The sequence below is a fragment of the Flavobacterium tibetense genome, assembly GCF_003293845.1.
GTDB classification, from domain to species: Bacteria; Bacteroidota; Bacteroidia; order Flavobacteriales; family Flavobacteriaceae; genus Flavobacterium; species Flavobacterium tibetense.
The window spans coordinates 57672-114526 of record NZ_QLST01000003.1; the positions used below are offsets into that span (position 1 = coordinate 57672).

General features: G+C 33.7%; 61 protein-coding genes and 1 tRNA gene (2 of these 62 cut by a window edge). 39 read left to right on the forward strand and 23 right to left on the reverse strand.

The genetic code is table 11. The annotated features are described in order from the left end of the window. The 3 genes from DPN68_RS03125 to DPN68_RS03135 form a co-directional block, all read left to right on the forward strand. Positions 1-383 carry the end of a DUF2891 domain-containing protein gene (locus DPN68_RS03125; RefSeq protein WP_113988139.1) on the forward strand. The gene continues 676 nt to the left of window position 1, outside the view, so 383 of the gene's 1059 nt are visible here — the last part of the coding sequence; its start codon lies beyond the left edge, outside the window; the stop codon is at positions 381-383. A gap of 154 nt (positions 384-537) precedes the next feature. Further along, positions 538-2100 (forward strand): NAD(P)/FAD-dependent oxidoreductase, encoded by a 1563-nt coding sequence (locus tag DPN68_RS03130; protein WP_113988140.1) that lies wholly within the window; start codon positions 538-540, stop codon positions 2098-2100. A 29-nt stretch (positions 2101-2129) separates the two neighbouring features. Then, positions 2130-2633 carry a hypothetical protein gene (locus DPN68_RS03135; RefSeq protein ID WP_113988141.1) on the forward strand — a complete coding sequence of 168 codons (504 nt, stop codon included), beginning with the start codon at positions 2130-2132 and terminating at the stop codon, positions 2631-2633. Between the two features lie 68 nt (positions 2634-2701). On the opposite strand, the gene DPN68_RS03140 is transcribed toward DPN68_RS03135, so the two are convergent. Beyond that, entirely contained in the window at positions 2702-3148 is a 447-nt protein-coding gene (locus DPN68_RS03140) for a cold-shock protein (RefSeq protein WP_113988142.1), read from the reverse strand. A 325-nt stretch (positions 3149-3473) separates the two neighbouring features. On the opposite strand from DPN68_RS03140, the gene idi reads away from it, so the two are divergent. Genes idi through DPN68_RS03155 form a run of 3 tightly spaced genes read left to right on the forward strand, consistent with a single transcriptional unit; the run spans position 3474 to position 4900 of the window. Then, a complete protein-coding gene (gene idi, locus DPN68_RS03145) occupies positions 3474-4001 on the forward strand; it encodes an isopentenyl-diphosphate Delta-isomerase (RefSeq protein WP_113988143.1) in 528 nt (175 codons plus the stop codon). Positions 4002-4038: 37 nt separating this feature from the next. Next, entirely contained in the window at positions 4039-4449 is a 411-nt protein-coding gene (locus DPN68_RS03150; RefSeq protein WP_113988342.1) for a 6-pyruvoyl trahydropterin synthase family protein, read from the forward strand. 1 nt (position 4450) lies between these two features. Continuing rightward, positions 4451-4900 (forward strand): peroxiredoxin, encoded by a 450-nt coding sequence (locus DPN68_RS03155; RefSeq protein WP_113988144.1) that lies wholly within the window; start codon positions 4451-4453, stop codon positions 4898-4900. Positions 4901-4959: 59 nt separating this feature from the next. Here the strand turns inward: DPN68_RS03155 and DPN68_RS13290 are convergent, their stop codons facing one another. From DPN68_RS13290 to DPN68_RS03175, 5 genes are all read right to left on the reverse strand, one after another. Continuing rightward, the gene (locus DPN68_RS13290; RefSeq protein WP_239986995.1) at positions 4960-5133 is read right to left on the reverse strand and encodes a hypothetical protein; all 174 of its coding nucleotides are present in this window, start codon (positions 5131-5133) and stop codon (positions 4960-4962) included. A 96-nt stretch (positions 5134-5229) separates the two neighbouring features. Next, a complete protein-coding gene (locus DPN68_RS03160) occupies positions 5230-6570 on the reverse strand; it encodes a bifunctional metallophosphatase/5'-nucleotidase (RefSeq protein ID WP_239986996.1) in 1341 nt (446 codons plus the stop codon). Between the two features lie 3 nt (positions 6571-6573). Further along, positions 6574-7017 (reverse strand): hypothetical protein, encoded by a 444-nt coding sequence (locus tag DPN68_RS03165; RefSeq protein ID WP_113988145.1) that lies wholly within the window; start codon positions 7015-7017, stop codon positions 6574-6576. 5 nt (positions 7018-7022) lie between these two features. Then, complete coding sequence (locus DPN68_RS03170; RefSeq protein ID WP_113988146.1) at positions 7023-7430, reverse strand: DoxX family protein; 408 nt, start codon at positions 7428-7430, stop codon at positions 7023-7025. Between the two features lie 49 nt (positions 7431-7479). Beyond that, positions 7480-7830 (reverse strand): hypothetical protein, encoded by a 351-nt coding sequence (locus DPN68_RS03175; RefSeq protein WP_113988147.1) that lies wholly within the window; start codon positions 7828-7830, stop codon positions 7480-7482. Positions 7831-7945: 115 nt separating this feature from the next. Here DPN68_RS03175 and DPN68_RS03180 point away from each other — a divergent pair, with 115 nt between their 5' ends. From DPN68_RS03180 to DPN68_RS03190, 3 genes are all read left to right on the forward strand, one after another. Beyond that, on the forward strand, positions 7946-8905 hold the full coding sequence (locus tag DPN68_RS03180; protein WP_113988148.1) for a type I phosphomannose isomerase catalytic subunit: 960 nt from the start codon (positions 7946-7948) through the stop codon (positions 8903-8905). 57 nt (positions 8906-8962) lie between these two features. Then, positions 8963-9232 carry a hypothetical protein gene (locus DPN68_RS03185; RefSeq protein ID WP_113988149.1) on the forward strand — a complete coding sequence of 90 codons (270 nt, stop codon included), beginning with the start codon at positions 8963-8965 and terminating at the stop codon, positions 9230-9232. Positions 9233-9347: 115 nt separating this feature from the next. After that, positions 9348-9421, forward strand: a tRNA-Thr gene (locus DPN68_RS03190). A 109-nt stretch (positions 9422-9530) separates the two neighbouring features. Here the strand turns inward: DPN68_RS03190 and DPN68_RS03195 are convergent. The 9 genes from DPN68_RS03195 to DPN68_RS03235 form a co-directional block, all read right to left on the reverse strand. Further along, complete coding sequence (locus tag DPN68_RS03195) at positions 9531-10247, reverse strand: DUF4369 domain-containing protein (RefSeq protein WP_113988150.1); 717 nt, start codon at positions 10245-10247, stop codon at positions 9531-9533. Positions 10248-10278: 31 nt separating this feature from the next. Beyond that, complete coding sequence (locus DPN68_RS03200; RefSeq protein ID WP_113988151.1) at positions 10279-11583, reverse strand: DUF819 family protein; 1305 nt, start codon at positions 11581-11583, stop codon at positions 10279-10281. A gap of 86 nt (positions 11584-11669) precedes the next feature. Beyond that, on the reverse strand, positions 11670-13514 hold the full coding sequence (locus tag DPN68_RS03205; protein ID WP_113988152.1) for a M61 family metallopeptidase: 1845 nt from the start codon (positions 13512-13514) through the stop codon (positions 11670-11672). Between the two features lie 52 nt (positions 13515-13566). Then, a complete protein-coding gene (locus DPN68_RS03210) occupies positions 13567-13842 on the reverse strand; it encodes a TIGR03643 family protein (protein WP_113988153.1) in 276 nt (91 codons plus the stop codon). Positions 13843-13895: 53 nt separating this feature from the next. Next, entirely contained in the window at positions 13896-14177 is a 282-nt protein-coding gene (locus DPN68_RS03215) for a TIGR03643 family protein (RefSeq protein WP_113988154.1), read from the reverse strand. A gap of 140 nt (positions 14178-14317) precedes the next feature. Next, on the reverse strand, positions 14318-14920 hold the full coding sequence (locus tag DPN68_RS03220; RefSeq protein WP_113988155.1) for an alpha-ketoglutarate-dependent dioxygenase AlkB family protein: 603 nt from the start codon (positions 14918-14920) through the stop codon (positions 14318-14320). A gap of 2 nt (positions 14921-14922) precedes the next feature. Then, positions 14923-15276, reverse strand: a complete 354-nt coding sequence (locus DPN68_RS03225; RefSeq protein ID WP_113988156.1) for a DoxX family protein — start codon at positions 15274-15276, stop codon at positions 14923-14925. Between the two features lie 33 nt (positions 15277-15309). Further along, a complete protein-coding gene (locus tag DPN68_RS03230; RefSeq protein ID WP_113988157.1) occupies positions 15310-16206 on the reverse strand; it encodes an EamA family transporter in 897 nt (298 codons plus the stop codon). Between the two features lie 93 nt (positions 16207-16299). Beyond that, entirely contained in the window at positions 16300-16737 is a 438-nt protein-coding gene (locus DPN68_RS03235; protein WP_113988158.1) for an SRPBCC family protein, read from the reverse strand. 129 nt (positions 16738-16866) lie between these two features. Here DPN68_RS03235 and DPN68_RS03240 point away from each other — a divergent pair, with 129 nt between their 5' ends. Beyond that, complete coding sequence (locus DPN68_RS03240; RefSeq protein WP_113988159.1) at positions 16867-17484, forward strand: hypothetical protein; 618 nt, start codon at positions 16867-16869, stop codon at positions 17482-17484. A gap of 93 nt (positions 17485-17577) precedes the next feature. On the opposite strand, the gene htpG is transcribed toward DPN68_RS03240, so the two are convergent. Continuing rightward, positions 17578-19461 (reverse strand): molecular chaperone HtpG, encoded by a 1884-nt coding sequence (gene htpG / locus DPN68_RS03245; protein ID WP_113988160.1) that lies wholly within the window; start codon positions 19459-19461, stop codon positions 17578-17580. Between the two features lie 152 nt (positions 19462-19613). Between htpG and DPN68_RS03250 the strand changes: the two genes are divergently transcribed. Both DPN68_RS03250 and DPN68_RS03255 read left to right on the forward strand, forming a co-directional pair. Continuing rightward, positions 19614-20081 (forward strand): lipocalin family protein, encoded by a 468-nt coding sequence (locus DPN68_RS03250; protein ID WP_113988161.1) that lies wholly within the window; start codon positions 19614-19616, stop codon positions 20079-20081. 16 nt (positions 20082-20097) lie between these two features. Then, positions 20098-20790 (forward strand): OmpA family protein, encoded by a 693-nt coding sequence (locus tag DPN68_RS03255; protein WP_113988162.1) that lies wholly within the window; start codon positions 20098-20100, stop codon positions 20788-20790. A gap of 72 nt (positions 20791-20862) precedes the next feature. Here DPN68_RS03255 and DPN68_RS03260 read toward each other — a convergent pair whose 3' ends face one another. Continuing rightward, positions 20863-21462, reverse strand: a complete 600-nt coding sequence (locus tag DPN68_RS03260; RefSeq protein WP_113988163.1) for a hypothetical protein — start codon at positions 21460-21462, stop codon at positions 20863-20865. 118 nt (positions 21463-21580) lie between these two features. Here DPN68_RS03260 and DPN68_RS03265 point away from each other — a divergent pair, with 118 nt between their 5' ends. After that, a complete protein-coding gene (locus DPN68_RS03265) occupies positions 21581-22507 on the forward strand; it encodes an ABC transporter ATP-binding protein (protein ID WP_113988164.1) in 927 nt (308 codons plus the stop codon). Positions 22508-22561: 54 nt separating this feature from the next. Further along, positions 22562-22930, forward strand: coding sequence for an endonuclease domain-containing protein (locus tag DPN68_RS03270; protein ID WP_113988165.1), 369 nt, complete (start codon positions 22562-22564; stop codon positions 22928-22930). Positions 22931-23041: 111 nt separating this feature from the next. Here the strand turns inward: DPN68_RS03270 and DPN68_RS03275 are convergent, their stop codons facing one another. Further along, positions 23042-25453, reverse strand: a complete 2412-nt coding sequence (locus tag DPN68_RS03275; protein WP_113988166.1) for an alpha/beta hydrolase family protein — start codon at positions 25451-25453, stop codon at positions 23042-23044. Positions 25454-25616: 163 nt separating this feature from the next. On the opposite strand from DPN68_RS03275, the gene DPN68_RS03280 reads away from it, so the two are divergent. The 9 genes from DPN68_RS03280 to DPN68_RS03320 all read left to right on the forward strand — a co-directional run bounded on the left by DPN68_RS03280 (position 25617) and on the right by DPN68_RS03320 (position 36373). After that, complete coding sequence (locus DPN68_RS03280; RefSeq protein ID WP_113988167.1) at positions 25617-26624, forward strand: 3-oxoacyl-ACP synthase III family protein; 1008 nt, start codon at positions 25617-25619, stop codon at positions 26622-26624. A 225-nt stretch (positions 26625-26849) separates the two neighbouring features. Continuing rightward, the gene (argS, locus tag DPN68_RS03285; protein WP_113988168.1) at positions 26850-28631 is read left to right on the forward strand and encodes an arginine--tRNA ligase; all 1782 of its coding nucleotides are present in this window, start codon (positions 26850-26852) and stop codon (positions 28629-28631) included. Between the two features lie 433 nt (positions 28632-29064). After that, positions 29065-30519: an SGNH/GDSL hydrolase family protein gene (locus DPN68_RS03290; RefSeq protein ID WP_113988169.1), complete on the forward strand. Its 1455-nt coding sequence runs from the start codon at positions 29065-29067 to the stop codon at positions 30517-30519. Further along, positions 30509-31948 carry a GDSL-type esterase/lipase family protein gene (locus tag DPN68_RS03295; protein WP_113988170.1) on the forward strand — a complete coding sequence of 480 codons (1440 nt, stop codon included), beginning with the start codon at positions 30509-30511 and terminating at the stop codon, positions 31946-31948. Before DPN68_RS03290 ends, DPN68_RS03295 begins: the two co-directional genes overlap by 11 nt. A gap of 17 nt (positions 31949-31965) precedes the next feature. Continuing rightward, positions 31966-33465 carry an MBOAT family O-acyltransferase gene (locus tag DPN68_RS03300; RefSeq protein WP_193477828.1) on the forward strand — a complete coding sequence of 500 codons (1500 nt, stop codon included), beginning with the start codon at positions 31966-31968 and terminating at the stop codon, positions 33463-33465. A gap of 72 nt (positions 33466-33537) precedes the next feature. Then, positions 33538-34353: an ankyrin repeat domain-containing protein gene (locus DPN68_RS03305; protein WP_113988171.1), complete on the forward strand. Its 816-nt coding sequence runs from the start codon at positions 33538-33540 to the stop codon at positions 34351-34353. Between the two features lie 157 nt (positions 34354-34510). Next, on the forward strand, positions 34511-35491 hold the full coding sequence (locus DPN68_RS03310) for a c-type heme family protein (RefSeq protein WP_113988172.1): 981 nt from the start codon (positions 34511-34513) through the stop codon (positions 35489-35491). Positions 35492-35576: 85 nt separating this feature from the next. Further along, positions 35577-35780: a DUF6132 family protein gene (locus tag DPN68_RS03315; RefSeq protein ID WP_113988344.1), complete on the forward strand. Its 204-nt coding sequence runs from the start codon at positions 35577-35579 to the stop codon at positions 35778-35780. After that, positions 35777-36373, forward strand: a complete 597-nt coding sequence (locus DPN68_RS03320; protein ID WP_113988173.1) for a class I SAM-dependent methyltransferase — start codon at positions 35777-35779, stop codon at positions 36371-36373. Before DPN68_RS03315 ends, DPN68_RS03320 begins: the two co-directional genes overlap by 4 nt. A gap of 31 nt (positions 36374-36404) precedes the next feature. Here DPN68_RS03320 and DPN68_RS03325 read toward each other — a convergent pair whose 3' ends face one another. Both DPN68_RS03325 and DPN68_RS03330 read right to left on the reverse strand, forming a co-directional pair. Beyond that, positions 36405-38501 (reverse strand): TonB-dependent receptor domain-containing protein, encoded by a 2097-nt coding sequence (locus tag DPN68_RS03325; RefSeq protein WP_113988174.1) that lies wholly within the window; start codon positions 38499-38501, stop codon positions 36405-36407. A gap of 30 nt (positions 38502-38531) precedes the next feature. After that, entirely contained in the window at positions 38532-38879 is a 348-nt protein-coding gene (locus DPN68_RS03330; RefSeq protein WP_133256558.1) for a hypothetical protein, read from the reverse strand. A 171-nt stretch (positions 38880-39050) separates the two neighbouring features. On the opposite strand from DPN68_RS03330, the gene DPN68_RS03335 reads away from it, so the two are divergent. From DPN68_RS03335 to DPN68_RS03360, 7 genes are all read left to right on the forward strand, one after another. Then, on the forward strand, positions 39051-39239 hold the full coding sequence (locus DPN68_RS03335; RefSeq protein WP_113988176.1) for a hypothetical protein: 189 nt from the start codon (positions 39051-39053) through the stop codon (positions 39237-39239). Positions 39240-39314: 75 nt separating this feature from the next. Next, positions 39315-40775: an NAD(P)/FAD-dependent oxidoreductase gene (locus DPN68_RS03340; RefSeq protein ID WP_113988177.1), complete on the forward strand. Its 1461-nt coding sequence runs from the start codon at positions 39315-39317 to the stop codon at positions 40773-40775. Positions 40776-40831: 56 nt separating this feature from the next. Next, positions 40832-40960: a hypothetical protein gene (locus DPN68_RS13355; RefSeq protein ID WP_262510098.1), complete on the forward strand. Its 129-nt coding sequence runs from the start codon at positions 40832-40834 to the stop codon at positions 40958-40960. Positions 40961-41045: 85 nt separating this feature from the next. Continuing rightward, the gene (locus tag DPN68_RS03345) at positions 41046-41363 is read left to right on the forward strand and encodes a hypothetical protein (protein ID WP_113988178.1); all 318 of its coding nucleotides are present in this window, start codon (positions 41046-41048) and stop codon (positions 41361-41363) included. 43 nt (positions 41364-41406) lie between these two features. Further along, positions 41407-41745, forward strand: a complete 339-nt coding sequence (locus DPN68_RS03350) for a hypothetical protein (RefSeq protein WP_113988179.1) — start codon at positions 41407-41409, stop codon at positions 41743-41745. Then, positions 41742-43346, forward strand: a complete 1605-nt coding sequence (locus DPN68_RS03355; protein WP_239986998.1) for a hypothetical protein — start codon at positions 41742-41744, stop codon at positions 43344-43346. Before DPN68_RS03350 ends, DPN68_RS03355 begins: the two co-directional genes overlap by 4 nt. Positions 43347-43438: 92 nt before the next feature. Beyond that, complete coding sequence (locus tag DPN68_RS03360) at positions 43439-43672, forward strand: DUF4148 domain-containing protein (RefSeq protein ID WP_113988181.1); 234 nt, start codon at positions 43439-43441, stop codon at positions 43670-43672. Between the two features lie 19 nt (positions 43673-43691). Here DPN68_RS03360 and DPN68_RS13375 read toward each other — a convergent pair whose 3' ends face one another. Beyond that, positions 43692-43781 carry a zinc-finger domain-containing protein gene (locus DPN68_RS13375; RefSeq protein WP_394336418.1) on the reverse strand — a complete coding sequence of 30 codons (90 nt, stop codon included), beginning with the start codon at positions 43779-43781 and terminating at the stop codon, positions 43692-43694. Positions 43782-43935: 154 nt separating this feature from the next. On the opposite strand from DPN68_RS13375, the gene DPN68_RS03365 reads away from it, so the two are divergent. The 7 genes from DPN68_RS03365 (at position 43936) to DPN68_RS03395 (ending at position 52685) form a co-directional block, all read left to right on the forward strand. Continuing rightward, complete coding sequence (locus tag DPN68_RS03365; RefSeq protein WP_239987000.1) at positions 43936-45246, forward strand: TolC family protein; 1311 nt, start codon at positions 43936-43938, stop codon at positions 45244-45246. Between the two features lie 54 nt (positions 45247-45300). Beyond that, a complete protein-coding gene (locus tag DPN68_RS03370) occupies positions 45301-46371 on the forward strand; it encodes an efflux RND transporter periplasmic adaptor subunit (RefSeq protein ID WP_113988183.1) in 1071 nt (356 codons plus the stop codon). Between the two features lie 73 nt (positions 46372-46444). Further along, entirely contained in the window at positions 46445-49690 is a 3246-nt protein-coding gene (locus DPN68_RS03375; RefSeq protein WP_113988184.1) for an efflux RND transporter permease subunit, read from the forward strand. Between the two features lie 13 nt (positions 49691-49703). Next, positions 49704-50009, forward strand: a complete 306-nt coding sequence (locus DPN68_RS03380) for a hypothetical protein (protein WP_113988185.1) — start codon at positions 49704-49706, stop codon at positions 50007-50009. Positions 50010-50027: 18 nt separating this feature from the next. Next, positions 50028-50216, forward strand: coding sequence for a YgaP family membrane protein (locus DPN68_RS03385; RefSeq protein WP_113988186.1), 189 nt, complete (start codon positions 50028-50030; stop codon positions 50214-50216). A gap of 112 nt (positions 50217-50328) precedes the next feature. Next, a complete protein-coding gene (ffh, locus tag DPN68_RS03390) occupies positions 50329-51666 on the forward strand; it encodes a signal recognition particle protein (protein ID WP_113988187.1) in 1338 nt (445 codons plus the stop codon). Between the two features lie 134 nt (positions 51667-51800). Continuing rightward, entirely contained in the window at positions 51801-52685 is an 885-nt protein-coding gene (locus DPN68_RS03395; protein ID WP_113988345.1) for a bifunctional 5,10-methylenetetrahydrofolate dehydrogenase/5,10-methenyltetrahydrofolate cyclohydrolase, read from the forward strand. Between the two features lie 52 nt (positions 52686-52737). Here DPN68_RS03395 and DPN68_RS03400 read toward each other — a convergent pair whose 3' ends face one another. Both DPN68_RS03400 and DPN68_RS03405 read right to left on the reverse strand, forming a co-directional pair. Continuing rightward, positions 52738-52944, reverse strand: a complete 207-nt coding sequence (locus DPN68_RS03400) for a hypothetical protein (protein WP_113988188.1) — start codon at positions 52942-52944, stop codon at positions 52738-52740. A 46-nt stretch (positions 52945-52990) separates the two neighbouring features. Next, positions 52991-54586 carry a peptide chain release factor 3 gene (locus tag DPN68_RS03405; protein ID WP_113988189.1) on the reverse strand — a complete coding sequence of 532 codons (1596 nt, stop codon included), beginning with the start codon at positions 54584-54586 and terminating at the stop codon, positions 52991-52993. A gap of 174 nt (positions 54587-54760) precedes the next feature. On the opposite strand from DPN68_RS03405, the gene DPN68_RS03410 reads away from it, so the two are divergent. After that, positions 54761-56719, forward strand: a complete 1959-nt coding sequence (locus DPN68_RS03410) for a peptidylprolyl isomerase (protein WP_113988190.1) — start codon at positions 54761-54763, stop codon at positions 56717-56719. 3 nt (positions 56720-56722) lie between these two features. Next, positions 56723-56855 carry the start of a hypothetical protein gene (locus DPN68_RS03415; RefSeq protein ID WP_113988191.1) on the forward strand. The gene runs 713 nt beyond the window's last position, so 133 of the gene's 846 nt are visible here — the first part of the coding sequence; the start codon lies at positions 56723-56725; its stop codon lies beyond the right edge, outside the window.

Consider the following 56855-nt stretch of genomic DNA (forward strand, 5'->3'; position numbering starts at 1 on the left):
AACCAAGCGGCACCGATTTTTTATCGCCGTGTATGGAAGAAATGGGTTTGATGCAACGCATTTTGCCTGAAAAAGAGTTTTTGATGTGGTTAAAAAAGTTTGCACCACAATTGTTTTCCAAAAAATGGCAATGGGAAGTGGCTCAAGTTTCGGATAGAACCGATGGTCATTTGGTGCATTTGGATGGGTTGAATTTTAGTAGAGCTTGGAATCTATACCAATTAACCCAAAAGTTTCCAAAGGAATTTTCTCATTTAAAATCTGTTGCTGATACGCATTTGTTGTTTTCATTACCATCAATCGTAGACGGAAATTACGAAGGCGAACATTGGTTGGCATCTTTTGCTTTGCGTGCTTTTGAGGAAAAATCGAAAATCAAGTAGTATATTTGCAAAAAAATAAGATTAAATTCCAATATTTTAAAAATCCAAATTCCAAAAAAAATTGAGACAAACTTTGTAAACTTAGTGCATTCTTTGTGAACTTAGTGGTTAAATTCCAATATCCGAAAATAAGAATATCCAAAAATCCAAAACTATGCCACGCGAATTCCAATTTCAAGTTTCACCCGAAGTAGCTGCTAATGAAAATTTGTTAGCCCAACATGTAGCCAAGTTATTTCAGGTGAGTCCAAAAGAAATTCAAAAAGTAGCTGTTGTAAAACGTTCGATTGATGCGCGTCAGAAAGCCATAAAAATAAATATTAAGGCAAATGTTTTCTTGGTTGGAGAAGCTTATGTTGAATCAAAAATAGAATTACCAGATTATCCAAATGTTGCCAATAAACAAGAAGTTATAGTTGTTGGAGCAGGTCCAGCTGGATTGTTTGCTGCTTTGCAATTAATTGAATTAGGTTTAAAACCCATCGTTTTAGAACGAGGAAAAGATGTTCGTGGTCGTCGACGTGATTTGAAAGCGATTAATCGAGATGGGATTGTGAATGAAGATTCCAATTATTGTTTTGGTGAAGGCGGAGCAGGAACGTATTCGGATGGAAAATTATATACACGTTCTAAAAAACGTGGCGATGTAGATCGAATTCTAGCACTTTTAGTAGGTTTTGGAGCTACGCCAGAAATTATGGTAGAAGCGCATCCGCACATTGGAACCAATAAATTGCCACAAATTATTCAAGATATTCGAGATAAAATTATCGAGTGTGGCGGACAAGTGTTGTTTGAAACACGTGTTACTGATTTTGTTATCAAAAACAGCGAAATGCAAGGCGTTGTCATTCAAAATGGTGATGTAATTTCGGCAAACAAAGTTATTTTAGCAACTGGACATTCCGCTCGTGATATTTTTGAATTGCTTCATAAAAAAGGCGTTTACATTGAAGCGAAACCTTTCGCATTAGGTGTTCGTGCCGAGCATCCACAAGAATTAATTGACCAAATTCAATATTCTTGCGATTTTCGTGGCGAATATTTACCGCCAGCTCCTTATTCCATCGTAAAACAAGTGAATGGTCGCGGTGTGTATTCGTTTTGTATGTGTCCAGGTGGTGTGATTGCGCCTTGTGCTACAGCTCCAGGCGAAGTAGTTACCAATGGTTGGTCGCCAAGTAAAAGAGACCAAGCAACAGCAAATTCAGGAATTGTGGTAGAATTAAAATTGGAAGATTTTAAACCTTTTGAAAAATTTGGACCTTTAGCGGGAATGGAATTTCAAAAAGCCATTGAACAAAAAGCATGGCATTTAGCAGGAGAAACTCAAAAAGTACCTGCGCAACGCATGATCGATTTCATACAAAATAAAGTTTCAAAGGATATTCCAAAAACGTCTTATGTTCCTGGTACCACTTCAGTTGAATTAGGACAAGTTTTCCCTGGATTTTTAACCCAAATCATGCGAGAAGGTTTTACGCAGTTTGGAAAATCCATGAAAGGTTATATGACCAACGATGCTATTTTGCATGCGCCAGAAAGTAGAACTTCTTCGCCTGTGCGAATTCCAAGAGATAACTTTTCATTGGAACATGTGCAAATCAAAGGCTTGTATCCTTGTGGAGAAGGCGCTGGTTATGCAGGTGGAATTATTTCAGCAGCGATTGATGGTGAAAAATGTGCATTGAAAATTGCGGAGAGTTTAGGATTGTAATTTTAAATAGAACCCTTAAGCAACAAAACATGAGACCTATTTTTAGTGATTTAACATATAAAATAGTTGCATTTCAAGATATAAACGAAATTCAATCTGACGAAATAATTCAATGGGCTATAGAAATGATTGAACTTGGTTACAGGTCTGAAAATTTGTTTATGCTTGCTAGTTTTGAAAAGAAATCTAATTTTTATGAAATAGAAAATTATTTAAAAAAAACTTTGATTGAGCTAAATTTGACTCCCAAAAAAGATAAAGAAGCATATGTAAGCTATTCATATTATTATGTTTTAAAAATTTCAGAAAATAAAAATGTAAAAGAAAATTTAGCAGAACTTTATAAGTATTGTCAAAAATGGAATTACGAAGAAAATATTTATGATTTTTATTTGCTTTATTGGGCTTGGAACGATTTTGATTACTTTTCACATAGTAGTTATTGGCATGAAGCTACTAAAGAAAATATTCAAAGTCTTGTAATTGATAAAGCTAAGGTGTGGATTGAAGATAATAAGAGCTACTTTAGATAATTACATCCTTAATGAAATAAAAAAATCACAGCTTTCACTGTGATTCTATTTTTTGGGATAAAAAAGGATTATATCTTTTTAACATTAACTGCGTTCATTCCTTTTGCACCTTTTTCTAAATCGTAGGTAACCAAGTTTCCTTCTTTTATATCTTCTAGTAAACCACTTACGTGAACAAAATATTTATCACCTGTTTCAACAGCTTTGATAAATCCAAAACCTTTAGCGTCATTATAAAAGTCTACCGTTCCTCTTCTTTCTTCTGGCATTTCTTCTTCAGCTGTTCTTCTTGATGTACCGATAGCGATAGTTTCCACGTCAACTTCAATTTTTCTTGAAGGGTCTGGTGGTGTGCTAGTTAAGTGTCCGTTTTCGTCCACATATACATATAAATCCTCTCCAGAAAGTTTTGGATTGGCTTTTCTAGCTTCTTTTTTTTCTAGTTTCTCTTTTCTTTTCTGAGCTCTTAGTTTTTCTTGTTCTCTTTTGTTAAACGTTTCTTGTGGTCTTGCCATTAAATGTAGTACGAAATTAATTAATATTTGCTATTGTAGTAAAGGGATACAAGCTCAAAAAGCAAGTTACAAGGAAGTTAAAATTTAGCAATTTGTCCGTGTAGTTGAAAAAGGAGTATATCATTACTGAATGCAAAGATACGAAACTTTACTGAAGGATTTTCTTTTTGAAGCTAATTTTTTCATTTTCAGAAGCTTTGCAATTTTTTATTGCTTTTTTGCTCTGCTTGTGCCGACGCATTAACAGGCGTTAAATTTATCACAAACTCTAAATTCGTGATATAGCTGTTTCTTTTTTCGTATTTTTGAACTGAAATACAACATTATGGTCGAAGAACAAGTGATATTGGTGGATTCCAATGATAATCCTATTGGAACTATGAATAAAATGGAAGCACACGAAAAAGCAGTTTTGCATCGTGCTTTCTCTGTTTTTATTTTGAATGATAAAAATGAAGTTATGTTGCAACAACGTGCGGCTCATAAATACCATTCTCCTTTGTTGTGGACCAATACCTGTTGTAGTCATCAAAGAGTAGGGGAAACCAATATAGAAGCAGGAAAACGTCGCTTGTTTGAAGAAATGGGTTTTACTGCTGATTTGAAAGAGTTGTTTCATTTTATTTACAAAGCACCTTTCGATAATGGTTTAACCGAACACGAATTAGATCATGTGATGATTGGGTATTCCAATGAAAATCCAGTAATCAATAAAGAAGAAGTGGAAAGTTGGAAATGGATGTCCATTGAAGCAATCAAAGAAGATATGACAGCCAACCCAAATGATTATACCGTTTGGTTCAAAATTATATTTGATGAATTTTATCACTTTCTCGAAGAAAATAAACTCTAACCTATTACCCATAACCTATCACCTAAAACCCAAAACAATGAAAGTAACCGTATCAAGAAAAGCCCATTTTAATGCTGCGCATCGTTTGTATCGTAAGGATTGGTCTATGGAGAAAAATCAGGAAGTTTTTGGGAAATGCAACAATCCTAATTTTCATGGACACAATTATGAATTGATTGTCTCAGTTACTGGTGAAGTTGACAAGGAAACAGGTTATGTGATAGATACCAAAATTTTATCCGATTTAATCAAAGAACATATTGAGGAAGCTTTTGATCATAAAAACTTAAATGTTGATGTGTCCGAATTCCAAGATTTAATTCCAACAGCGGAGCATATTGCGTATGTAATTTGGCAGAAACTTCGTGTGTTAATTGCTTCCGATAAAGATTTGGAAGTTACGTTATATGAAACACCACGTAATTTTGTAACTTATAAAGGCGAATAATATGAGTATTCAAATTGGAGATAAAGTCCCTAGTTTTACAGCCAAAAAGCAAGATGGTGGTACTTTTGATTTGAATGATTATTTGGGAAAACCTTTGGTAATTTATTTTTATCCCAAAGATTTTACGCCAGGTTGTACTACACAAGCGTGTAGTTTTCGTGATTTTTACCAAGATTTTCAAGATTTAGGTGCTGAAGTTATTGGAATTTCTGGTGATACCGCTGCTTCTCATGAGGCTTTTCAATCGAAATACAAGTTGCCTTTTATTCTACTTTCTGATTACGATAGAAAAATTAGAAAAGCTTTCGGGGTTCCTACGAGTTTATTCGGTTTGTTGCCGGGTCGTGTAACGTATGTGGTTCATCCCGATGGAACTATAAAAATGGTTTTTAATAGCATGAGTGCCAAAAATCATATTACTAAGGCTTTGGAAATGGTTCGTGAATTTTAAAAGTAGTTTATAAAAACTTTATAAAAAAACCTCAATTGTATTAAATTGAGGTTTTGTTTTTATTGGAATTGGTAGCCTGTTTCTTTCATTTGAGAAAAAGCATTTGTACCTAAATCTGTGGCTATTGCTCTTCCGTCTAGTTTAGAATTTACTGGGCTTTTCGCTTTTAAATATTCTTCTAGCGCTTGATGTAAGGTATAGGGTTGAATTGTGACATCTTTTGCATTTTTCATACGGCACATAGTTTCTAATGGTTCGCCGGTTCTGTTGCAAGACGCCATGGTGTAGGTCTTTTCTAAATCGAGCGGTTTGCCTTGAATTTTTATTTCTTAAATTCTTTTGCCGTTTTCTAATGAACTATTGAATTTAAGAGTTAGTCCTGAAAAGCGCACTAGCCAACCACCAAATCGATTTTCATATTCTTTGGCAAAGACATTGTTGATTTCTTTTTCCAGCCAATTTTTTATTTGATGTCCTGTTACCTTACCCGTTTTCATGTGTTCGTTTACGGGTAGCATTCGCCAGATATCGTCTTTAGTAATTGCTTTTTTACCTGTTTCATCAGGAACAATTGGAACACCAAATCTAAAGCCATTTGAAGTTGCGAAATCGGCCCCTGTTTTCCATAGTAAGGCATCTGTAATTAGATTGTCCATTGGGTTTTCTACTACTAAATAACGGTATAAAGGTGTTGTGGTATGTCCTACTATTTGTTGCATTTCTTTTTGGTATGGCCTTAGCGCTTGATTCACTAATTTTTGTATTTTTAGATTTGCTTTTGTTTTTTCTGGATTAACATCCATTAGTTCGTATGAAAAATTTATCATTTTTTTATTTTTCATTTTGATGTCTAATTTTCCTAAAAACGAACCAAAAGCTCCAGGTTCCACTACATAGCTGTATTTGCCTTTGATTGGTTTTCTAATCCGTTCGTGTGTGTCGCTACCTAATATAAAATCGACCTCTTTTGTAATGGGATTGTTGGCAAGTTGAACTTGTTTGGCAATACCGATGTGTGTTATTAAAAACAACAGCTCTACTTTTTCTTCCTTTTTTAGTTTGGAAATGAGGGTTTTTAAATTTTCTTGAACGGGTGTGAATTTAATCCCTTCGCTGTATTTTGGATTTTGTCTTTCGGGAATTTCTGGGTCGTTGTATGCGATAAACCCTATTTTAATTCCCTTTTTTTCTGTAATCCAATACGGAGGGAATAGTGGTTTTTGGGTTTCTTCATCGAACATATTCGCTGCAATTACATTCGAATTGTAATTGTTCATGATTTGTATCATGATTTTTTTTCCATAGATTACTTCCCAGTTTCCTGGAATCAGTAGGTCATATTCCATTGCTTGTACAATAGGTGGGAAAATACTTCCTTTTGAAAGCATGCTTGCACCACTTCCTTGAATTAGATCTCCAGCATCAATAAAAATTGTGCCTTCAGGGTTTTTGTTTTTTTGTTCGTCTACTAAGGTTTTTATTATGGCTAATCCACCTGCTTTTTTAAATACTATCGAATCATTTTCTACATAAAGTTCTTCGTGAGGATTTAGGTAGGCGTGAATGTCGGTGGATTGTAAAATTGTAATATTTTTTTCTTCCGTATTTTCTTTTTTTTCACATGCGGAAAATACTATTAGTGCTGCTATTGCGATTGTTATTTTTTTCATTTTTTAAAGAGTTATGGTTTTGTATCCTAGTTCTTGCAAGCCGAATATGTAGGTTAGTCCATTGGTTGTACTTTTCATTTCAGATGGCAGGAGAGTAGGATTTATGTCTAGTTTTTTCAAGGATAATCCGCATGCCAAGATTTTAAATTGTTTTTGATTAATTGCTAATTGAATTTGTGATTGCAGTTTGTTATTGGATGTAATTTCTTGAATTACTTTTCTACAGATAACGATTTGAAAATCGATTTTATTACTTCTTGTTTTGAATTCCATACCTGTTTGAATGGCTGCTTTCAAGTGTTCGACATTTCTGACTAAAAGTGCATACTTTCCTTTCTTTTTAATTGCTTGTTCGGTTTTTTTTATTTCTTGTTTTGTTTGAGCTGTTGCCTTTGGAATGAACCAAAGAAAGCTACTAATGGTTAAAATAATGATATATTTTTTCATATTTTTTATTTGTTATAAATGCTGTATTCTTTTGGATTGTTGAAAATAAAAAACAATAATCCACCAAAAAGTGCTATGTTTTTCCATAAGGGTCCGTGTAAGATTCCGTTACCCATTTGTACGGTAATTGTAATTGGAATTAGTACTCCAAAAAGTACTATAGCGGCTATTCGGGTATAGATTCCTAGTAATAAAGCTGTGCCAAAGAGCAGTAGTACAGAGCCCGTTATGATACCTAAAGTGTAAGGGTCGCCAAAAAAAGTTGCTGTATTTTTAAGGACAGCGTTGTTTATTCTGTTAGCTACTTTATCGGGGTGAAGTAGGTGTGATGCACCTGCTACAATAAAAATGCCACTTAATAAAATGCGTAGGATTAGAACGGAAAATCCGTTCACTGAAATTTTTGTATTCATTTTTTTTCTAATTTATTGATTATACGTTTTTTTAAATTCAACGATAATACTAACCAATTAGAAACTGTTTATGTAATAAGTAAGTAGGGATTTTTTCTTTTAGCAGCGTGAAAAAAGGAACAGCTTGTGATTTTTTTTCTGTTGTATTTTTTGTGTAAGTTGCAGAAAATTTTTCAGCAGGTAGAAGAATTTTTTGTTTTTCTTTTTTTGTAGTTGCCTGCTCGGTAACTTTACAAAAGGTATTGCAAACTCTTTTATTTGCTCCAGTATTTGAGTTATTAGTAGTTTCAGCAATTGGAGTCCATGATTTTATTTCTTTTTTTAATGCACAAGGAATTAGTACTGCCAAAGTGAGTACTATTACTGCGAATTGTGCTATAGAAAACTTTTTTAAGTTCATGATTGGCAAATTTAAGAAATCTAAATTGAGTTGGTGTAACAAAAGTTACGCAGTAATTTTTTTAATTCTATTTTATTTCAACTAATCTATTAACTTTGTAGTTCTCATTAAAAATATTTACGTGTATCCCTTAACATTTTATCCAATTTTAAAAGAGCGTATTTGGGGCGGAACCAAATTGCAATCGCATTTGCACAAAGCTATTTCATCGGAAACTACAGGTGAGAGTTGGGAAATTTCAACGGTTTCTGGTGCTATTAGCGTAGTGAATCAAGGTGTTTTGGAAGGAAAAAATCTAAATGAACTTATCGATTTGTATCCCGAAGCTATTTTGGGAAAATCGGTTGTGGCTCGTTTTGGGAAGCAATTTCCTTTGTTGTTCAAGTTTATTGATGCCAAAGAAGATTTATCCATTCAATTGCATCCAAATGATGAATTAGCTCAAAAACGACACAATTCCTTCGGGAAAACGGAAATGTGGTATGTCATGCAAGCGGATACGAATTCGCGTTTGGTGGTTGGTTTTAAAAAAGCGATTACTCCTGAAATTTATTTGCACCATTTACAGCAAAAGCAGTTATTGGATTTGTTACAAGAATATCCAGTGCAAGCTGGCGATGTTTTTTTTCTGGAAACAGGAACGGTTCACGCTATTGGTGCTGGGGTTTTGATTGCTGAAATCCAACAAACTAGTGATGTTACGTATCGTATTTACGATTGGGATAGAGTAGATGCTGAAGGGAAAAGTCGGGAACTGCATACGGATTTAGCATTGGAAGCGATTAATTTTGATACAACAGCTTCTAAAATCTCTTACGAATCTAAAGTAAATGAAATAACTTCTGTAGTTTCTTGTCCGTATTTTGTTACTCAACAATTGGTGTTGGAAGGCCATTTTCATTGGAACCCATCCAAAGATTCGTTTACTGTTTTTATGTGTGTTTCAGGAAGTTTTGAACTGCTTTATAAGGATGAAAAATATAGTTATTCTAAAGGTGATACCGTTTTGTTACCAGCTTGTATTACTGAAATTCAATTTTTTGGAACGGCTACTTTATTAGAAATTTCTATCTAATGCCTTTTTGTAACGATATATTGTGTAATTTTGCGTCGAATTTTAAATTAAAATACAATGGCAAGCGTTAAAAACTTGAAAAAAGAAATCAACTACGTATTAGGCGACATCGTGAACATCGTTTATGTTTGGGAAATGACTAATGGTGGAAAACCAACAGAAACTTCAGATCAATTAGTTGATACTATCTACGAAACTTTTGATTCTTTAATGACAAGAGCAAATCAAAAAGACGTTGAGAACAAAAAAGCGCATTTCAAACAAATCCGTAAGGAATACGAAGCTGCTGCTAATCAATTTGTTGCAAAAATTAACGAATTAAACTAAAAAAAAGCGATAAAAAAGTGCCAATATTTTTTGGAAATTTAATTTTCAGAACTATATTTGCACCGCAATAAAGTTCACGGATTGACTGGAAACAATTAATTAGAACTTTAGTTTTGCCGGTGTAGCTCAGCTGGCTAGAGCAGCTGATTTGTAATCAGCAGGTCGTGGGTTCGAGTCCCTCCATCGGCTCAAAAAGGAAAGTGAAAGCTTTCCTTTTTTTGTTTTTATACTTTTCTTGTTTTTTTATAAACGAATTAGAGTTTCAAAAAAAAACGACCCCGTTTTGGAGTCGTTTTATTTATTTGTTAGCTTTTCTTTCTTCCATGTGTTTGGTTAGCATTTTTCCGTATTTGGAATTGGCTACTTTTGGTGATAGTTTTTTAGCTACTTCTTCTAAATACGAAATATTTATATCCGCAATTTCAGATAAGGCAATGTAAGGTGCTACTTCATATTCGCCGTGAGTAGCTGCAAAATTAGCTGCAAAACGGTATTTTCTGATTAATAATTTTTCATATGCAGCGTCAATACTATCCGCAGTTTTTTGGTTGAAATTAAATTCGTTGTTCAGTCGTTTTTCAATTAAAGTTAAATTTTCCGTAGTGAACTTTTGATTCATTTCATTGAATTTTTGTAACAATTCGTGGTTTTTTGAACCTGTAATTTTGGCATCGGCATAAAATTGCTTTAATGTGGTTTTTAACTCCATTTTACCTGGTTCGGCGAAAAAAGGCAAGTTGTTGTCAATAGAATTGGTTTGCCCTCTATCAAGAAAGATATATAACATTTCTGGTTCGTCAAGTGCAATGTTGCTTTCAAAATTAGTGTCTTTTCCTTTGAAAATGATACTATCCAAAATTACTAAAGTAGAATCCTGAATTTTTTGGATATAAATTTTTCCTTGACTTAATCCTTTGATATTTCCGGTTAATTGTAATCCTGCAACATCGTTGTTCTCTTTGTTACAAGCGATAAAAACTAACATAATACTTGCTAAAAGCGCTAATTTCTTCATTTTATGATATAGAATTGAATTGATAAATTTTTTATTTTGGTGCAGCAATTTCCATTAATAATGCTGCTAAAAGTGCGCCATAAGTTCCAACTACATAGCCGAAAACAGCTAATAAAACACCAACACTAGCTAACGATGGATGAAATGCTGATGCTACAATAGGTGCTGATGCCGCTCCACCAACATTGGCTTTACTACCAACGGCTAAAAAGAAATAAGGTGCTCGAATTATTTTAGCAACACCAATTAATAATGCCACGTGAAATGCCATCCAAATAAGTCCAACTACTAATAAACCTGGGTTTTTTAACACGGAACCTAAGTCCATTTTCATTCCGATAGAGGCTACTAATATATAAATGAATACACTTCCAATTTTACTGGCTCCAGCGCCTTCATATTGCTTTAATGATGTAAACGAGAACGCAATTCCTAAAAAGGTAGCAATGGTTACCATCCAAAAGAAACGATCGCCAAAAGTAGACCAGAAAGAAGTTAAATCATTGACCACATCAAAATTTGCGGATAAATAAGAAGAAATACTATTACTTCCCCAATGTGATAGTCCAACTGCAGTAAACGCGATAGCTAAAATAATCATTAAATCTGTTAGACTTGGATTTCTGGTTACACCAGCGCTATAAGTTGACACTTTTTCTTTCAATTCTTCAATAGCAGAATTGTCTGCTTTCAACCATTTGTCAATTTTTTCTTTTCTTCCAATACCAAATAATAAAACGGCCATCCAAATATTGGCCACTACAATATCAACTAATACCATAGCGCCATATTTTTCTTGGTTGTATTTGAAAATCTCAAGCATTGCCGCTTGATTAGCGCCACCACCAATCCAACTTCCAGCTAAAGTTGTTAAACCACGCCAAACCGCATCAGGTCCAGCACCACCAACAGTTTCAGGTGAAAAAATGGATACAATTAAAATAGCAATTGGTCCACCTAAAATAATCCCAACGGTTCCAGTGAAAAACATTATTAAAGCTTTCGGACCTAATTTGAACATTGCTTTTAAGTCGATGCTCAATGTCATCAAAACCAATGCTGCTGGTAATAAAAAACGACTGGCTACATAATAAATGTTTGATTTTTTTGTTACCAATTCTCCGTTTTCGCCTAATTCTTTCCATTCTGGAGAAATTATATTTAAGGAACTAAAAATTGATGGTAATAAATAACACATTAATAACGATGGAAAAATGATGTAGAATTTTTTCCAAAATCCTTCTTTGATCGAAGAGGTATAGAAAACAAATCCCAATAACAACATGAGTAGTCCAAAAACTATGGTATCGTCAGTAAAAAATGGTGTAGTTTGCATGCTTTATGATTTGATGGCAAAATAAAGAAAAAATCCTCAAAATACTATCGATTTTGAGGATTTTAATGTTTTTAAGTTAAAAAAGATTAGCCTTTTAACCATGCATCACGAACTGCTTTTTTGCTGTCGTCTGTTGCGGTGTAGCCTTCTTGCTCGTCTGTTGGCATTTTTACAACGCCTTTTAGTTCCATATCTTTTCCATCACGGTTGATTTTAACTGTCATAGCATCACCGTCTTTCCAGTTCATGCTGCTCATGATTAAATCGTAGATATTGTCTAAGTTGTAATTGGTTCCGTTGAAAGCCAATACTTTATCGTTATTTTTGATTCCTAAAGTAGTCATGAATTCGTTTAGTTCAATTCCCGGTAAAATCATGATTTCTTTGGTTGAAGGATTTACCGTAATATATGGTGTTTGACCTTTTAAGAATGGATTGCCTGGTACTTTGTAAGTAGTTTCAGAAACGCCCATTTTAGCAAAGAATTCTTCGTAAGGAATTGGTGTATCACCTGCTACATATTTGTTTAAAAATTCTCCAACAGCCGGATAGGTTAATTGTGTAATTTTTCCGAATAATTCTTCATCTTTAAACGCTTTTTTAGCGCCGTATTCTTTCGATAAATCTTGCATTAAGTTCAAGATTCCTTTTTGTCCATTGCTGTTTTCTCTGATTAAGATGTCAACGCACATAGCAATTAAAGCTCCTTTTTGGTAAACGTTGTAATATTCGTCTTTATAAGGTGCGTTTAGTACGTTTTTACTCATTTTGGTAAAGCTCAAGTTGTCGTTCATTTGGCGCGATTGTAAAATTTTGCCCGACATTCTTTTGTAGAATTCTTCTTCTGAAATTAAATCTTGGTTTACTTGGAATAAATTGGCGAAATATTCGGTAACGCCTTCGTACATCCATAAATGTTCCGACATTTTTGGTTGGTTGTAATCGAAGTTGTGAATTTCCAATGAGTGAATCGTTAACGGTGTAACAATATGGAAAAATTCGTGAGAAACTACATCTTTTAATTGCTCTTGTAGCATTTCTAATCCCATCATTTCTGGCATTACTACTACAGTTGATGTTGGGTGTTCTAACGCACCAAAACCTTTAGCATCGCCAGGTTTCGCATCAGCTAAATACAATAAGATAGCGTATTTTTTAGTGGCATCAAATTTACCTAAGAAATTCTTTTGCGCACGCATCATGGTTTCCATGTTTGGCGTTATGTCTTTGGCAGTATATCTTTTATTTGGAGAATACACGCTGATAATGATTTCCATGTCATCAATCATGAATGTAGTGATATCAGGACGCGAATACATGATTGGCATATCAACCAATTCTGAATATCTTGTTGAATAGAAAACATCAGAAGTGTTGCTATTGTCTTGGTCTACCATAGCAGAAACTCCTAATAAATGCTCTGGATGCGTTACGGTTAATTTGTAAGGTGTTTCTTTTTTATTTTGGAAGTAACCCACGAAACCATGCAAATTCAATACGAAATTTTCATTGGCTAAGATATTGGTTCCCGCTGGAGAAAAGATTTCATGAACTCCAGTTCCTTCTGTATCGTAAGTATCGTTTACTAAATACGTGATTTTTGCAATTTTTTTAGCGTCATCAATTTTATATGAGTTTTCGTCTAATTTTGATACTCTTAAACTGTTTCCAGCAGTATCATAAGCTTTGAAATTTTCAATGAATCTCCCGTAATCATCTTCTGAATAGGTTCCAGGAACGATTTTTGGGACACTAAAAGTGGTGGTTTCTGTGGAGAATGTTGGAGGAACGATGGTTACTCTAACTTTGTCTTCTGTAACATTGATTAAGTCGATAGTAACATCAACTGTTTCATTTTTTTGGGCTGTTGGTGTTGTTTTACAACTCCATAAAACACTTACTAGGGCAAGTGTGAAAAGTATTTTTCTCATTTTAGTACTACTTGTTTGTATATAAGTAGCGCAATTTACTAAAATGTTACGATTATCGCTTCGAAATTTTATTGTGTGTGATTTGGCGCTGTAAGGTGCATTTGAATCTGTCGATTCCATTTGCGCGAAGTTTGGTGTGTTTAGTGGCTCTTCCTTGTACGCGTTTGCGCCACATTTTGAAACTGGATGGTTTCATTTCTCTACGCATCATTTCGATAGTTTCTTGTTCAGAAATACCAAATTGAAACGTAATGGCATCAAAAGGTGTTCGGTCTTCCCAAGCCATTTCTATGATTCTGTCGATTTGCTCTTCATTAAATACTTTCATGGTTCAAATTTCGGTAAAGCAAAAAAAAACGCTTGATAAACAAGCGTTAAATTTTAATCAAATTTATTTTTGAAATAGTATTTGCTATCTAGTTCGTCATCTTCAATAGGGTTGAATTTTACGGGTTTTGGTTTTGGTTTGCTAGCGGTTGCTTTTTTCTTCCACAATTCAAAATTGTCTTTTGATAATCGTTTGCGCATTAATTCGGTTACATCGTTTTCTACCAGTCCGAATTCTTCTTTAATCACTTCAAAAGGTTTTTTTTCCTCTTGCGCCATGCTGACAACTCTTTCTAATGTTTCGTTGTCTAATTCTGAAATTTTTCTCTTTTTCATTACCTGAAAAATTAATCTTGATTTTTTTAAAGGATTAATAATGTCAATATTACTAAAAAAATAGTTTCGAAAAACGGAAGTGTTTATTTTTTTTTAATTCTTAAAAATCAGCTGTAATTGTCTATATTTTTAGTGAATATTTATAAAATCGTTCGGAATGTTAGATTTATTCTAGCATTTTTTGGCGAAGTGCTTTTGGGTAATTGATGTTTGTAGTGTATTTGGCTGCCTTCTTTCATAAGCAATAAGCTTCCATGTGTGAGTTCGAGATTGCATTTGTACTCTTTATTTGTATGATGTTTGATTTGGAATTTTCTTGTTTCGCCTAAGCTAATCGAAGCGATTATTGGATCTCTACCTAGTTCTTTTTCGTTATCGGCGTGCCAACCGTTGCTGTCTTTTTCGTTTCGGTACAAATTGGCTAAAACGGTAGTGAAATTTTGGTTACAAATTTTTTCGATTTCGGTTTTAAGAAACATGATGCTGCTGTTCCAAGGTTTTGGATACATAGTTAAACCCGAATACGAATAAGGTTTTCCTTCATTTCCAAAAAGACAAGTTAATCGCGGTTGGAGAATTTTCTTTCCAAAAATAGTGATTTCATCGTGTTGCCAAGGCGTTTCTTCTAGTAGTTTTTGGAATAAATCATCGGCTGTTTCATTGGAAATGAAATTGGGATACCATTCAAAAACAGCATCTGGCAAATTCAAATTTATTTTTTCATTTGGGAATAAATCTAGCATGGTTAGGTATATTGGTAAGCCCAAAATAACAACGCCACTTGTAAAGGCAAACGAGCCAAACGCAAGAATTTTGGAACGCCTAAACTCGCTTTTTCATTGGCATACATATATAAATTGGCAGGAAAAATCAAAACTAACAATACACAAATTCCCCAAGCGCCATAAGATTTTGTAGCTGGAAATAGTAAAAGTATGCCAAAAACAATTTCTAATAGACCTGAAGCATAATTTAAAAAAGGTTTGAATGGAAATTGTTCAGGAATAATCTTCAAATACAATTTTGGTACTCTAAAATGGTTCAATCCTGCGATAATGTACAAAATTGCCATGAGGTATAAATGCCAAGGTGCTGTCATAGTTGATCAATTAACCCTACTAAAGTACACTTTTTATTTTCCTTTACCAAGTTTACTGTTCATAATTACGATAGCAGCAAGAATTAACAAAATCCCAAACCACTGTAATGCGATTACTTGTTCGTTTAAAATAAAAAATGCCATTAAAACAGATACAGGTAATTCTAAAGACGAAACAATACTTCCTAATCCCAATCCTGTGCTAGGAAATCCAGCATTCATTAAAATAGGTGGGATTATTGTACCAAAAAGCGCTAAAATTATTCCCCATTTAGCAAAAATTTCAAAATTAAAAGGTGTTACTTGTGTGAAAATAGCAAAGAAAAACACTACAAAAGCACCGCCTAAAAGCATGTATAAACTTCGTTGTGCCGTTGAAATTCCTAATGCAATTTTATTGGCAGTAAACATGGTTGTGGTAAAAGAAGCTGCAGCTAACATTCCAAAAACCAATCCTTTCCAGTCTAAATTGATTTCGCTATTGAGTAAGTTGGTTGCCAATAAAGTTCCGATCAAAACAATCAATACTGAAATTATTTTTTGGTTGGAAGGTCTTTTTTTATCTAAAAACCATTCCAATAAAACGCCCATCCAAACGGTTTGCATAAGAAGCACAATAGCAATGGAAACATCGATAAAGCTTACGCATAAATAATAGAAAACACTGGTCATGCCTAGCGAAGTTCCTGCTACCATTAATTGGAAAATGTTTTTGGGAGTAGCTTTTACTACTTGGTTTTTGTTTCTAGTTTTTTGGAATAAATTGATTAGTAACATACCAAGTATTCCATATACAAATTGGGCTGTGGTTACTTCAGCTGTGGTGAAATCTTCTTTATAGGCTAGTTTTACAAACGTGGCTAGCATTCCATAACTGGTTGCTCCTAATCCTACTAAAAAAACACCTTTTATTATATTGTTGTTCGACATGTCAAAAATTTTAGGGGCGCAAAGATAGGGAAAAAGAAGATAGATTTTAGAGGTTAGATTTTAGAAGATAGAAGTTAGATATAGGATTTAAGATTAACTTTCTGCAATTTCTTTAATTGTAGCCAAACCTTTTCCAAATGTTTCATTGAAATAGTCCCAATATTGTTCTGCAATATCCATTTCCACTGTAATGATTGTACTTCCGTTTTGCTCTGTTAAGGTGTAATTTTCTTTGGCACCTGTCCACGCTTTGGCTTCTTCGTCTAAAGGTTGTTCTTCGAAATTTTTTAGATTGCCAATATGTGTGAAATGCATTTTTTCATTTGGAACAAGCGTTGTTAATTCGCTGTACATGCCGTCACCATTTGGCGTTAAAAAATGTACTCGTTCACCTTGTTTCCATGAAGATTTCGCATAAGAACCTTCGCAGAAAGCGGCTGTCCATTTGCGGTAATTCTCGTCTGTCCACATGGCGTTCCAAACTTTTTCTTTGGGTGTTTTTATTGTGATGGTGAAGGTTTGTTGTTTCATTAGACGTTTTTTTAGTTTTGATTTTCTATAAATTGTTTTAAAGTAATTGAATGTTTTTATAGGTTTTGAAATTATTTAATCAAATATAAGAAATACTTAGTAAATGTATCTTTTACCAATTGGTCAAAAATGAGTAACTTAGCAACATCAGGAGTAATTCATTTTAATGTTATGAAGTTTTTATTTTCTTTATTATTTGTTTTGTTTTCTTCACTTGCTGTTTGCCAAAAAGTGGAAATCACGTTTAAAAGCGTAAATCAAGATTCAATTTTTAACTATTTGGCAAAATATAAAATTTCGTACGATTTGGATGATTTGGCAATTTTGAAAAATATTAAAGTTTTTAGTAATTACTCTGTAACCGAGCGATTAGCCGTACCTGAAGCTTATTTTTTTAATACAGATGGTTTTTTGCTTAAGAATAAAAATAAAGGGGTAAGCTGTGGTGCTACTGTAAAAGATTTATCTAAAATAATAAAAAGTAAGATTGATTCTAATCAAAGGCTTTCTAATTGGTTTGATGAACTTACTTTTTTAGGAAACGAAACTTTTCTTTCGGAAAAGTATGATCTTTATATACTTATTAATTGGGCTCTTTTTTTGGATTCCTATAACGAAACATCATTTAATTGGTATCGTTCATTAAAAGAAAAAAAAGATTTAAAAATTAAAGTGATTTTGGTTAATTTGGATGTACAAGAAAGTTGGGATTTAACAGAAGGGCAAAAACAATTTTTAGGGATTTAAGTCAAAATATAAAACCTACAAGGAATTTAAATCCTTGCAGGTTTCATTTAGTTAATTATAAGATTCCGAAACAATTTCAGAGTAACAATCTTCTTACTTCAAAGTTTCAAAACTTCTCTTAACAAAAGCCGTTAACTCTTCTCCTTTTAATAAACCTTGCGAAAGTTTGGCTAAATCTAAGGCTTGTTTTACCAAGTCTTTTTGAATGTCTTCTGAACTGTTTAAAATGTTGGTTGCTAATTCCGAATTGGTATTTACAACTAAATTATACATTTCTGGAAAGTTGCCCATGCCAAACATCCCGCCGCCGCCAGACGCACTCATTTCTTTCATTCTACGCATGAATTCGGGTTGGGTAATGATGAATGGTGCTGCATTGCTGTCTAAATTTTCTAGTTGTACGGTATAGTTTTCTTTTGGAACTACGGTTTCAATTGACGTTTTTAGTTTTTCTTTTTCGTCATCTGATAATTTAGAAATGGTTTCTTCTTCTTTCTGAATTAGTTTGTCGATATGGTCCGCATCTACACGAGCAAAAGTTAGATTTTCATTGTCTGCTTCTAATTTTTGGATTAAATGCGATACAATTGGAGAATCTAATAACAATACTTGATAGCCTTTTTCTTTGGCAATATCAATGTAGCTGTGCTGTGCGTCTTTGTTCGAAGCGTAAAGCACAACTAGTTTTCCGTCTTTGTCGGTTTGGTTGTCTTTTAAGGCTTCTTTTAATTCTGCTAACGTATAATATTTGTCTTCAGTTGTTGGATATAAAACGAAATCAGCTGCTTTTTCGTAGAATTTTGATTCCGAAAGCATTCCGTATTCCAATACTACTTTGATGTCGTTCCATTTTTGTTGGAAATCTTCTCGGTTCTCGTTGAATAACGATTTCAATTTATCCGCTACTTTTCTAGTGATGTAATTTGATATTTTCTTTACATTTCCATCGGCTTGTAAGTACGAACGCGATACATTTAATGGAATATCTGGCGAATCCACAACTCCTCTCAACATCATTAAGAATTCAGGAACAATTCCTTCCACATTATCCGTTACATACACTTGATTTTGGTACAGCTGAATTTTATCTTTCTGAATTTGTAAATCGGCTGATAATTTTGGGAAATACAAAATTCCTGTTAAGTTGAACGGATAATCCACATTCAAATGGATGTTGAATAACGGTTCGTCAAATTGCATTGGATACAATTCACGGTAGAAATTTTTGTAATCTTCAGCTGTTAAATCACTTGGTTGTTTGGTCCAAGCTGGATTTGGATTGTTGATGATGTTATCTACATCAACGTATTCGGTTTTGTAATCTTCTGGTGCATCTTCTGGTTTTGGAAGCGCTTCTTTTTTCGTTCCAAATTTAATCGGAATCGGCATGAATTTGTTGTATTTGGTCAACAACTCACGAATTTTAAATTCTTCCAAAAACTCTACCGAATCATCCGCAATATGAAGAATAATTTCTGTTCCTCTCTCGGTTTTATCATGAGGTACTAAAGTAAATTCCGGACTTCCGTCGCAGGTCCAATGTACGGCTGGTTCGTCTTTGTATGATTTTGTGATGATTTCTACTTTCGAAGCCACCATAAAAGCGGAGTAAAATCCTAACCCAAAGTGCCCAATGACACCTGAATCTTTGGCTGAATCTTTGTATTTTTCTAAGAATTCTTCCGCTCCTGAGAAGGCGATTTGGTTGATGTATTTTTCTACTTCATCAGCGGTCATTCCTAAACCTTGGTCGATGATGTGTAGTTTTTTACCTTCTTTATCAATTTTGATTTCAATCATTGGATTACCATATTCCACTTTGGCTTCTCCAATACTGGTTAAATGTTTTAATTTTAAAGTAGCGTCGGTTGCATTAGATACTAACTCACGAAGGAAAATTTCGTGGTCGCTATACAAGAATTTTTTGATTAAGGGAAAGATGTTTTCTACAGAAACATTAATTTTTCCTGATGCCATTTTTTAAAATTTTTAGTTAAACAATTTGTTGAAATTTGTTGTTCAAAACCAATACCAAAGTTGTTGAACTGACAAAATGACGTAAAAATAATAACTTCAATAGTGCTCGTTTTTATGCGTATCTTTGTTAGACTAATTAAATTAAGTGTACTATGAAGAAAATTGTAATGTTTTTTTTACTATTAGGTTTATGTGCTTGTAAATCTAATCCAACAACAAGTTTGGATAAAAAAGCAGAGGTTGCTATTAAGGGTACATGGGAAATCACCTCTGTAAGTTATCCGGGCTCTGATGTAATTTCGGTGAATTCATTTGAAATTGCTGATTCCAAATGTTTTATTGGTAGTAACTGGAAATTTGTATCGAACAATAATACGGGTACAATGGCTATTCAGAAAAGGGATTGTCCTTCGTTTAGCTCGCCAATTACTTGGTATATTAACAAAGAAGGTAATTTTGTTATGAAAGTATTGAATGCCGGTGAAAAAGCTAAGCGAGTAAGAGAAGGTTATGTGTTAAGAGTAGCTAATCAAACTGCGACTTCTTTTCAATTGGTAGATAGAATAGTTGTTGGGGGAAGCTCAGCGGATGTGGTTTATCAATTTGTTAGAGTTAACTAATTTTAAAATTTAAATTATGAAAAAAATAAGTGTTTTATTACTTGTGTCGTTTTTATTTAGTGGATTACTTTCTAGCTGTGATGCTACAAAGAATGCTAATCGCACCCAAAAAGGAGCGGCTATAGGTGCTGTTGCTGGTGCTGTCGTTGGCGGTGTTTTAGGAAATAACTTAGGTAAAGGCGGTAATACCGCTTTAGGAGCTGTAATTGGTGGTGTTGTTGGTGGCACTGTTGGTGGTGTTATTGGAAATAAAATGGACAAACAAGCTCGTGAAATTGAACAAGCGCTACCAGGTGCTGAGGTAAATAGAGTAGGAGAAGGAATTGTATTAGTTTTAGGAGAAAATGCCGTTCTTTTTGATACTAACAAATCAACATTAACATCATCAGCTAGGGCAAATTTAGATAAATTGATTCCTGTTTTTGAAAGTTATTCTGATACTGATATTGTGATTTACGGCTATACAGATAGTACAGGTAGAGTAGCTTATAATCAAACATTGTCAGAGCAACGCGCCGCATCAGTACGTTCCTATTTGGTAAGCAAAGGATTAAAAACAAGTAGAATAAAAACGAAAGGAATGGGCGTAAATGATCCAATAGCAACTAATGAAACTGTGGAAGGAAGGAGTAAAAATCGCCGTGTAGAGTTTACTATAACCGCAAATGAAAAGATGATAGAAGATGCTAAAAAGGAAGTGGAAAATTAAATGTTTTTAAATAAAAAATCCTTAGAAAAAAACATTCTAAGGATTTTTTAGTTTTGGGTTGGTAATTTATTTTTAATAATATTCATTAAATTTATAAACAATTCCTGCTGTTACATTATAAGTAATTCCAGTAAATGAATTTACAGCATCTGTATAAGAGAAACTTCCATCAAAATTATAATGTTGTGAAATATTAAATATTACAGAGGTATCAACGGTGAAGTACAAACCATCAGTTATTCTAAATCTTGGAGTTAAACCAGCAATAATATTTACTAGATTATCATTGCCCGCATTGTAAGATGATTTTACTAATGAGTACCCAGCACCTGCGTGCGCAATTAAGTTAAAAAAATCTTGACTACTAGCTCTAGTAGTTAATGTGGTTATGTTAGCTGTTCCTTGTAGTGAAAAACGAGTTATATCAATTCCTGTTTTTTCTTCAAATAAAGGATTATCTGTTCTAAATTTATCTGAACCAAAATCTACTTTAATTCCATAATGCTCGTCAAAATCATAGGTGATTCCGGCGCCAAAGTGAGAAAAACCATTGATGTTAGGTTCCATTACTCCATTCAAACCGTAATTGAATTCAATTCCATATTGTGCAAATGAAGATGTCGAGAATGACAATAAAGTCAGCGTAAATAGTAATTTTAAGGTTTTTTTCATTTTATTTTTAAGTTCAAATTTGGGGACTGCAATATAGTTTTGTTTTTTTTAATTTTAAAAATAAATTTTAAAAAATTTTTTGTCATTAAATTATTCTTTTAATTTGTTGTTTTATATTATGCTTCAAGTAAAAAATATTTCATTTTCCTATACTACCGAAATCACAATTTCTTCGGTTGTTTTTACTTTAGCTAAAGGTCAAAATTTAGCTGTAATTGGTGAAAGCGGTTGTGGAAAAAGCACGTTGTTGAAATTAATTTACGGCTTACACGACTTAAATCAAGGCGAAATCTTTTGGAATGAAACCCAAGTTTTAGGACCCAAGTTTCATCTGGTTCCTGGAATGCCATTTATGAAATATTTAGCACAAGATTTTGATTTAATGCCTTTTATTACCGTTGCAGAAAACGTTGGAAAATACCTTTCTAATTTTTATCCTGAAGAAAAAAAAGCTCGAATTGCTGAATTATTGGAAGTAGTTGAAATGTCCGATTTTGCTACTACCAAAGTAAAATTTCTTAGTGGGGGACAAATGCAACGGGTAGCTTTAGCTAAAGTTTTAGCACTCGAACCCGAAGTTTTATTATTAGACGAACCTTTCAGTCATATTGATAATTTTAGAAAGAATAGTTTACGAAGACGTATTTTTTCATATTTGAAGTCCAAAAATATTACTTGTGTTTTGGCTACTCATGATATTCACGATTCGTTATCGTTCGCTGATGAAATTTTGGTAATGAAAAATGGAGCAATTGAAGCTAAAGGAACTCCAAAAGCTGTTTTCCAAAATCCTTCTTCTTTTTATACTGCTTCCTTATTTGGTGATGTTTCCGTTTTAAAAATGAACGGAACAACAAAGTTTATTTATCCATACCAATTTCAATTGGTTCCAAATTCAGGTATACAAGTTGAGGTTGTGCAATCGTATTTCAAAGGCAGTCATTTTTTGGTAGAAGGGAAGTTCGAAAATCAAGCGGTGTTTTTTGAAAGTTTGATGGAATTGTCTTGTGGTAAAGTTGTTTTTTTGGAAGTGAAAGAAGAGTAACATCCCCCTAACCCCCTTCAAAGAGGGAAAAGTTAGCATGATATTTAAGAAATTATGAGAAATAAAATTATCCCATATAATCCAAAGTTAAAAGAGTTAGCTAGAGAATTGAGAAAAAATAGTACACCTGCAGAAATTGTTTTTTGGAAAATGGTAAAGGGAAAAGCTTTGGGTGTAGAGTTCCATAGACAAGTTCCAATGTTAAATTATATAGTCGATTTTTATTGTCACGAAATTGGTTTGGCAGTTGAACTTGATGGGTCTATTCATGATAATGCTTTTTTTGAAGATGCTAAAAGGCAAGGAGACTTAGAACAGCAAGGGGTTACTTTTTTAAGATTTTCAAATGAAGAAGTAATTCATTATAGTCATCATGTATTGAATGAATTGTCTGTTAAAATTTTAGAATTGAATAGTGATTAGAATGAGTTCCCCCTTTGAAGGGGGTTAGGGGGATGTTTTTTAAAAAAAAAAGACCTTCAAACAAATCGTTCAAAGGTCTATTTTCTAATTTCTATCTTCTATTCTCTTTTCCTAATTTTTCAAATGTTTTTCCAAGAATTGATCTTGTTCCCATAACAAATGCAAAATATTTTCTTTCGCTACATAACTGTGTGATTCTTTTGGTAAAATTACCATTCTCACGGGTGCTCCTAAACCTTTTAACGCTTGGAAATAACGCTCGGTTTGTAACGTAAATGTTCCAGGATTGTTATCGGCTTCGCCGTGGGTTAATAACATTGGCGTTTTCATTTTTTCTGCATTCATAAATGGCGACATCCCGTTGTAAATTTGTGGTACATCCCAATAATTTCTTTGCTCACTTTGGAATCCAAATGGCGTTAACGTTCTATTGTACGCACCACTTCTAGCAATTCCACAAGCGAATAAATTGGAATGCGTCAATAAGTTAGCCGTCATGAAAGCACCATAGGAATGTCCGCCAACCCCAACTTTACTCTTGTTAATATAACCCAATTGATCCACCGCATTAATCGCAGCTTCGGCATTGTTTACTAATTGCTCAATGAATGTGTCATTTGGCTCTGATGTTCCTTCTCCAATGATTGGAAAAGCCGCATCATCTAAAACCGCATAACCTCTAGTTACCCAATATACAAAAGAACCGTAGTAAGGAAACGTAAATTCATTTGGATTTTGTGTGCTTTGTCCAGCACTATTTTTGTCTTTGTATTCTCTCGGATACGCCCAAATTAACAACGGTAATTTCTTGTCTTTTTTGGTTCTATCATAACCTGCTGGTAAATATAATGTTCCAGATAAAGTAACGCCGTCTTTTCTTTGGTACGTAATCACTTCTTTATGCACATTTTTCAAACTCTCAAACGGATTTTTGAAGGAAGTAATTGGTGTTAATTTCTTTGATTTCAAGTTTCTGTAATAGTAGTTTGGATATTCGTTTTTCGATTGAATCATGACCAAAACATCTCCTTTTTTCAAATCTTCGATTGACATTAAATCTTCTTTTCTGTCTTTCATGTTTGAAGTGTACAAACGTTTGGTTTTTAATGTGCCAAAATCAAATTCATCAATGAAAGGGAATTGTCCTTCTTTGGTATGACCAGCGCCAATTAAATACCCTTTATTGTTTTCAATAGCGATTACATATCTTCCAAATTCATTTTTCTTCATTTCGAAATTACCCGGGTCAGAATACACATCTTGAGAATTTCTGTCTTCAATGATTTTCGGAGCCATTGCTGGATTGGAAGGATTAATTAAATAGGCTTTAGTATTTCTAGTATCGTACCAACTATCCATTACAATAGCAAAGTTGTTGTTGCCCCACATTACACCGCCGTAACGTTGCGGGATTTTCATCAAACTTTTTGGTGCTTGATTAAATGGTGCTTCCCAAAGGAATAGTTCATCACGAAATTCCACTTTATTTGCTTGGTCGCCACCATCAAGTGCTTCTACGAAATGTAACGTTGCAGGTTGGTCCGCTCTCCAACCCATACTTCTTTTTCCTGTTCTTGTTGAAGAGAACCCTTTTGGCATAATTTCGCTCAATGGCACTTCATTTACTACTTTGATTTCTTTTCCATTACTGTCATAAATAGTAGTTTTTTGTGGAAAACGACTTAAGGGAACAATATAAGAAAACGGTTTTTCAATAGTCGTAATCATCAAATAATTACCATCTGGTGAAAACGTTTCACCTGCATACATTCCAGCAGTTTTGAAGTTTTTTATTGAACCGTTTAAATCAACTGTTTTCAATTCAGAAGTTACCAATGCTTCAAAATTAGCTTCATCTGTTTTGTTTTTCAATAAATCTTGATACGTTCTGTTTTGAGAAACTTTTCCTTCACTTTCCGAAACAATTGGTCCTTTTGGTAAGTCCCTTTTCTCGTCGATTAACTTAGGTTTATTGGCAGGAATTACACGAATCAACAATTGCTGACTGTCTTTCATCCAACTGTATGGATTGCCTAAATTGGCATTCAAATTATCGGAAGTTATTTTTTTGGCTTGCGCTGTGGCTACATCAATTGTCCAAAGTTCAATACCATTTGCAGTAGTATTGGTAAACGCGATTACTTTCTCGTTTGGAGCCCAACTAACATTTGTGATTTTTGCATTCTCAGGCAATCCTTTTACTTGAATTTCGTTTTTATCTTTTACTTTTCTAATTTTTAAGTTATTGATATACGTAACCGTACTAGAAATATTAGTAATTGGGTTGATTCGTAAACCGCCCAAACGCATTTCTTCTTGGTTTAAATCGTCTAAACTTTTGTAAGTGTTGCGGTAGCTTAAAAGCATGTATTCCTTTTTGGTATCCATAGATACACTTGGTGCTCTTTCGAAATCCGCTAGTTCTAAAATTTCTTTTGGAGGTTTTTGGTACGTTACATTTTCTTGTGCTATTCCAATGTAACTCAAGAACAACAAAGAAACCGATGCAATAATTTGTTTCATATATTAGTTGATTTATTTAAAGGTCTAAAAATAATTTTTTCTGAAGGATAAACTCTATATTTTTTGTTAAAAGTTGGTTGCGTTTTTTGATAAATTTTCAATTTTCAGAGTATAATTTATTGTATCTTTAAAATTCGTAAATTTGCGGACTAATATTTCTATTATGTATCATTCTAAAATTACAGGACTAGGCTATTATGTCCCTGAAAATATAGTTACCAATGATGATTTATCAAAAATCATAGATACCAATGACGAATGGATTCAAGAGCGAACGGGCATTAAAGAACGTCGCCATGTGAATTCTTTGGAAGACACCACAACTTCAATGGGTGTAAAAGCAGCTGAAATGGCTATCGAACGCTCAGGATTAACCAAAGACGACATTGATTTTGTAGTTTTTGCTACGTTGAGTCCCGATTATTATTTTCCTGGACCAGGTGTTTTGGTACAACGCGATTTGGGATTGAAAACCGTTGGCGCTTTAGATATTCGTAACCAATGTTCGGGCTTTGTTTACGGAATTTCGGTGGCTGACCAATTCATCAAAACAGGTATGTACAAGAATATTTTGGTTATTGGTTCTGAAGTGCATTCTCGTGGTTTGGATTTTACGACTCGTGGTCGTGGAGTTTCCGTAATTTTTGGTGATGGTGCTGGAGCAGCCGTTTTATCAAGAAGTGAAGATGTTACCAAAGGAATTTTATCCACACATTTACATTCAGAAGGACAACATGCCGAAGAATTGGCTTTAATTGCACCAGGAATGGGAAAACGTTGGGTTACTGATATCATCAAAGATAACGACCCAAATGACGAAAGTTATTATCCGCATATGAACGGACAATTTGTGTTTAAAAACGCGGTTGTTCGCTTTAGTGAAGTGATTAACGAAGGTTTACAAGCCAATAATTTACAGGTTTCAGATATCAATATGTTGATTCCGCATCAAGCGAATTTGCGAATTTCTCAGTTTATCCAACAGAAATTCCGTTTGACGGATGACCAAGTGTTTAATAACATTCAGAAATACGGAAATACAACTGCAGCGTCTATTCCAATTGCGTTAACCGAAGCTTGGGAACAAGGAAAAATCAAAGAAGGCGATTTGGTAGTGTTAGCGGCTTTTGGCTCTGGATTTACTTGGGGAAGTGCTATAATCAGATGGTAGATTTTAAAAGCTGGGAGTTTTGAGTTGGAAGTTTGATAATAGGTCAATTTTTTGTCATTCCGCCAAAGTAGGAATCTCCTACGGAGTAGGCTTCCATTTGAGCGAAGCGAAAACATACTAAAGCGGTTCATTAGAATCGCTTTTTCTTTTTTTCAAAAACTTCTAACTTCTAACCTCTAACTTCCAACTTCTTATTATATTTGCACCTTCAAAAAATAAGGAAAAATGACATTACAAGAAACACTAACAACACACATCCAGCAAGCAGTTCAAAATGTATTTGGTTTAACTATCGAAAAAGTTGAATTTCAAGCTACTAGGAAAGACTTTGAAGGTGATGTAACTATGGTTGTTTTTCCCTTAGTAAAAGCTTTAAAAGGCAATCCTGTTGAAATTGGAACTCAAATTGGAAATTATTTAGTTGCCAATACCATTGAGGTTGAAAAATTCAATGTAGTAGCTGGTTTTTTGAACCTAGTTATTGCGGATGCTTTTTACATCAATTTCTTCAATACAATCAAAGACAACGAAACTTTTGGTTTTGTAAGTTCAAAAGAAGGAGAAAAAGCCGTAATGGTAGAATATTCTTCGCCTAATACCAATAAACCTTTGCATTTAGGTCATATTCGTAATAATTTATTGGGCTATTCGGTGGCTGAAATTATTAAAGCTTCTGGAAAAAAAGTATATAAAACCCAAATCATCAACGATAGAGGCATTCATATTTGCAAATCGATGTTGGCTTGGCAAAAATTCGGAAACGGACAAACGCCTGAATCCACTGGATTAAAAGGAGATAAATTGGTTGGGAATTTTTATGTAGAATTCGACAAACAATACAAAAAAGAAATTTCAGAATTAATCGCTCAAGGAAAAACGGAAGAAGAAGCTAAGAAATTAGCACCGTCCATTTTGGAAGCACAACAAATGTTACGTAAATGGGAAGCTGGTGATGAAGAAGTTGTTGCTTTATGGAAAACCATGAACCAATGGGTTTACGATGGTTTCGAACAAACCTACAAAAACTTAGGTGTTGATTTTGATAGCTATTATTACGAATCGAATACCTATTTACTTGGAAAAGAAGTGGTTCAATTTGGTCTGGAAAAAGGCATTTTCGAGAAAGATCCTGATGGTTCGGTTTGGATTGATTTGACCGAAGATGGTTTGGATAGAAAAATCGTTTTACGTTCAGACGGAACAGCGGTTTACATGACGCAAGATATTGGAACGGCAATCCAACGTGTGAAAGATTTTCCTGATGTTGGTGGAATGGTGTATACCGTTGGTAATGAGCAAGATTATCATTTCAAAGTATTATTCTTAATCTTGAAAAAGTTAGGATTTGATTGGGCAGATAGCTTGTATCATTTGTCTTACGGAATGGTGGAATTGCCTTCAGGAAAAATGAAATCTCGTGAAGGAACGGTAGTTGATGCGGATGATTTAATGGTAGAAATGACCACAACTGCACAAACGATTTCAGAAGAATTAGGAAAATTAGAAGGCTATTCCAACGAAGAAAAAGCGACTTTGTACAAAACCATCGGTTTAGGTGCTTTGAAATATTACATGTTGAAAGTAGATCCGAAGAAACAAATGCTATTCAATCCTGAAGAATCAGTAGATTTTAATGGAAATACAGGACCATTTATTCAATATACTTTTGCCAGAATTCAATCGATTTTAAGAAAAGCGGATTTTGATTATAAAAATGTAGTTTCGAGCGAAATCGAGATACACGAAAAAGAAAAAGAACTAATCAAGCAAATGCAATTGTTTCCAGATGTGATTCAAAGTGCAGCAGCCCAACATAGTCCAGCTTTAATCGCGAATTATACGTATGATTTGGTGAAAGAATTCAACTCGTTCTACCAACAAGTTTCAATTCTAGGAGAAGAAAATCTGGATAAAAAAGTATTCCGAGTACAATTAGCAAAATCCGTTGGAAATACGATTAAAAATGCTTTTTCGTTGTTAGGAATAAACGTTCCTGAGAGAATGTAAGGCGAAGTACGAAGTTGGGTGATAGGTAATTGGTAATAGGTGATGGGTTGATTTCGTGTCATTCCGATGCAAGAGGAATCTCCTAAGAAGTTGGTTGCCATTTGAGCGAAGCGAAAACAATTGTCCTTGATTTTTGTCCTTGAACTTGAATTTTTAAAACATATAAGTCATTTAAGTTTTAAAGTTTAGTTGTTTTGAGATTAAAAGTTCATAAAAGATTTTTTTGATTTTTCAAATTTCTTCAATCTGTGTTCCAAAAAAAGAGAATAGATGTAAGAAGTTAGAAAATAGATTTTGAACTTGATTTTTGAATTTGAACTTGATTTTGATTTTTTTGCTCGCAAAGACGCAAAGACGCAAATTTTAAAACTTTGTGCTACTAATCTGTAAACTGCGACTGCGACTGAAAACTTAAAACATTGGAATTTAATTAATGAACACATCAAAATATTTTTTTCAAGCTCTCGTTGTTACTGTTTTGGCAGCGGTAAGTTTTATTGGTTTCAAAAGTGTGCTTCCAAAAAAGATTTTTTCGGAAACGGGATTACCATCTAAAAATGTGGTGGTGGATAGTTTGCTTTTAGATGCTTTAAATGACGCTGATGCATTAGTTACCAATGATACCATTGCCAATGAAAAAATCCATTTTACTAAAATTGATGGTATTCAATTTCCAACCGAAACTTTTGAAGATTTTAAAGGATTCCAATATCTAGTTCCGTTTTATGAAAAATTACTACAATTGGAAACCGAGCAAAAAGGGAAAGTTCGTATTGCGTATTTTGGTGATTCCATGACGGATGGCGATATGATTGTGCAAGATTTCAGAACTTTATTTCAGCAAAAATTTGGTGGAAAAGGGGTTGGTTTTGTAAATATTACTTCCGAATCTGCGGCTTCACGAAGTTCGTTAGTTCATGAATTTTCGCCCAATTGGAAAACCCAATCGTATTTAAAAATCAAATCGCCTTCGCATCCTTTTGGAGTAAATGGTCATGTTTTTTATGCCAATGATAGTCTAAATGCAGCTTGGGTGAAATTCAAAGCCAATAAAATCCGATTTGCCACGGAATTAAATGAACCCACATTATTTTACGGAAGATCTAAAAATAAAGAAGGGAAAATAAAAGCAGTTATTGGAACAGATACCATTTCCAAAAAATTAAACCCAAATCAAAAACTGAATTTGCTCAAAATTGTAGATGCAAATCCTGCTGCTATGAAAGTCTATTTTAAAGAAGCCGATAGCATTCCTATTTATGGCTTCAATTTTGATGATGGAAAAGGAGTTCACGTGGATAATTTTTCTAGTCGCGGAAATTCAGGTTTACCGTTATCGACTTTCAATGTGGATTTGATGCATGATTTTCAGGAGCAATTGAGCTACGATTTAATCATTTTGCATTACGGAACTAATGTGTTGAACTACGGTTCGTTGAATTACAATTGGTACGAAAAGCGCATGAAAAAAACAGTCGAACATTTGAAAGCGTGTTTTCCTAGTGTAACTATTTTAGTGGTTTCTACTGCTGATAAAGCTACCAAATACGATTTAGAAATGAAAACCGATTCCGCTGTAGTTCCATTAACGACGGCGCAAAAACGGTATGCAATTGCTTCCGAAAGTGGCTTTGTGAATTTATTTACGCTAATGGGTGGTGATGGTTCCATGATACAATGGGTGGAAGAAACACCAGCCAAAGCCAATAAAGATTACACACATTTCAATTTTAGAGGAGCCAAAGAAGTAGCCAATATGTTGTATAACCAAATTAATGAAGGTTACCAACAATACAAAGTGTTGAGAAGTAAAAGAAAAATTAAACCCAAAGTAACCGCAAAAAAAGACAGCGTTTCCTTTACAAAAGACAGTGTTCATGAAGAATAAAATTTTTCTTTTTTTCTTTTTTATTACCCAATTACTTTTTGCACAAGTGGATTCATTGGCTGTAGATTCATTGGAAGTCAATTTCAATGAAGTTATAATTGATTCGGTGGTAGTGGATTCCATCGAAGTGACTACTTTCCAAAATCAAATTAGTAATGCCGAAGCAATTAAAAAATTCTACCAAAAACTACAGCAATTAGAAGTACAAAAAAACTGTAAATTAAGAATTGTTCACATTGGCGATTCGCATATTCAAGCGGATTTGTTCACGGGAAAAACACGAAGTTTGCTCCAACAAAAATACGGAAACGGCGGTTTGGGGTTCACATTTCCTTACAATTTGGCCAAAACTAATGGCAGTCATTACATAAAATACAACGCTACAGCATCATTTGAAAGCTACCGAAATATTTATTCAGATTCTACAAAACCTGTTGGATTAAGCGGAATTGCGTTATTTACAACTACCAAAGATGTTGCGATTGAATTGCAAGTTCGTGATAAGAATTTTGTTTTTAACAGCTTGAAATTGGTCATGCCAAAAAACCAACGTTTGTTTGATGTCGCCATAACTTCCAAAGAGATTATCATGGAATCTAGCGTTCCAAAAACGATAACACACAAAATCAAATCAGGTGAAGCGCTTTCTATTATTGCTTCGAAATATGGTGTTTCCGTTTCGGCTATAAAAAAGGTAAATGGTTTGAAATCGAATAACATTCAAGCGGGAAAAACCTTGCGAATTCCTTCCAATGAACTCGAACCTAAGAAAATTGTTCGTTCCGAATTTCAACCTTTGACTTTGTTTGAAGATGTTGCCTCTCAAAATTACTACAGTCAAGAACCGTTGGATAAAATATTTTTAGTTTCCAATGCTGAAGCTTCGAGCTATGCTTTAAACGGTTTGATATTGGAAAATAATGAATCAGGAATTGTGTATAGCGCCATCGGAGTAAATGGAGCCAAAGCTTCAGATTACAATCGTTTTCCAGAATTTTATCAGCAATTACAAGCTATTGAAGCGGATTTGGTAGTGATTTCTTTGGGAACCAATGAAAGTTTTGACAAGCAAAATTCGACGATTTATTTTGACAATTTACAAAAAATGATAGCAGGAATTCGAGCTAAAAATCCTTCGGTAGAAATTTTAGTGGTAACGCCACCGCCATCATTGTTTAAAAGAAAATTTCCGAATACATTTGTGGCCGATTACGCTAAAGTAATTCAGGAGAAAGCCAGCGAAAATAATTATGCGGTTTGGGATATGTTTCAAGCTTTGGGCGGACTTTTCAATGTAAACAGAAATTTTAGCAAAGGCTACATGTCGAAAGATAAAGTGCATTATTCAAAGTTGGGCTACGAGAAACAAGCCGAACTCTTTTTTGAAGCTTTGGAATACAATTACGAACAATTTAAATCTGCACAATAGTTTTGAAAAGTTTGTTTTTGCTTCTGAATTCCTTGCAATCGCTTTTTACGGATGTTTCTTTAGAAACCATTCAAAATTGGTTTATTTACAATCCAAAACAACCGCTTTTGTTCAATAGTGCTTTGTTTTTGGGCTTGTTCATTATATTCTATTTTATTTATATTTTATCGAGAAAAACGCATTATTTCCGTATTACTTATGTGGTTTTGTTTTCGTTGTTTTTCTATTATAAATGTAGTGGTATTTACTTTTGGTTGTTGGTTTTTTCTTCGGTTGTTGATTATTCGTTATCGCGTTTGATTTATGCTGAAGTAGTTCAGTTTTATCGCCGCTTTTATCTAATCTTGAGTTTGACCATCAATTTGGGAATGTTGGCGTATTTTAAATATACCAATTTCTTCATCGACAATTTCAATGGTTTGTTTAGTGGAAGTTTGGCTTTTGAAGACATCTTTTTACCCATTGGAATTTCGTTTTACACCTTCCAAACGTTAAGTTATACGATTGATGTGTATCGAAAAGAATTAGAACCTACGAAAAGCTTTATGGATTTCTTGTTTTTCGTTTCGTTTTTCCCGCAATTAGTAGCTGGACCTATTGTAAGAGCAAGTGATTTCATTCCGCAGATTTATGAAAAATTACGACTGACCAAAGAAGATTTCAACAAAGCACTTTTCTTGATAATTGGCGGTTTGTTGAAAAAAGCGGTTATTTCTGATTTCATTTCGACCAATTTTGTTGATCGCGTTTTTGATGCGCCCAATAGTTACACAGCATTTGAAAATTTAATGGCTTCGTATGGTTATGCGATCCAAATTTACTGCGATTTTTCAGGTTATTCTGATATGGCTATTGGTTTAGCTTTATTGATGGGCTTCAAGTTGCCACCCAATTTCCGAACGCCATATCAATCAGGTTCTATTACGGAATTTTGGAGAAGATGGCACATTTCCTTGTCGAGTTGGTTGCGCGATTATTTATACATTTCCATGGGCGGCAATCGAAAAGGAAACCTTCGTACCTATTTCAACTTATTCATGACCATGTTTTTAGGCGGATTGTGGCACGGAGCTTCTTGGAAATTTGTGTTTTGGGGCGTTTTACATGGAATGGCATTGGTAGTAGAAAAATTCTTTGGTCAATTTATTAAGTTACCAAAAAATGCTTTTATTCGAATCATTCAAGTGTTCTTGACGTTCCATTTTGTGGTGTTTTGTTGGTTGTTTTTTAGAGCCAAAGACTTTGCCACCGCATTCCAAATAGCCGAAAATATTACCAAAATTCAATTCAATTTAGAGCAGTGGCAAACGATTGTTTTGGGTTACCAAAATGTATTTTTATTATTATTGATTGGATTTATTTGGCATTTTTTACCGCAATCCGTTACCGATTTTAAAGAACGTATTTTTGGGAAATTACCATTTTGGGCAAAAGCTATCGTTTTAGGTTTTGTATTTTGGATTGTCTATGCAACTGCTTCCGCTGGAACACAACCGTTTATTTATTTCCAGTTTTAGAATTTAATTGCTACATTGTTGGCATATTTTTAATTGATTAAATTAGTCTAATGTTTACTTATTAAGTTTGCTATGAAAAAAATAATTTTACTTGTCATTTTGTATTCATTAAATGTTCAATGTCAAATTTTTGATAGTCCTTATCCTGGATATCGATTTTCGAATTTTGATAATACGCCAGCCTCTGATTTAGCAAAAGCGGTCAAGGAGGAAAATATAAAGAAGATTACTAAAATTATTAAAGTCAATCCTGAGCTTATTGAATATCAAGACCCAATATGGGGTATGAATTTACTTTGTTTGTCAATTGTTAACAACAAAAGGGAAGCATTTAAAACGTTACTAGCTAATGGTGCTAATGTTGATGGTGTTTGTGGTAAAAGAGACGTTACCACTCCGTTAATTGCTGCAATTAATTATTTAGATAACTGTGATGCTTTTTTTGTTAAGGAATTATTGAAGAATAATTGTGATGTAAATCTGAAAGCTGTTACAATTAATGAAAAAGGATTGATAGCTGAGGATTTACCATTATTTTCATCGGTAGATGCTAGGACTAATAAAGGTGAAGTGTGTACGGAAATAAGTAAAATAATAATAAATAATGGGGCCAATTTAAATGCTACTATACAACGTTTTCCCTATAAAAAGCCTTTTACAATAGTTGATGTATCTCTCAAGTATTTAGACTTTGATTTGCTTTTGTATCTGTTTAGTGAAGATAAAATTGAAATTCCTGAATTCATTGAGCATGAAACTATAGAAGGTATAACTAAAGTAGATTTTATAGAGTATTTAAATTTTGATAAATTTACTAATGTAGGTTCTTCTGAATTTCAAATTAAAAGAGAGAAATTGATTGAATTGATTAAGGAGAGACAAAAATAGTAGTAAGTCTCATTCTAAAATCAGTTTACAATAATACTTCTATGATTTTACATTTAGTATAAACTCATTTTAAAAAATATTTACAGTTTTAGTATATGTAACCATTGTTACATTTATATCCCAATTATATTGCTAATTTTGAAGATATTTCAAAGTTATGAAAAATTTTTTCCTTTTAATTGCTGTATTTATTTTTGCTAGTTGCCAAAAAGAGAAAAAAGAATTTCAACCCATTCCAGTTGAAGAAAGCGTTATTGCTACTAATGAACACGAAGGCAAAAAACTCATGGAAACGCATTGTTATTTGTGTCACAGTCCAAATGCAGTCGAAAATGAAGGAAGAGTTGCACCGCCAATGATTGCCATAAAAGCTAGATACATTGATAAAGAAGGGTATACTAAAGAGGAATTTATTGCAGCTGTTGCTTTATTTGTAGAAAATCCAACTGAAGAAAAAGCAGTGATGTATGGAGCGCTTAAAAAACATGGTTTAATGCCCAAGCAAGCTTTTCCAGAAGGAAGTGTAGAAAAAATAGCCGATTTTATGTTCGACTATCAAATTGAAGAGCCAACTTGGTTTAAGGAGCATTGGGAAGGACATGGGAATGAAAATTGGACACAATCTGGAAAACCTTATAAAGTTACTGAGAAAGAAAAAACGTATGCTGACATTGGTTTAGAATATGCTTTAGGAACCAAAAAACTATTGGGTAAGAATTTAATGGAATCGATTCAGCAAAAAGGGACTTTAGAAGCTTTAGCTTTTTGTAATCATCAAGCTATTCCGTTAACTGATAGCATGGCAACCAAATATAACGCAACAATTAAACGCGTTTCGGATAAAAATCGAAATCCTAACAATAAAGCGAATGCAGAAGAATTGAAATATATTGCTCAATTCAAAAAAGACTTGGCTACTAAACAAGAAATTAAACCTGTTGTAATTGAAAAAGGAGATAAAATTCAGTTTTATTATCCCATTGAAACCAACACCATGTGTTTGCAATGCCATGGAAAACCGGAACAAATCCAACCCGAGGTTCGAACCAAAACGTTGCAATTGTATCCTAAAGATTTAGCTATTGGATATAGTGAAAATGAAGTTCGAGGGATTTGGAGTATTACTTTTAAAAAATAATTTGGTAATTGGTTATAGGTAATTGGCTATAGGTAACATCTATTCTCCAATTACCCATCACCCATTACCCAATACCAAAGTAAAAATGACAAAAAAAGCATATATCATCACAGGAATTGGAGTCGTAGTTGGACTTCTAGCAGGCTATTTGTATTATCAAGAAATTGGTTGTTTGAGTGGGACTTGCGCTATCACATCAAAACCATTGAACAGCACTTTATATGGTGGTTTGATGGGCGGATTATTGTTTAATTTATTTGTTACCTCTAATAAAAAGCAAGATAAATGAAGCAATTTTGGAACGAGCGCTATGCGGAAAGTAATTTTGCCTATGGAAAAGATTGTAATCTGTTTTTAAAAGAAAACTTACATTTTTTACCAAAAGGGAAAGTACTATTTGTTGCTGAAGGCGAGGGAAGAAATGCCGTTTTTGCTGCAAAAAATGGATTTGAAGTTAGCGCATTTGATTATAGTGAATCAGGAAAACAAAAAGCATTTTTGTTAGCGAATGAAAACGGTGTTCCCATCGATTATTTGGTATCGGATGTTTTGGAATTACCTTATGAAAAAGAAATTTTTGATGGTTTAGTGTTAATATTTGCCCATTTTCCAGCTGAAATTAGAAAACATGCGCATTTAAAATTGCTTGAACTACTAAAACCAGGAGGTAAAATTTTATTTGAAGCTTTTGGAAAAGAACAACTGAATTATACTTCGGGTGGACCAAAAGATATTGATATGCTTTTTTCGGAAGAGGAAGTTAAAAATGAGTTTCCAGATGTTGTAATTACTAGTTTATCAACTGAAAAAATAGTGTTAGATGAAGGGCTCTTTCATCAAGGTGAAGGAGTTGTTGTTCGATTTATTGGAACAAAAAAATAACCTCAAGTGAAAGCTTGAGGTTATTTTTTTATTAAAACTTATAATTTACAAATAGTGTAAAATTTCGACCAGGTTCTGTAATGGGTGTTCTTCCAAAATCAGGTTGGTTGTTAAATGCAAATGTAAGGTGATTGTTATAATATTGATCAAAAACATTTAATACTGCACCACCAATTGAAAGGTTTTTTAGTGGAGAAAATCCGGCTTTAATATCCATAACTTCATAACCTGGAGTTGCAATCTCATCAAAACTTTGTGAGATTTTAGGTTGTCTTGCGGTTAAATTATATTGAACAGAAGCCCAGAATTTTTCAGTTTCATACCCTAATTTAAAACGAGTTTGTAAGGGTGGAGTTAATGGAAGATTTTCATTAAAATCTTTATTTTCCGTGTAAACGTAAGCTAATTCGGTTAAAAAATTAAAATGATTGTACAACTTAACATCTAAATACGTTTCAAACCCTGTCTTCATAGCATTATCGATGTTTCTGAACACTTTAGGGTGAATTGGAGGTGTTGTAGGGTTGTATTTTCTAATTAAAGTTTCATCAACCACGCCTAAAATGTAATTTTCATAAATAGAATAATAGGTTGCTATTCCATAATTGATTTGGTTAATAGTTTTTCCTTCAAAGAATTTTTTTCCGTTAAAGCTAATTTCAAATTGGTTATTGACTTCCGCTTTTAAATTTGGATTCCCCACGTATTCGTATGGATCTCTTCCAATATTAAAAAAAGCTATAAATCGTTCTTCAATTGATGCGGAACGAGAGCCTCTACCATAAGAAATTTCTACTGTTTTGTGATTTGGTAAATACTGTTTAAAAGAAATGTTGCCACTGTAATTGGTTTCGTTTCGTTTTTCAAGATTTGGATATAAAGCTGCAAATGTTGGATCTAAATCCTCTGCATTTGAACTTACAAAGTCTAGTCTTGATCCAAGAGTCAAACTAGCTTTTTCGGTAATAAAATAGCGAGCTTCTAAAAACGCTCCCAAAGTATTGGTATAACTGTCTTGCCAAATTTTATCTTCAAAAGCCAATGGAGTAGGAAGTAAAACACCCATCATATTTCTTTTTACTAATCGGTTTCTATTTCCTTCTCTACTTAATGCAACAAAATCTGTTCCTCCAAAAAGTTTCCAATTTGTTCCCAGATTCCATTCTGATTCTAATTTACCACCAAAAGTAGTTGCATCAACAAGTGCAATAGCTTCAGAATTAGTAAAAGAAGGTCTTCTGTAATTGCTCATGATATGATCTACAAAAGAATAATATATTTTGGCATGTAAGCCTTTGAAATAATTGTTATTACTGGTTAACTTATAATCCAAACTGCCAATAGTACTGTCATCTTTATCGGTATCCATTGGTAAACCTGCATGTAAAACATCTCTACCAAAATTTTGTCTGAAACTAGCTTGCAAACTGTTTTTTTCGTTAAAGTCGTAACCAAATTTAAGTCCATAACCTGTATTTCTGAAAGATGACGGAATTTCATTTTGGTTTCCATCTTCATAATTACCATAATCGCGATAACTTAAATTTCCAGCTATGTAAAATTTATTTATTCTACTCATCAGATTTATCATATTTACCGATGAATTTCCGTTACTTTCATAACCTGATGAAATGCTTCCTTGTATTTTTTTATTAGCCAGTGTACCCGTTTGTGTTACCATATTAATTACTCCACCAAAATTGGTTCCATATCGTACAGAAAATGGGCCTTTTATGATTTCGATTCGGGTAACTTCTTCTGGGTTTACCAAAGTAGTAATAGGATCCATACGATTAGGACAAGCATGATAGGCTTTTGTTCCACCGTCGTATTGAATATTTAATTGTTCGTATTGTGATGCCCTGAAGCTGGGTTCAACAGCATAATTTCCTCTTTTAATTAAGGAAAAACCATTGATGTCTTCAAAAAGTTGTCCTGAGTTTTTCGGTTGAACCACTTTGTTTTGATAATCAGACTTTATTATTACTTGAGCAGGATCTTTTCTTATGTCTCCTGAAACAATTACTTCTTTTAATGGGGTTACTTTTATACTGTCTGAGGGTATTTCTACTTGGGCATTTACCATAGCACAAAGCCGTAGCAATGCTATAATGACTATTTTTTTCATTTTTATATATTGTTATTGTTGCTGTTATTTTTAACTTAAAAACAATATATTTTGAGGAGGATGAAATAGTTTGGTAGTAAAAATAGCGTTGTATCTATTTAGATAAAAAGCGTTTATTTTTTTATTTTTTGTTAAATAGTAAACAAATGGGCTTACTGCTTTCGTTTCTTGATAAAATAAAATTTCAACAGGGAAGCTTCTGTTTTCTGATTTTTCAGATTGTAAAGGTTTGTTAGACTCTGAAGTTTTTTCGATTTCTTTGTTTAAATGACATTTACCATTACATTTTAATTCAGGTTTACTTTTGTTGGAGCAATATTTCTCTGTAAATGCTTTGTTGTTTGTGGTGAACTCTACTACCAAATAAGAAAACTTCATAGTTTGAAAAAACATAGAAACTATTACAATAAGCGAAAAAATATGTAAAGCAGTTGTTTTCAACACGAAATTTAAAGAGGTACAAAATTACGTCAAATTCTGTTAAGTTAAGTAATGTTTGTTACATATAAAGTCATTTAATGAAGTTACTTTTACCTTTATTTTTTTATTATGAAAAAGCTTCTCTTTACTAATTGGCATCTTATGCGTTGGGTTCGACTAATTTTAGCTTTTGCTATTGCATTTCATGCTATCACGACTGAAAATTATTTCTTTTTATTTTTTGCATTATTCTTTTTAATTCAAGCAGTTTTTGACACTGGTTGTGGTTCGAAAGGATGTAATACAACTAATTCATAGATTGTTGTTATGTAACAAATGTTGCTGTAAATCATTTCTATAGGCTTTAAATTTGGTTTATTAAAACCAGAAATAATGTCAAAAATAGTTGTTTTAGGAGCTGGTATTGCAGGACATACCGCAGCCGCTCACTTAAGAAGAAAACTTTCCAAAGACCACGAAGTAGTAGTGGTTTCTCCCAATAGAAATTACCAATGGGTTCCTTCTAACATTTGGGTAGGAATTGGAAGAATGCAACCTAAAGATGTTATCTTTCCTTTAGAACCTTTATATAAAAGAAAAGGTATTGGTTACAAACAAGCGAAAGCTATATCCTTTCATCCGGAAGGAGATATTACAGAATCTAAACCTTATATTTTAGTGGAGGGTGTTTTTGGCAATAACCTAGGGAAACAAGAAAAAGTTACTTACGATTATCTAATCAATGCGACTGGTCCAAAACTTGCTTTTGATATGACCGAAGGTTTGCATCCAGGAACTAATAAAGTGTTCTCGGTATGTACTTATGATCATGCAGAACACGCATCGGAAGCGCTACATAAATTAATTGACCAATTGAAAAAATCGGATAAAAAATCTAAAATTTTAATTGGAACAGGTCATGCTAAAGCGACTTGTCAAGGTGCGGCTTTTGAATATATTTTAAATGTTGAAAAGGAATTGCAAAAATTTGGCGTTCGTGATAAAGCTGAAATCACTTGGATTTCAAATGAATTTGAATTAGGTGATTTTGGAATGGATGGTATGCTGATGGATTATAATGGCTTCAACATGAAATCCAAAGATATGGTGGAGATGATTTTTGAAGATAGAGGCATTAAATGGATTTTGGGAGCTGGCGTTACAAAAGTGGAAGATGGGGTAGTACATTATGAAAATTTAGAAGGCGAATATAAATCGGAAACTTTTGATTTTGGGATGTTGATTCCTGCATTCTCAGGACATGGCTTTCAAGCGTTTGATAAAGATGGACAAAATATAACCGAAAAATTATTCAGAGGTTTTATGGTAGTGGATGCCGATTACACTCCAAAACCATATGAAGAATGGGCAGTTCAAGATTGGCCTGAAACCTATCAAAACCCAAGTTATAAAAATATTTTCGCACCAGGAATTGCCTTTGCACCGCCTCATTCTATTTCGAAACCAAGAAAAAGTAAAAATGGAACAGAAATCTTTCCATCGCCACCTAGAACTGGAATGCCATCGGGAATTACAGCAAAACTAGTTGCGGATAATATTATTGATTCTATAAAAGCAGGAAAAGAATCATTGCATCACAAAGGTTCATTAGGAAATATGGGTGCCGCTTGTATTGCTTCGGCAGGTTATGGCATGACGCAAGGTAGTGGCGTAAGTATTACTACATATCCTATTGTTCCTGATTATAAAAAGTATCCTGATACTGGAGGAAGAGATATCAATAAAACCTTTGGTGATATTGGTTTGGCTGGACATTGGGTGAAATTAGCCTTGCATTATGCATTTATCTATAAAGCTAAAATGAAACCTTTTTGGTGGTTAATTCCTGAATAGTTAGTTAAGTATAAAGAACCTTTTACCAATTACCCAACACCTAATACCTAAAAAAAATGACACAAAGAATATCCAATTCTCAAAAGAGGAAAATGCAAAATCCAGTTATTCAGTTTTTTAAGTTCATTTATTTGAATATTAGAATTTTAAAAATTGTAGCTGGTGTACATGGTGGGACAAGATAAAAATATGTTAGCCGTTCATTCTTATGTAACATTTGTTACACAGTAATTTAAATTTTAAAATACATTTGTAATAAGTAACGCAAAAATGAAAAAAGTAATTTTTATATTTATAGTGTATGTTGGGCTATTAACTGTGCTTCCTTCAGTTAGAGCCTTGAAAGCCTATTTAATTTCATCTTGTGTTACGGAAAAATCTTGTGAAACAAACTCAAATTCAGGTTGCGAAACTAGTAATTTTATAATGAGTTTAAGCTTTAATGCTTTGCAATACATAAATGTTCAAACCATTTACGATTCAATATTTGTATTCGATTTGTTATTGGATAAAATAAATTTATTACCCCAAAATACCGCTATAATATTAGGTTTTAAATCAGCAATTTGGCATCCTCCAAAATTGTAAGTTTTTGAAATTAAAAACGATATACATTTAAAACATACTATTTATGAAAAAATCACAATTCATGAAGATATCCTTATTAGTTGGATTCTTCTCTCTCTTTTTTTATGGAATAACATTTGCTAACAAAGGCAATTATATTTCAATATCAAAACCAATAGCTAATACGCAAAATTCAAAAAAGTATTCGGAACAAAATTGTTTTCAATGCCATGATTGCAGTGGAAATGTTTCGAAAGAATATGAAATACTTCCTTCATTAAAATTACCAAAATTTGAAGATTCAAAAGAAAATCAAAAAATGAAGTCTTCTGTTGAATTTCAAGAAGAGCACTCTAAGCCAGAATTACAAGAATATTTTCAAGAAATTAAATACGAACTATGATGAAGAAAATAGTGTTTTTTTTGGCAGCAATTTTCGTAAGTTCATTTATGTTTTCACAAAGCACATTTGAATACGATGTTGTTCTTTCACCAAAAGTTGTTCCTGGTTTACCTGGTTTGCATTCTTATGCGTTTGCGCAACATAATGGTAAATGGTTAATTATTGGTGGAAGAAAAGATGGTTTGCACGCACGCCAACCTTTCAATGCTTTTCCAGAATCTCAGAACAATACGGATATTTATGTAGTAGATATAGCTACGTTACAATTTTGGTCAGCTTCTTTGAATGTTTTACCAATAGGAATTCGTGAGCAATTACAAGCTACGAATATGAATTTTTACCAAGATGGTACTAGTATGTATATTATTGGTGGTTATGCTTTTTCTGCAACTGCTAATGATCATATTACATTCGATAAGCTAACTTCAATTGATGTGCCTAATGTAATCACTGCAATAGTAAACGGAACTTCAATTACACCCTATTTTAAACAGATTTCAGATCCTGTTTTTGCTATTACAGGCGGTCAAATGGGTAAAATTGGTACTACTTTTTATTTGGTAGGCGGACATCGTTTTGATGGAAGATACAATCCAATGAATAATCCAACGTTTACGCAAACCTATTCTAGTCAAATTAGAAAGTTTACTATTGATAATTCGGGTTCACAATTGAGTTTTGCTAATTATGAAACGATAACCGATGCGGTTCACTTGCATCGACGCGATTATAATTTAGTTCCTCAGGTTTTTCCTGATGGCGAATTGGGTTACACGATTTCTTCCGGTGTTTTTCAAATTAATGCTGATTTGCCTTTTTTATATCCTGTTGATATTAAAACTTCAGGACATTTTCCACAAACGCATTTCAATCAGTATTTGAGTAACTATCACAGTGGAAAAGTTGGATTATATGACCAAACGGAAAATCGTATGCACAGCTTGTTTTTTGGCGGAATGAGTCAGTATTATTACCAAGACGGAAATTTAATTCAAGACAATACAGTTCCATTTGTAAAAACAATTAGTCGAGTTACAAGATTTTCTGATGGAAGTTTATTAGAGTACCAGTTACCAATAGAAATGCCAAACTTAAAAGGTTCTGGTGCCGAATTTATTCCTAATCAAAATTTACCACATTATTATCATGAAGTAATTAAGCTTTCCGAAATTACCGAAGATGAATTTGTAATTGGTCATTTATATGGGGGTATTTTGAGTTCGTCTCCATCTGCTTTTACCGATAATCAAACCAACTTAACTAGTGCGGATCCTTCGATTTATGAAATTAAGTTGGTTAAAAATCCACTTTTAAGTTCTCCAACAATTGACGGGAGAAATCCATTTGCTATGCAAGTAAATCCAAATCCAACTAGTGGGGATACTATACAAATTCAATTTACTATGCCGTATCAAACTACCATAAACTATATGGTTTCTACATTAGACGGTAAAATAATTGAGGAAGGAGAAATTGAAGATGGAATTATTGGTAAAAATACAATGGCATTTGAACTAAACAAAGCAAAAGGACAAATGGTTATTATTACATTTATTTTTGATCATAAATATTACATTTCGCAAAAAGTAATTAGAAAATAATTTTTTAATAAAAAATTAAGAAGCTGTTTCATAAAATTATTTATATTTGTTCCAGTAGTAAAAAATAAAACAACAATTTAAAATTACATACAATGAAAAAAATCACATCAATCTTAGCTGTAGCTGCTTTTATGTTGGCTATGAATGTAAATGCACAAGAGCCTAAAAAACAACCAGCTAAAAAAGAAACTGTAAAAACAGAACGTGCTGAGGTTAAAGAAGAGAAAAAATCTTGCTCAACTGAAGAGAAAAAATCTTGTGGTTCTGATGAGAAGAAAGCAGCTTGTTGCTCTTCTAAAAAAACAACAGAGAAAAAAGCAGAATAATATTCTGAATATATTTCAATCAAAAGCGTTCCGATTTTCGGAACGCTTTTTTTGTGTAACAAATGTTGCAGTAAAGTTTCGAAATACGCGATACATTTGTACATAACATTCGATGAGAAAGAATTGTTTTTAGTTTTATTGGTTAGTACAAAAGCGCTCTTGTAGCGCTTTTGTTTTTGTTACAAATGTTACGCTCCTATGTAACTCTTGTTACCAACCACGCATTTATCTTGAACTAAATTTGCTTCAAATAAATGAATGGTATGAACACTAAAATTCAATTTTCGCTAATCCTTATCAGTTTGTCTTTAGGCGCTTTTGCTCAAGACACGATTACCATTTCTAAAAACGAACTTTTAGAAAAAGTAACCGATAAGAATTTACAAATTAAAATTGCAGAAAAAACCTTAGCGGGTGCCAAAGCCGATTTTAACGAGTCCAATTCGTTGTTTCTTCCAAAAATCTCGGCATCGCATACGGCTATGATGACCACTAACCCGTTAATGGCTTTTGGTTCTAAACTGAATCAAGAAATTTTAACGCCAGCCGACTTCAATCCAGCCCTATTAAATGATCCAGATAAAACGGAAAATTACGCTACTCGAATTGAAGTCTTACAACCCCTAATTAATATCGATGGATTGTACGGAAGAAAAGCGGCTAAATCTAAAATGGAAGCTTTTGATTTACAACTAGAACGTACCAAAGAATATTTGGGATTGGAAGTCAGCAAAGCTTTCATGCAATTACAATTGGCCTATAAAGCAGTAGAAGTTTTAGAAAAAGCAAACACAACCGCTCAAGCTAATTTGAAACTAATCGAGAATTACAACAAACAAGGTTTACTACAAAAAACGGATTTACTAAGTGTGCAAGTTCGAGTGAATGAAGTGAAAAATCAATTGCAATATGCCAAAAGTAATGTACAAAACGCTTCCGATTATTTGGCTTTTTTACTGGATGAATCCAATGAAAATAAAGTCTATAAACCATTGGAAGTAATAGAAAATACGATTGAAATTTCCACTTTCGAAACTCAATTATCTGCCAATAGAAAAGATGTTTTGGCTATGGATAAATCGGTGGAAGCTTATGAGAAAATGGCAAAAATGAGCCAAATGAATTTCTTACCAAGACTAAATGCATTCGGAAGTTATGAAATGTATGACACCCAATTGTTTCAAACCGGAGCCAAAGGGTATACAATTGGCGCCCAATTATCTTGGGATATTTTCGACGGTTATAAATCCATTGGAAAATTCCAAAAAGCGAAAGCCGAATTCCAAAAAGCCGAAGTAGAAGCCAAACAATACAAAGCACAAAGCCAATTGGAATTAAATAAAACCAATCGCCAATTAACCGATGCTGAAAACAAAGTGAGTTTAACAAAATTAGCTCTAGAACAAGCGCAAGAAGCTTACCGAATAAGAGCCAATAGATTCCAAGAAGGTCTAGAAAAAACAACCGATTTATTACAATCTGAAACCTTGCAACAACAAAAAGAATTAGAATACCTGCAAGCGGTTTTTGAGTACAATTTCACTAAGAAATATTTAGAGTTTTTAACCAAGTAAAACAAAAATATCAAGACAAAAGATTTTAGAATCCATCACAAAAAAGAACATAAAATGAAAAAAATAGTTATCCCAATAATCGCTCTTTTAGTCGCTTCATGTGGAGGCGACAAACCAGAAGAAGTAAAAAAATCTAATCCAATTGCTGTAACCGTTAGTGCTGTAACAGAAAACAACAACGAGCCGTTCGTAACCGCAAGCGGAACTATCGAAGCTGAAAACAGTGCCAATTTAAGCACAAGAATGATGGGTCACGTTACGAAAATTCACGTAAAAGTGGGACAAAAAGTAATGCAAGGACAATTGTTAGTTAGTGTAAACAATACGGATTTACAAGCTAAAAAAGCACAAGTTGATGCTAGTATCATGCAAGCCCAAGCTGCTTTTAACAATGCTAAAAAAGATTACGATCGTTTTGTGAATTTATTTGCACAACAATCCGCTTCTCAAAAAGAATTAGACGATATGACTGTGCGCTACGAAATGGCTAAAGCTAATTTAGATGCTGCCAAACAAATGCGTAATGAAGTGGTAGCTCAGTTTGCTTATGTCAACTTAACCGCGCCATTTTCTGGTGTAGTGACCAATACTTTTGTAAAAGAAGGTGATATGGCAAATCCAGGAATGCCATTAATTAGCGTTGAAGGTGCTTCGGGTTATCAGGTAACGGCAAGAGTTTCTGAAAATGATATTGCTCAAATCCAAAATGGAATGGCAGTAACAGTGCTTTTGAAATCCAAAAATACCGAAATCAAAGGAAAAGTAGCTGAAGTGAGTTTGTCATCAAAAAACACAGGCGGACAATATTTAGTGAAAATCAATTTGGATAAAACCGATGCTAAAATTCTTCCAGGAATGTACACAACCGTGAAATTTCCAATTGAAAAAACAGCAAAAGTAACAACAGATAAAATTTTAATTCCAACAGAAATTATCTTCACTAATGGCGATTTAAAAGGAATTTACACCGTAAGCCAACAAAATACAGCTGTTCTGCGTTGGATTCGTTTAGGAAGAACTTTTGGAAATCAAACCGAAGTTTTATCGGGATTAAATGCCAATGAAAAATACATTCTTTCCGCAGATGGAAAATTGTTCAACGGTGCAAAAGTAAGTGTGAAGTAATAGTGTTCAGTAATCAGTTTGAAGTGTTCAGTAGAAGAAATTCTAAACACTTAAACTTTAAACTAAAAAAAATATGAAAGAAGGTTTAGCAGGCAAAATAGCCAAAAACTTCATCGGTTCTAAATTAACCATATTGCTCATGATTGTTTTCATGGTCGTAGGGGTTTACAGTTCCTTTTTAATTCCAAGGGAAGAAGAACCACAAATTGATGTTCCCATGGCCGATATTTTTATTGGTTATCCAGGTGCAAGTCCGGAGGAAGTGGAATCTCGTGTAATCAAACCACTAGAAAAATTAATTTCCAATATCAAAGGTGTGGAGTATGTGTATTCAACTTCTTCCAATGAAATGGGAATGGTGATTGTTCAATTTTATGTTGGTGAAGACATCGAGCGTTCGTATGTGAAAATGTACAATGAAATCTTCAAACACATGGATCAAATGCCAGCGGGCGTAACCATGCCATTAATCAAAACTAGAGCTATCGATGATGTGCCGATGTTAGGATTAACGCTTTGGAGTGAAAATTATGATGACTACCAATTACGTGCAATGGTAAATCAATTGTCAGACGAAATTGAAAAAATCAACGATGTTTCCATGACTACTAAAATTGGCGGAAGAAGTCGCGAATTGCGAGTAGTTTTGGATAAAGATAAAATGGCAGCTGCTGGTGTAGATTTCTTAGGAATTGCTGAAAAAATTAACGCTAGTAACCAACAATTAGGTGCCGGAACATTCAACAATCAAGATACAGAATTTACCGTTGAAACAGGAAGTTTCTTGCAATCGGTTGATGATGTGGAGAATTTAATTGTTGGCGTAAAACAAAACAATCCTATTTATTTAAAACAAGTAGCAAGTATTATTGACGGACCCGAATTGGCTAAAAATTATGTGTCATTCGGTTACGGTCAAGCCAATGAAAAAGCATCAACGTATCAATCAGAATATCCAGCGGTAACTTTAGCTTTTTCCAAACGAAAAGGTGCTGATGCCATGAAAATTTCGGAAGTAATTCTGAAAAAAGTGGAACATTTAAAACAAACGCTAATTCCAGCTGATGTTCATGTAGAAGTAACCCGAAATTACGGAGAAACTGCTTCTCATAAAGTATCTGAATTATTGATGCACTTAATTGGCGCTATTGTAGCAGTAACCATTGTGGTGATGTTGGCCATGGGTTGGCGAGGTGGTTTGGTAGTATTTTTATCCGTTCCAATTACATTCGCTTTAACACTTTTGAGTTATTATTTATTAGATTATACTTTAAACCGAATTACCCTTTTTGCCCTAGTATTCGTAACCGGAATTGTAGTAGATGATAGTATCATTATTGCCGAAAATATGCACCGTCATTTCAAAATGAAGCGACTGCCATTCAAACAAGCGGCTTTATATGCAATTAATGAAGTTGGAAACCCAACAATTTTAGCCACATTTACCGTAATTGCTTCGGTTTTACCTATGGCATTCGTAAGCGGATTGATGGGGCCATATATGAGTCCAATGCCAATTGGTGCTTCGATTGCTATGATTTTATCTTTGTTTGTGGCGTTGACGATTACACCGTATTTGGGCTACATTTTCTTACGTGAAAAAGACAAAAAAGGAGAAGAAGTAAAAGAAGAAGGCGAAGGAATTGAAGATACTAGAATTTACAAAATTTACAACAAATTTGAGCGTCCGTTGATTGAAAATGGCAAGAAAAGATGGTTGTTTTTAGGATTTACAGCATTCTTGTTGTTGGGTTCAATGGTGTTGTTTTTTACCAAATCGGTTATCGTAAAAATGTTGCCTTTTGATAATAAAAACGAATTCCAAGTGGTAATCGACATGCCAGAAGGTACGACTTTAGAACGAACAGCAGTGGTTACACAAGAAGTAGCTCAATATTTAGCCCAACGTTCAGAAGTGGTAAGTTACCAAAGTTACGTAGGTTCCTCAGCGCCAATCACGTTCAATGGTTTGGTTCGTCATTACGATTTGCGTGGCGGAAGCAATATGGCCGACATTCAAGTGAATATCAAAGATAAATCGGAACGAAGTGCTCAAAGTCACGACATTGCTAAATTATTACGACCTGATATTCAAAAAATTGGTGCGAAATATGGAGCCAATATCAAAATTGTTGAAGTGCCACCAGGACCACCAGTTTTATCTACTATTGTAGCCGAAATCTACGGACCTGATTATGCCAAACAAATTGAAGTGGCCAATGAAGTGCAAAATATTTTGAAAAACACGACTGATGTTGTCGATGTAGATTGGATGGTAGAAGATAATCAAGTGCAATTCAAATTTGATGTGGACAAAGAAAAAGCGATGTTGTATGGTATTGCGCCCCAACAAATAGCACATTCATTGAACTTAGCTTTAGGCGAAAGAGCGATTGCTAAAATCTATGATGAAAGCGCGACAAAAGCCGTTGGAATTGTGCTAACCTTAGACGAAGCAGAAAAATCAACAACTGCGGATTTATCCCAAATTCACATTGCTTCTGCGCAAGGACAAATGATTCCTATTGGCGATTTGGTTACCATAAAAGAAAATGTTCGTGAAAAAAGCATTTATCGTAAAAACCAAAAACGAGTAGTTTATGTAATGGCGGATATGGCGGGAACTTTGGAAAGTCCGGTTTATGCGATTTTGGGAATGGAAGAAAAATTAAAACAAATTCCACTACCAAAAGGATATGAAATCAACGAATTATACATCAACCAACCTGAATACGAAGATGACTACACCGTAAAGTGGGATGGCGAATGGCAAATTACATTGGAAGTCTTCCGTGATTTAGGAATTGCCTTCTTAGCTGTAATCTTCATCATTTACATCTTGATTGTAGGTTGGTTCCAAAATTTCAAAGCGCCAATCGTGATGATGGTTGCGATTCCACTTTCATTGGTAGGAATTGTGTTGGGTCACTGGATGATGGGTGCGTTTTTTACCGCAACGTCTTTCATTGGAATGATTGCATTGGCAGGAATTATGGTACGAAATTCAGTGTTGTTGATTGATTTTGTGAACATTCGTTTGGCAGATGGTATTCCATTAAAACAAGCGGTTATTGAAGCTGGCGCCGTTCGAACAACTCCCATTTTATTAACTGCCGGAACAGTAGTTATTGGTGCGTTTGTTATTCTTTTTGATCCAATTTTCCAAGGATTAGCCATTTCGTTGATGGGTGGAACCATTGTTTCTACTGTACTGACTTTATTGGTAGTGCCATTGGTATATTATATGATTGAAAAGAAAAATTATCCAGAAGCGGAAGAAAAATCGGAAGATGAAAATCAAGAAGAAACAACCAACTAAAAATTAAAAAGAGATGAAATTATTAATAGTAACCGCTGTTTCAGAATACCAAGAAGCTATTTTGAAACTCTTTAAAAAAGCCAATATTGAAGCCTTTAGCACATCAGAAATTGACGGATTCAAACAAAATCATGGTTTAATTGCGATGCAAAGTTGGTTTCCAACAGCCAATTCAGGAAATGAATCCGTGTTGTTTTTCACGTTTACTGATGAAGCTACTATTGACACTTTTTTTGAATTGGGCTATGAGTTCAATCAAAATTTAGAAACCAATAATCCCATTCGTGCTGTGGTGGTGCCAATTGAAAGAAGTTTATAACCTTTAAAAACTAGAAATATGATTAACAGAATAATTAGAGCCATTGCAGGAACTTTTATCATCTTGAGTGTGCTATTAGGAATGTATGTGAATGAAAATTGGTTTTGGTTTACCATTTTTGTGGGAGCCAATTTACTCCAATCGTCCTTTACCAAATGGTGTTTGATGGAGGATATTTTGAGAAAAGTATTTAAGATTAAGGATTAAATCAAGAGTCAGGTGAAAGCCTGGCTTTTTTATTTCTAATTATCTCAAAATACCACTTTGCGACTTTCCAACTTTATCTTATCTTTGCACTTCATTAAACAAAATCAAGATCATGTTTGATAATTTAAGCGAAAAACTAGACAAAGCATTTCATATATTAAAAGGTCACGGTAAAATTACAGATGTTAACGTTGCTGATACGCTGAAAGAAGTTCGTAGAGCCTTATTAGATGCCGACGTGAACTTTAAAATTGCTAAAGATTTTACTACTCGAGTAAAAGAAAAAGCTATTGGTGAAAACGTATTGACTACGTTACAACCAGGTCAATTGATGGTTAAAATCGTAAAAGACGAGTTGACTGAATTGATGGGTGGTGAAGCGGCTGGAATCAACTTATCAGGAAATCCTTCTGTGATATTGATGTCGGGTTTACAAGGTTCAGGTAAAACTACCTTCTCTGGAAAATTAGCAAATTATCTTAAAACGAAGAAAAACAAAAAACCTTTATTGGTAGCTTGTGATATTTATCGTCCAGCGGCAATTAATCAGTTGCATGTAGTTGGAGGGCAAATTGGTGTTGAGGTTTACTCAGAGCCAGAAAATAAAAATCCTGTTGTTATTGCTGAGAATGCTATCAAACATGCCAAAGCGAATGGTTTCAACGTGGTAATCATTGATACGGCTGGTCGTTTAGCAGTAGATGAGGAAATGATGACCGAAATCGCTAATGTTCACAAAGCAATTAAACCACATGAAACATTGTTTGTTGTGGATGCGATGACAGGTCAAGATGCTGTTAATACAGCAAAAGCGTTCAATGATAGATTGAATTTTGACGGAGTTATCTTAACCAAATTAGACGGTGATACTCGTGGTGGAGCCGCAATTACCATTAAATCTGTAGTGAACAAGCCAATTAAGTTTGTTGGTACAGGTGAGAAAATGGATGCTATCGATGTGTTCTACCCAAATCGTATGGCTGACAGAATCTTGGGAATGGGAGACGTTGTTTCCTTAGTAGAAAGAGCACAAGAGCAATACGACGAAGAAGAAGCAAGAAAATTACAAAAGAAAATTGCCAAAAACGAATTCGGTTTTGATGATTTCTTGACGCAAATTCAGCAAATCAAGAAAATGGGAAGCATGAAAGATTTGGTTGGCATGATTCCAGGCGCTGGAAAAGCATTAAAAGATGTTGAAATTGAAGATGATGCATTCAAACATGTTGAGGCTATAATCTTTTCCATGACTCCAGAAGAAAGAAGCAAACCTTCTGTTATTGACGTGAAACGTAAAAATAGAATTGCCAAAGGTTCAGGAAGAAAAATTGAAGAAGTTAACCAGTTGATGAAACAATTTGACCAAATGAGCAAAATGATGAAGATGATGCAAGGTGGAGGTGGTAAAAAAATGATGCAAATGATGCAAGGCATGAAAGGCATGCGATAACATGTAGAGACGCGATTCATCGCGTCTTTTTTTTAAATTTTTTAAAATTTAAAACGGTTGGATTTATTAAAATGAATTATTTTATTTTAATAAATCCAACCCCAAAAACCATAAACAACACAACAACAAAAAAAATGCAATTATTAGACGGAAAAAAAGTGTCGGAAGACATTAAGAATGAAATCGCTGCTGAGGTAGCTCAAATGAAAGCAAACGGTGAAAAAGTTCCTCATTTAGCAGCTATTATCGTGGGTAACGATGGTGCTAGTTTAACCTATGTTGGGAGCAAAGTAAAATCTTGCGAAAGAGTAGGATTTGAGTCCACATTGATTAAAATGCCAAGTACTACTTCAGAAACCGAGTTACTAAAGAAAATTAAAGAGCTGAACGAGAATGATGATATAGATGGTTTTATTGTTCAGTTGCCATTACCAAAGCAAATTGATACGCAAAAAATCATTATGGCTATTTGTCCAACCAAAGATGTAGATGGTTTCCATCCTGAGAATTTTGGTAAAATGGCATTAGATATGAGTACTTTTATACCTGCAACGCCTTTTGGAATTTTGGAATTATTAGAGCGTTACAACGTGGAAACCAAAGGAAAGCATACAGTTGTTATTGGAAGAAGTCACATAGTAGGAAGACCTATGAGTATTTTAATGGGAAGAAAAGGATTTCCTGGGAATTCAACCGTTACAGTAACGCATAGTCATTCTAAAAATATTAATCAAATTACTTCGCAGGCAGATATTATCATATCGGCATTAGGCGTTCCCAATTTCTTAAAGGCAGAAATGGTAAAAGATGATGTAGTTATTATTGATGTTGGTATTACAAGAGTTGTAGATGAAACCACTGAAAAAGGATATAAAATTGTGGGCGATGTTGATTTTGATAACGTATCTAAAAAAGCATCTTACATTACGCCGGTTCCTGGTGGAGTTGGACCAATGACAATTGCCATGTTATTGAAAAATACACTTTTAGCGAGAGAACGTAGAAGGATGATGGTTTAGTTTTTAAATCATTTATATAAAAAAAGCGTTGGATTTATTTCCAACGCTTTTTTTATGCTTTAGTTTTAGATTTTGATAATTGATTAAAATAATAAAAAGCAAAAATAATTCCTACCACAGCTAACCAGATCAATTTTGTGTTTATTGGTGCTGGTGGTGGGTCATCATCCGCAGGTGGATCTAAAGGGTCTGCATAGCTAATGAAGCTCACAAAAGCCATCATTAGTGTAGCATAAAATTTTAATAGGTTCGATTTCATCTTGATTTGGGGTTAAATTGAAATTCTATGCAATAATATTAAAAAATTACTTAGTACGGAAGTCAGAAGTGAAAAATAATTTTACACTTGGGTATTTCTGTTGCGTCATTTGTATAGAAAATTCGCTATCGGCTAAGAAAACCAATTGTCCGTATTTGTCATGACCTAAGAATTTTTGTTTTACTCTTTTAAATTCTGAGAACTCTTCGTTTTTAGGATCGTCGGCTTTTACCCAACAGGCTTTGTAAGCTGGAAAGTTTTCATACGTACATTTCGCTCCATATTCATGCTCTAAACGATATTGGATTACTTCATATTGTAAAGCTCCTACGGTTCCAATCACTTTTCTTCCGTTCATTTCTAAGGTAAACAACTGCGCCACTCCTTCGTCCATTAATTGATCTACTCCTTTTTCAAGTTGTTTTGCTTTCAATGGGTCCGCATTATTAATATAACGGAAATGCTCTGGAGAAAAACTCGGAATTCCTTTGTAATTCATTTTTTCCCCTTCGGTTAATGTATCTCCGATTTTAAAATTTCCAGTATCGTGTAGTCCAACAATATCTCCTGGATACGAAATATCTACAATTTCTTTCTTTTCAGCAAAAAAAGCATTCGGACTTGAAAATTTCAGGTTTTTTCCAAGTCGAACGTGTAAGTACGGTTTGTTGCGTTCAAAAGTTCCCGAAACCACTTTTACGAAAGCAATTCTGTCTCGGTGTTTTGGATCCATATTGGCGTGAATTTTAAAAACAAATCCGCTAAATTTTTCTTCATTTGGTGCTACTAAACGCGTATCTGATTCTTTTGGTCTTGGGGTTGGAGCAATTTCGATAAAACAATCCAATAATTCTCTTACTCCAAAATTATTCAATGCCGAACCAAAAAACACCGGTTGTAATTCCCCATTTAAGTATTCTTCTTGGTTGAATGGTGGATATACTTCTTCAATCAATTCCAACTCTTCACGTAATCTATTAGCCGGTTTTTCACCAATAATAGATTCTAATTCAGGATTGTTGATGTCATCAAAAGCAATTGTTTCTTCGATATTTTTTCTGCTATCTCCTTCAAAAAGATTGATGTTCTTTTCCCAGATATTATAAATTCCTTTAAAATCATATCCCATTCCTATTGGGAAACTTAAAGGCGTAACACGTAATTTTAATTTTTGTTCTACTTCATCTAATAAATCAAAAGCATCTTTTCCTTCACGGTCTAACTTGTTGATGAAAACTAGCATTGGAATGCTTCTCATTCGACAAACTTCTACTAATTTTTCCGTTTGTTCCTCAACTCCTTTTGCCACGTCGATTACCACAATAACACTGTCAACAGCAGTTAGGGTTCTAAACGTATCTTCAGCAAAATCTTTGTGTCCTGGCGTATCTAAGATGTTGATTTTTTTATCTTTATAAATAAAAGCTAAAACCGATGTAGCTACCGAAATTCCACGTTGGCGCTCAATTTCCATGAAATCGGAAGTGGCTCCTTTTTTGATTTTATTGCTCTTTACCGCTCCAGCTTCTTGGATAGCACCACCAAATAACAACAGTTTTTCTGTTAAGGTGGTTTTACCAGCATCGGGGTGTGAAATAATACCAAAGGTTCGTCTGCGTGCAATTTCTTTACTAAAACTCATGATTTTGTATTAAATGAGGCGCAAAATTAATGCAATTAATTAAGAATTAAAATCATTCTTAGGTCTCTTTTCTTTTTTTAAGTTGTTTTTTTAAATTATTCCAATGCAATTCTCTTGATTTATAGCAATGAATTACTATTTTTGTTGGTTGCAACCTAAAATTTATTTACAACGATGAAAAATAATGTATTGGCACTTTTCTTTTTAAGTTTTACTTCTTTGGTATTTGCCCAAAATAAAGAAGTTTTATTTACAATTAATGACAATCCTTATTACACAGATGAATTTGTTCGTGTGTACAAAAAGAATTTAGATTTAGTAAAAGATGATTCTCAAAAAGATTTAGATAAATATCTAGAGCTTTTTTTAGGTTACAAGCTTAAAGTTGAAAAAGCAAATAAATTAGGATTACAAAACGATACCAAATACCAAAATGAATTAAAATCCTATCGTAATCAATTAGCAAAGTCGTATTTGAATGATTCTCAAGTAACCAATGCGTTAATTGAAGAAGCTTACGAAAGAATGAAATATGAAGTAAAGGCTTCACATATTTTGGTTATGGTTGAAGAAGGTGCTTTGCCAGCAGACACATTAAAAGCATATAACAAAATGCTTGATATTATCAAACGTATAGAATCAGGAGAAGCGTTTGATGCTTTAGCAGCTAAGTTTTCAGAAGATCCGTCTGCCAAAGAAAATAAAGGTGATTTGGGTTATTTTTCTGCTTTCCGAATGGTATATCCTTTTGAAAATGCAGCATATAAAACGGCTGTTGGTAGTGTTTCAAAACCTTTCAGAACACGTTTTGGATATCATATTTTAAAAGTTGCAGACAAAAGAATGAATAGAGGCGAAGTTTATGTGGCTCATATTATGATTATGAAGCCTGCAACACCAGATGCTGAATTGCAAGAAAAAGCCAAGCAAACGATTAACGATATCTATAAAAAATTACAACAAGGGGAAAGTTTTGAATCACTAGCTGGACAATTTTCTGAAGATAAATCTACAGCTTCAAAAGGTGGTGCTTTGCAACGTTTTGGTTCGGGACAATTAACTTCGCAAGAATTTGAAGACGTTGCCTTTGGTTTAAAAGAAAAAGGGGAATTGTCTCAACCGTTTCAATCGCAATTTGGTTGGCATATTGTGAAATTGATTGATAGATTTCCATTACAACCATTAGAAGAATTAAAAGTTGATATTGAAAATAAAATCAAACGAGACGATCGTTCTTTATTAATTACCAATTCATTAGCTAAAAAGCTAAGAGCTAAATACGTAATTAAAACCGACGCTAAGTTATTGGTAAAAACTAAAAAAGCGGTAACCAATGCATTTTATGAGCAAAACTGGGTTATTCCTAGCAGTAATGAGTTTCAAGCTGCATTGGTAACTATTGAAAATAATAAAAAGTTAACGGCATTAGACTTTTTAGAATTCGTAAGTAGCCAACAAAAATCAAATGCTAAAACTAGACCTATTCAAAACTTAACCAATGAATTGTTTGAAAAATGGTTAGACGAGCAAGTGATTACGTATCACAACGACAATCTAGAAAATGAGTTTCCAGAATTTAGATTTGTTATGGATGAATATAGAGACGGTTTGTTGTTGTTTGATTTAATGGAGAAAGAAATTTGGAATAAAGCCAAAAACGATACTATTGGGTTGGAAAAATTTCGTTTAGATAACATTAAAAATTACCAATGGAAAGAAAGAATGGATGTAGATATTTTTTCTTCAACTGATGAAAAAGTGATTAAAAAAGCGCAATCGTATCTTAAAAAAGGAAAATCAATTGATTTTATTAAGCAAAAATTAAACGTAAATGATAAAATCAACGTTATAGTAAAATCAGGATTATTTGAAAACGATTATGATGTGCTTCCTGAATTTGCCATAACTAAAACGGGTGTGACTAAAATTGTAGCAAAAGGAAATTATTTCTTTGTTACTAATGTGAAAGAAATTAAGCCAGCGCAACCAAAACTTTTAAACGAAACCAAAGGGAAATTGGTAAGTGATTACCAACAATTTTTAGAGAACAATTGGGTTGATGAATTACGCAAGGAATTCAATATTAAAATTAATACGACTGTGTTTGAAAAAACAAAAAAACAACTGCAATAATTGATGCGTTATTTAGCATACATATTATTTTTTACTTTTTTTGCTTGCGATTATATTAAAAAACCGCAAGAACCAGAATCTGTTGCGCGTGTTGGAGATGACTTTTTATTTCGTTCCGATTTGCTAAATCTTGTGC

Bases quoted from the DNA above. Each gene is read 5' to 3' on its own strand.
- DPN68_RS03330 (WP_133256558.1), bottom strand. From the start codon at position 38,879: ATGAAGTTTTCTTATTTGGTAGTAGAGTTCACCACAAACAACAAAGCA.
- DPN68_RS03400 (WP_113988188.1), bottom strand. From the start codon at position 52,944: ATGAAATCGAACCTATTAAAATTTTATGCTACACTAATGATGGCTTTT.
- DPN68_RS03370 (WP_113988183.1), top strand. From the start codon at position 45,301: ATGAAAAAAATAGTTATCCCAATAATCGCTCTTTTAGTCGCTTCATGT.
- DPN68_RS03215 (WP_113988154.1), bottom strand. From the start codon at position 14,177: ATGAAAAAGAGAAAAATTTCAGAATTAGACAACGAAACATTAGAAAGA.
- DPN68_RS03205 (WP_113988152.1), bottom strand. From the start codon at position 13,514: ATGAGAAAAATACTTTTCACACTTGCCCTAGTAAGTGTTTTATGGAGT.
- DPN68_RS03360 (WP_113988181.1), top strand. From the start codon at position 43,439: ATGAAAAAAATCACATCAATCTTAGCTGTAGCTGCTTTTATGTTGGCT.
- DPN68_RS13375 (WP_394336418.1), bottom strand. From the start codon at position 43,781: ATGTTATGTACAAATGTATCGCGTATTTCGAAACTTTACTGCAACATT.
- DPN68_RS03335 (WP_113988176.1), top strand. From the start codon at position 39,051: ATGAAAAAGCTTCTCTTTACTAATTGGCATCTTATGCGTTGGGTTCGA.
- DPN68_RS03185 (WP_113988149.1), top strand. From the start codon at position 8,963: ATGGCAAGCGTTAAAAACTTGAAAAAAGAAATCAACTACGTATTAGGC.
- DPN68_RS03345 (WP_113988178.1), top strand. From the start codon at position 41,046: ATGAAAAAAGTAATTTTTATATTTATAGTGTATGTTGGGCTATTAACT.
- DPN68_RS03270 (WP_113988165.1), top strand. From the start codon at position 22,562: ATGAGAAATAAAATTATCCCATATAATCCAAAGTTAAAAGAGTTAGCT.
- DPN68_RS03385 (WP_113988186.1), top strand. From the start codon at position 50,028: ATGATTAACAGAATAATTAGAGCCATTGCAGGAACTTTTATCATCTTG.
- DPN68_RS03230 (WP_113988157.1), bottom strand. From the start codon at position 16,206: ATGTCGAACAACAATATAATAAAAGGTGTTTTTTTAGTAGGATTAGGA.
- DPN68_RS03220 (WP_113988155.1), bottom strand. From the start codon at position 14,920: ATGCTAGATTTATTCCCAAATGAAAAAATAAATTTGAATTTGCCAGAT.
- DPN68_RS13290 (WP_239986995.1), bottom strand. From the start codon at position 5,133: ATGAAAAATGCAAAAGATGTCACAATTCAACCCTATACCTTACATCAA.
- DPN68_RS03405 (WP_113988189.1), bottom strand. From the start codon at position 54,586: ATGAGTTTTAGTAAAGAAATTGCACGCAGACGAACCTTTGGTATTATT.
- DPN68_RS03135 (WP_113988141.1), top strand. From the start codon at position 2,130: ATGAGACCTATTTTTAGTGATTTAACATATAAAATAGTTGCATTTCAA.
- DPN68_RS03150 (WP_113988342.1), top strand. From the start codon at position 4,039: ATGAAAGTAACCGTATCAAGAAAAGCCCATTTTAATGCTGCGCATCGT.
- DPN68_RS03130 (WP_113988140.1), top strand. From the start codon at position 538: ATGCCACGCGAATTCCAATTTCAAGTTTCACCCGAAGTAGCTGCTAAT.
- DPN68_RS03210 (WP_113988153.1), bottom strand. From the start codon at position 13,842: ATGAAAGTATTTAATGAAGAGCAAATCGACAGAATCATAGAAATGGCT.
- DPN68_RS03165 (WP_113988145.1), bottom strand. From the start codon at position 7,017: ATGAAAAAATATATCATTATTTTAACCATTAGTAGCTTTCTTTGGTTC.
- DPN68_RS03280 (WP_113988167.1), top strand. From the start codon at position 25,617: ATGTATCATTCTAAAATTACAGGACTAGGCTATTATGTCCCTGAAAAT.
- DPN68_RS03140 (WP_113988142.1), bottom strand. From the start codon at position 3,148: ATGGCAAGACCACAAGAAACGTTTAACAAAAGAGAACAAGAAAAACTA.
- DPN68_RS03340 (WP_113988177.1), top strand. From the start codon at position 39,315: ATGTCAAAAATAGTTGTTTTAGGAGCTGGTATTGCAGGACATACCGCA.
- DPN68_RS03315 (WP_113988344.1), top strand. From the start codon at position 35,577: ATGACAAAAAAAGCATATATCATCACAGGAATTGGAGTCGTAGTTGGA.
- DPN68_RS03265 (WP_113988164.1), top strand. From the start codon at position 21,581: ATGCTTCAAGTAAAAAATATTTCATTTTCCTATACTACCGAAATCACA.
- DPN68_RS03375 (WP_113988184.1), top strand. From the start codon at position 46,445: ATGAAAGAAGGTTTAGCAGGCAAAATAGCCAAAAACTTCATCGGTTCT.
- DPN68_RS13355 (WP_262510098.1), top strand. From the start codon at position 40,832: ATGACACAAAGAATATCCAATTCTCAAAAGAGGAAAATGCAAAATCCA.
- DPN68_RS03365 (WP_239987000.1), top strand. From the start codon at position 43,936: ATGAACACTAAAATTCAATTTTCGCTAATCCTTATCAGTTTGTCTTTA.
- htpG (WP_113988160.1), bottom strand. From the start codon at position 19,461: ATGGCATCAGGAAAAATTAATGTTTCTGTAGAAAACATCTTTCCCTTA.
- DPN68_RS03355 (WP_239986998.1), top strand. From the start codon at position 41,742: ATGATGAAGAAAATAGTGTTTTTTTTGGCAGCAATTTTCGTAAGTTCA.
- DPN68_RS03310 (WP_113988172.1), top strand. From the start codon at position 34,511: ATGAAAAATTTTTTCCTTTTAATTGCTGTATTTATTTTTGCTAGTTGC.
- DPN68_RS03200 (WP_113988151.1), bottom strand. From the start codon at position 11,583: ATGCAAACTACACCATTTTTTACTGACGATACCATAGTTTTTGGACTA.
- DPN68_RS03350 (WP_113988179.1), top strand. From the start codon at position 41,407: ATGAAAAAATCACAATTCATGAAGATATCCTTATTAGTTGGATTCTTC.
- DPN68_RS03275 (WP_113988166.1), bottom strand. From the start codon at position 25,453: ATGAAACAAATTATTGCATCGGTTTCTTTGTTGTTCTTGAGTTACATT.
- DPN68_RS03175 (WP_113988147.1), bottom strand. From the start codon at position 7,830: ATGAACTTAAAAAAGTTTTCTATAGCACAATTCGCAGTAATAGTACTC.
- DPN68_RS03155 (WP_113988144.1), top strand. From the start codon at position 4,451: ATGAGTATTCAAATTGGAGATAAAGTCCCTAGTTTTACAGCCAAAAAG.
- DPN68_RS03290 (WP_113988169.1), top strand. From the start codon at position 29,065: ATGAACACATCAAAATATTTTTTTCAAGCTCTCGTTGTTACTGTTTTG.
- ffh (WP_113988187.1), top strand. From the start codon at position 50,329: ATGTTTGATAATTTAAGCGAAAAACTAGACAAAGCATTTCATATATTA.
- DPN68_RS03235 (WP_113988158.1), bottom strand. From the start codon at position 16,737: ATGAAACAACAAACCTTCACCATCACAATAAAAACACCCAAAGAAAAA.
- DPN68_RS03255 (WP_113988162.1), top strand. From the start codon at position 20,098: ATGAAAAAAATAAGTGTTTTATTACTTGTGTCGTTTTTATTTAGTGGA.
- DPN68_RS03410 (WP_113988190.1), top strand. From the start codon at position 54,761: ATGAAAAATAATGTATTGGCACTTTTCTTTTTAAGTTTTACTTCTTTG.
- DPN68_RS03320 (WP_113988173.1), top strand. From the start codon at position 35,777: ATGAAGCAATTTTGGAACGAGCGCTATGCGGAAAGTAATTTTGCCTAT.
- argS (WP_113988168.1), top strand. From the start codon at position 26,850: ATGACATTACAAGAAACACTAACAACACACATCCAGCAAGCAGTTCAA.
- DPN68_RS03225 (WP_113988156.1), bottom strand. From the start codon at position 15,276: ATGACAGCACCTTGGCATTTATACCTCATGGCAATTTTGTACATTATC.
- DPN68_RS03170 (WP_113988146.1), bottom strand. From the start codon at position 7,430: ATGAATACAAAAATTTCAGTGAACGGATTTTCCGTTCTAATCCTACGC.
- DPN68_RS03305 (WP_113988171.1), top strand. From the start codon at position 33,538: ATGAAAAAAATAATTTTACTTGTCATTTTGTATTCATTAAATGTTCAA.
- DPN68_RS03295 (WP_113988170.1), top strand. From the start codon at position 30,509: ATGAAGAATAAAATTTTTCTTTTTTTCTTTTTTATTACCCAATTACTT.
- DPN68_RS03160 (WP_239986996.1), bottom strand. From the start codon at position 6,570: ATGAAAAAAATAACAATCGCAATAGCAGCACTAATAGTATTTTCCGCA.
- DPN68_RS03380 (WP_113988185.1), top strand. From the start codon at position 49,704: ATGAAATTATTAATAGTAACCGCTGTTTCAGAATACCAAGAAGCTATT.
- DPN68_RS03260 (WP_113988163.1), bottom strand. From the start codon at position 21,462: ATGAAAAAAACCTTAAAATTACTATTTACGCTGACTTTATTGTCATTC.
- DPN68_RS03195 (WP_113988150.1), bottom strand. From the start codon at position 10,247: ATGAAGAAATTAGCGCTTTTAGCAAGTATTATGTTAGTTTTTATCGCT.
- DPN68_RS03240 (WP_113988159.1), top strand. From the start codon at position 16,867: ATGAGTAACTTAGCAACATCAGGAGTAATTCATTTTAATGTTATGAAG.
- DPN68_RS03395 (WP_113988345.1), top strand. From the start codon at position 51,801: ATGCAATTATTAGACGGAAAAAAAGTGTCGGAAGACATTAAGAATGAA.
- DPN68_RS03250 (WP_113988161.1), top strand. From the start codon at position 19,614: ATGAAGAAAATTGTAATGTTTTTTTTACTATTAGGTTTATGTGCTTGT.
- DPN68_RS03325 (WP_113988174.1), bottom strand. From the start codon at position 38,501: ATGAAAAAAATAGTCATTATAGCATTGCTACGGCTTTGTGCTATGGTA.
- idi (WP_113988143.1), top strand. From the start codon at position 3,474: ATGGTCGAAGAACAAGTGATATTGGTGGATTCCAATGATAATCCTATT.